At 72.3% G+C, this 57486-nt stretch carries 48 protein-coding genes (1 of these 48 only partly in view); 13 read left to right on the forward strand and 35 right to left on the reverse strand.

The window, feature by feature from the left end; all coding sequences use genetic code 11:
• Positions 1–90: 90 nt before the first annotated feature.
• Together ACFZDA_RS29250 and ACFZDA_RS29255 are read right to left on the reverse strand one after the other, a co-directional pair.
• Positions 91–1386 carry an MFS transporter gene (locus ACFZDA_RS29250; protein ID WP_391087281.1) on the reverse strand — a complete coding sequence of 432 codons (1296 nt, stop codon included), beginning with the start codon at positions 1384–1386 and terminating at the stop codon, positions 91–93.
• On the reverse strand, positions 1383–2033 hold the full coding sequence (locus tag ACFZDA_RS29255; protein ID WP_391087284.1) for an FCD domain-containing protein: 651 nt from the start codon (positions 2031–2033) through the stop codon (positions 1383–1385). Before ACFZDA_RS29255 ends, ACFZDA_RS29250 begins: the two co-directional genes overlap by 4 nt.
• A 206-nt stretch (positions 2034–2239) precedes the next feature.
• Here ACFZDA_RS29255 and ACFZDA_RS29260 point away from each other — a divergent pair, with 206 nt between their 5' ends.
• Positions 2240–3139, forward strand: coding sequence for a serine hydrolase (locus ACFZDA_RS29260; RefSeq protein ID WP_391087287.1), 900 nt, complete (start codon positions 2240–2242; stop codon positions 3137–3139).
• A 70-nt stretch (positions 3140–3209) separates the two neighbouring features.
• On the opposite strand, the gene ACFZDA_RS29265 is transcribed toward ACFZDA_RS29260, so the two are convergent.
• From ACFZDA_RS29265 to ACFZDA_RS29290, 6 genes are all read right to left on the reverse strand, one after another.
• Positions 3210–4034, reverse strand: a complete 825-nt coding sequence (locus tag ACFZDA_RS29265; protein WP_391087290.1) for a twin-arginine translocation signal domain-containing protein — start codon at positions 4032–4034, stop codon at positions 3210–3212.
• 41 nt (positions 4035–4075) lie between these two features.
• Positions 4076–6310 carry a glycoside hydrolase domain-containing protein gene (locus tag ACFZDA_RS29270; protein WP_391087293.1) on the reverse strand — a complete coding sequence of 745 codons (2235 nt, stop codon included), beginning with the start codon at positions 6308–6310 and terminating at the stop codon, positions 4076–4078.
• A 149-nt stretch (positions 6311–6459) separates the two neighbouring features.
• Positions 6460–7875: a 2-oxo acid dehydrogenase subunit E2 gene (locus ACFZDA_RS29275; protein WP_391087296.1), complete on the reverse strand. Its 1416-nt coding sequence runs from the start codon at positions 7873–7875 to the stop codon at positions 6460–6462.
• Positions 7876–7885: 10 nt separating this feature from the next.
• Positions 7886–8863 (reverse strand): transketolase C-terminal domain-containing protein, encoded by a 978-nt coding sequence (locus tag ACFZDA_RS29280; RefSeq protein ID WP_391087299.1) that lies wholly within the window; start codon positions 8861–8863, stop codon positions 7886–7888.
• A 1-nt stretch (position 8864) separates the two neighbouring features.
• On the reverse strand, positions 8865–10058 hold the full coding sequence (gene pdhA / locus ACFZDA_RS29285; protein ID WP_391087303.1) for a pyruvate dehydrogenase (acetyl-transferring) E1 component subunit alpha: 1194 nt from the start codon (positions 10056–10058) through the stop codon (positions 8865–8867).
• 417 nt (positions 10059–10475) lie between these two features.
• A complete protein-coding gene (locus tag ACFZDA_RS29290) occupies positions 10476–12065 on the reverse strand; it encodes a protein kinase (RefSeq protein WP_391087306.1) in 1590 nt (529 codons plus the stop codon).
• Between the two features lie 365 nt (positions 12066–12430).
• Between ACFZDA_RS29290 and ACFZDA_RS29295 the strand changes: the two genes are divergently transcribed.
• Positions 12431–14074 carry a protein kinase gene (locus ACFZDA_RS29295; RefSeq protein WP_391087308.1) on the forward strand — a complete coding sequence of 548 codons (1644 nt, stop codon included), beginning with the start codon at positions 12431–12433 and terminating at the stop codon, positions 14072–14074.
• A 66-nt stretch (positions 14075–14140) separates the two neighbouring features.
• On the opposite strand, the gene ACFZDA_RS29300 is transcribed toward ACFZDA_RS29295, so the two are convergent.
• Entirely contained in the window at positions 14141–14695 is a 555-nt protein-coding gene (locus ACFZDA_RS29300; protein WP_356927287.1) for a bacterial proteasome activator family protein, read from the reverse strand.
• Positions 14696–14966: 271 nt separating this feature from the next.
• Between ACFZDA_RS29300 and ACFZDA_RS29305 the strand changes: the two genes are divergently transcribed.
• On the forward strand, positions 14967–15446 hold the full coding sequence (locus tag ACFZDA_RS29305) for a hypothetical protein (RefSeq protein WP_391087313.1): 480 nt from the start codon (positions 14967–14969) through the stop codon (positions 15444–15446).
• 15 nt (positions 15447–15461) lie between these two features.
• Here the strand turns inward: ACFZDA_RS29305 and ACFZDA_RS29310 are convergent, their stop codons facing one another.
• On the reverse strand, positions 15462–16451 hold the full coding sequence (locus ACFZDA_RS29310) for a zinc-binding dehydrogenase (RefSeq protein WP_391087316.1): 990 nt from the start codon (positions 16449–16451) through the stop codon (positions 15462–15464).
• Between the two features lie 138 nt (positions 16452–16589).
• On the opposite strand from ACFZDA_RS29310, the gene ACFZDA_RS29315 reads away from it, so the two are divergent.
• A complete protein-coding gene (locus ACFZDA_RS29315; protein ID WP_391087318.1) occupies positions 16590–17615 on the forward strand; it encodes an ATP-binding cassette domain-containing protein in 1026 nt (341 codons plus the stop codon).
• On the forward strand, positions 17612–18460 hold the full coding sequence (locus tag ACFZDA_RS29320) for an ABC transporter permease (RefSeq protein WP_391087321.1): 849 nt from the start codon (positions 17612–17614) through the stop codon (positions 18458–18460). The genes ACFZDA_RS29315 and ACFZDA_RS29320 overlap by 4 nt, the downstream gene beginning before the upstream one ends.
• Positions 18461–18492: 32 nt before the next feature.
• On the opposite strand, the gene ACFZDA_RS29325 is transcribed toward ACFZDA_RS29320, so the two are convergent.
• The 6 genes from ACFZDA_RS29325 to pdhA (ACFZDA_RS29350) all read right to left on the reverse strand — a co-directional run bounded on the left by ACFZDA_RS29325 (position 18493) and on the right by pdhA (ACFZDA_RS29350) (position 25638).
• Entirely contained in the window at positions 18493–19599 is a 1107-nt protein-coding gene (locus tag ACFZDA_RS29325; protein WP_391087324.1) for an NAD-binding protein, read from the reverse strand.
• Positions 19596–20978: a molybdopterin-binding protein gene (locus ACFZDA_RS29330; RefSeq protein ID WP_391087327.1), complete on the reverse strand. Its 1383-nt coding sequence runs from the start codon at positions 20976–20978 to the stop codon at positions 19596–19598. Before ACFZDA_RS29330 ends, ACFZDA_RS29325 begins: the two co-directional genes overlap by 4 nt.
• Positions 20975–21964, reverse strand: a complete 990-nt coding sequence (locus ACFZDA_RS29335) for an NTP transferase domain-containing protein (RefSeq protein ID WP_391087330.1) — start codon at positions 21962–21964, stop codon at positions 20975–20977. Before ACFZDA_RS29335 ends, ACFZDA_RS29330 begins: the two co-directional genes overlap by 4 nt.
• Positions 21965–22061: 97 nt before the next feature.
• Complete coding sequence (locus tag ACFZDA_RS29340) at positions 22062–23495, reverse strand: 2-oxo acid dehydrogenase subunit E2 (RefSeq protein WP_391087333.1); 1434 nt, start codon at positions 23493–23495, stop codon at positions 22062–22064.
• Complete coding sequence (locus tag ACFZDA_RS29345) at positions 23495–24499, reverse strand: transketolase C-terminal domain-containing protein (RefSeq protein WP_391087336.1); 1005 nt, start codon at positions 24497–24499, stop codon at positions 23495–23497. The genes ACFZDA_RS29340 and ACFZDA_RS29345 overlap by 1 nt, the downstream gene beginning before the upstream one ends.
• A complete protein-coding gene (gene pdhA, locus ACFZDA_RS29350) occupies positions 24496–25638 on the reverse strand; it encodes a pyruvate dehydrogenase (acetyl-transferring) E1 component subunit alpha (protein WP_391087339.1) in 1143 nt (380 codons plus the stop codon). The genes ACFZDA_RS29345 and pdhA (ACFZDA_RS29350) overlap by 4 nt, the downstream gene beginning before the upstream one ends.
• Positions 25639–25829: 191 nt before the next feature.
• On the opposite strand from pdhA (ACFZDA_RS29350), the gene ACFZDA_RS29355 reads away from it, so the two are divergent.
• Positions 25830–26318 carry a winged helix-turn-helix transcriptional regulator gene (locus tag ACFZDA_RS29355; RefSeq protein WP_391088080.1) on the forward strand — a complete coding sequence of 163 codons (489 nt, stop codon included), beginning with the start codon at positions 25830–25832 and terminating at the stop codon, positions 26316–26318.
• A gap of 2 nt (positions 26319–26320) precedes the next feature.
• On the opposite strand, the gene ACFZDA_RS29360 is transcribed toward ACFZDA_RS29355, so the two are convergent.
• Positions 26321–26911, reverse strand: coding sequence for a TetR family transcriptional regulator (locus ACFZDA_RS29360; protein ID WP_391087341.1), 591 nt, complete (start codon positions 26909–26911; stop codon positions 26321–26323).
• The gene (locus ACFZDA_RS29365) at positions 26908–28425 is read right to left on the reverse strand and encodes a 3-hydroxyacyl-CoA dehydrogenase (protein WP_391087344.1); all 1518 of its coding nucleotides are present in this window, start codon (positions 28423–28425) and stop codon (positions 26908–26910) included. The genes ACFZDA_RS29360 and ACFZDA_RS29365 overlap by 4 nt, the downstream gene beginning before the upstream one ends.
• A 160-nt stretch (positions 28426–28585) precedes the next feature.
• Here ACFZDA_RS29365 and paaN point away from each other — a divergent pair, with 160 nt between their 5' ends.
• The gene (gene paaN, locus ACFZDA_RS29370; protein ID WP_391087347.1) at positions 28586–30277 is read left to right on the forward strand and encodes a phenylacetic acid degradation protein PaaN; all 1692 of its coding nucleotides are present in this window, start codon (positions 28586–28588) and stop codon (positions 30275–30277) included.
• Between the two features lie 68 nt (positions 30278–30345).
• Here paaN and ACFZDA_RS29375 read toward each other — a convergent pair whose 3' ends face one another.
• Genes ACFZDA_RS29375 through ACFZDA_RS29385 form a run of 3 tightly spaced genes read right to left on the reverse strand, consistent with a single transcriptional unit; the run spans position 30346 to position 33178 of the window.
• A complete protein-coding gene (locus ACFZDA_RS29375; RefSeq protein WP_391087350.1) occupies positions 30346–31086 on the reverse strand; it encodes a TrmH family RNA methyltransferase in 741 nt (246 codons plus the stop codon).
• Positions 31083–32294 (reverse strand): HTTM domain-containing protein, encoded by a 1212-nt coding sequence (locus tag ACFZDA_RS29380; protein WP_391087353.1) that lies wholly within the window; start codon positions 32292–32294, stop codon positions 31083–31085. Before ACFZDA_RS29380 ends, ACFZDA_RS29375 begins: the two co-directional genes overlap by 4 nt.
• Positions 32291–33178, reverse strand: coding sequence for a DUF5819 family protein (locus tag ACFZDA_RS29385; RefSeq protein WP_391087356.1), 888 nt, complete (start codon positions 33176–33178; stop codon positions 32291–32293). The genes ACFZDA_RS29380 and ACFZDA_RS29385 overlap by 4 nt, the downstream gene beginning before the upstream one ends.
• A 321-nt stretch (positions 33179–33499) precedes the next feature.
• Here ACFZDA_RS29385 and ACFZDA_RS29390 point away from each other — a divergent pair, with 321 nt between their 5' ends.
• Positions 33500–34633: an acyl-CoA dehydrogenase family protein gene (locus ACFZDA_RS29390; RefSeq protein WP_391087359.1), complete on the forward strand. Its 1134-nt coding sequence runs from the start codon at positions 33500–33502 to the stop codon at positions 34631–34633.
• Between the two features lie 52 nt (positions 34634–34685).
• Here ACFZDA_RS29390 and ACFZDA_RS29395 read toward each other — a convergent pair whose 3' ends face one another.
• The 4 genes from ACFZDA_RS29395 to ACFZDA_RS29410 all read right to left on the reverse strand — a co-directional run bounded on the left by ACFZDA_RS29395 (position 34686) and on the right by ACFZDA_RS29410 (position 38287).
• Complete coding sequence (locus ACFZDA_RS29395; protein ID WP_391088083.1) at positions 34686–35015, reverse strand: rhodanese-like domain-containing protein; 330 nt, start codon at positions 35013–35015, stop codon at positions 34686–34688.
• 65 nt (positions 35016–35080) lie between these two features.
• On the reverse strand, positions 35081–35929 hold the full coding sequence (locus tag ACFZDA_RS29400) for a hypothetical protein (protein ID WP_391087363.1): 849 nt from the start codon (positions 35927–35929) through the stop codon (positions 35081–35083).
• A gap of 70 nt (positions 35930–35999) precedes the next feature.
• Positions 36000–37436 (reverse strand): DUF2252 family protein, encoded by a 1437-nt coding sequence (locus ACFZDA_RS29405; protein ID WP_391087366.1) that lies wholly within the window; start codon positions 37434–37436, stop codon positions 36000–36002.
• 143 nt (positions 37437–37579) lie between these two features.
• On the reverse strand, positions 37580–38287 hold the full coding sequence (locus ACFZDA_RS29410; RefSeq protein WP_391087369.1) for a ScbR family autoregulator-binding transcription factor: 708 nt from the start codon (positions 38285–38287) through the stop codon (positions 37580–37582).
• 189 nt (positions 38288–38476) lie between these two features.
• Between ACFZDA_RS29410 and ACFZDA_RS29415 the strand changes: the two genes are divergently transcribed.
• Both ACFZDA_RS29415 and ACFZDA_RS29420 read left to right on the forward strand, forming a co-directional pair.
• The gene (locus ACFZDA_RS29415) at positions 38477–39517 is read left to right on the forward strand and encodes a ScbA/BarX family gamma-butyrolactone biosynthesis protein (RefSeq protein WP_391087371.1); all 1041 of its coding nucleotides are present in this window, start codon (positions 38477–38479) and stop codon (positions 39515–39517) included.
• Complete coding sequence (locus ACFZDA_RS29420) at positions 39514–40449, forward strand: NAD-dependent epimerase/dehydratase family protein (RefSeq protein ID WP_391087374.1); 936 nt, start codon at positions 39514–39516, stop codon at positions 40447–40449. The genes ACFZDA_RS29415 and ACFZDA_RS29420 overlap by 4 nt, the downstream gene beginning before the upstream one ends.
• Here ACFZDA_RS29420 and ACFZDA_RS29425 read toward each other — a convergent pair.
• The 4 genes from ACFZDA_RS29425 to ACFZDA_RS29440 all read right to left on the reverse strand — a co-directional run bounded on the left by ACFZDA_RS29425 (position 40394) and on the right by ACFZDA_RS29440 (position 44674).
• The gene (locus ACFZDA_RS29425; protein WP_391087376.1) at positions 40394–41734 is read right to left on the reverse strand and encodes a cytochrome P450; all 1341 of its coding nucleotides are present in this window, start codon (positions 41732–41734) and stop codon (positions 40394–40396) included. The two genes, ACFZDA_RS29420 and ACFZDA_RS29425, sit on opposite strands and share 56 nt — an antisense overlap.
• A gap of 157 nt (positions 41735–41891) precedes the next feature.
• Entirely contained in the window at positions 41892–42581 is a 690-nt protein-coding gene (locus ACFZDA_RS29430; RefSeq protein ID WP_391087379.1) for a ScbR family autoregulator-binding transcription factor, read from the reverse strand.
• A gap of 172 nt (positions 42582–42753) precedes the next feature.
• A complete protein-coding gene (locus ACFZDA_RS29435; RefSeq protein ID WP_391088086.1) occupies positions 42754–43413 on the reverse strand; it encodes a response regulator in 660 nt (219 codons plus the stop codon).
• Positions 43403–44674, reverse strand: a complete 1272-nt coding sequence (locus ACFZDA_RS29440; protein WP_391087382.1) for a sensor domain-containing protein — start codon at positions 44672–44674, stop codon at positions 43403–43405. The genes ACFZDA_RS29435 and ACFZDA_RS29440 overlap by 11 nt, the downstream gene beginning before the upstream one ends.
• A 178-nt stretch (positions 44675–44852) precedes the next feature.
• Between ACFZDA_RS29440 and ACFZDA_RS29445 the strand changes: the two genes are divergently transcribed.
• From ACFZDA_RS29445 to ACFZDA_RS29455, 3 genes are all read left to right on the forward strand, one after another.
• A complete protein-coding gene (locus tag ACFZDA_RS29445) occupies positions 44853–45578 on the forward strand; it encodes an ATP-binding cassette domain-containing protein (protein WP_391087384.1) in 726 nt (241 codons plus the stop codon).
• Positions 45572–48010, forward strand: a complete 2439-nt coding sequence (locus ACFZDA_RS29450) for an FtsX-like permease family protein (RefSeq protein ID WP_391087387.1) — start codon at positions 45572–45574, stop codon at positions 48008–48010. The genes ACFZDA_RS29445 and ACFZDA_RS29450 overlap by 7 nt, the downstream gene beginning before the upstream one ends.
• Positions 48011–48077: 67 nt before the next feature.
• Positions 48078–48611: a winged helix-turn-helix transcriptional regulator gene (locus tag ACFZDA_RS29455; protein ID WP_391087389.1), complete on the forward strand. Its 534-nt coding sequence runs from the start codon at positions 48078–48080 to the stop codon at positions 48609–48611.
• Positions 48612–48669: 58 nt separating this feature from the next.
• Here ACFZDA_RS29455 and ACFZDA_RS29460 read toward each other — a convergent pair whose 3' ends face one another.
• From ACFZDA_RS29460 to ACFZDA_RS29485, 6 genes are all read right to left on the reverse strand, one after another.
• Entirely contained in the window at positions 48670–49665 is a 996-nt protein-coding gene (locus ACFZDA_RS29460; RefSeq protein ID WP_391087392.1) for an oxidoreductase, read from the reverse strand.
• Positions 49666–49922: 257 nt separating this feature from the next.
• Complete coding sequence (locus ACFZDA_RS29465; protein WP_391087395.1) at positions 49923–50642, reverse strand: NAD-binding protein; 720 nt, start codon at positions 50640–50642, stop codon at positions 49923–49925.
• Entirely contained in the window at positions 50635–52014 is a 1380-nt protein-coding gene (locus ACFZDA_RS29470; RefSeq protein WP_391087398.1) for a potassium transporter TrkG, read from the reverse strand. Before ACFZDA_RS29470 ends, ACFZDA_RS29465 begins: the two co-directional genes overlap by 8 nt.
• Before the next feature lie 460 nt (positions 52015–52474).
• On the reverse strand, positions 52475–53770 hold the full coding sequence (gene nhaA / locus ACFZDA_RS29475; RefSeq protein WP_391087400.1) for a Na+/H+ antiporter NhaA: 1296 nt from the start codon (positions 53768–53770) through the stop codon (positions 52475–52477).
• 333 nt (positions 53771–54103) lie between these two features.
• Positions 54104–55639: an amino acid carrier protein gene (locus ACFZDA_RS29480; RefSeq protein WP_391087403.1), complete on the reverse strand. Its 1536-nt coding sequence runs from the start codon at positions 55637–55639 to the stop codon at positions 54104–54106.
• Positions 55640–56002: 363 nt separating this feature from the next.
• Positions 56003–57486: the 3' portion of an NAD-binding protein gene (locus ACFZDA_RS29485; RefSeq protein WP_391087406.1), read on the reverse strand. Its footprint extends 469 nt past the window's final position; 1484 of the gene's 1953 nt are visible here — the last part of the coding sequence; the start codon falls outside the window, past its right edge; it ends in the stop codon at positions 56003–56005.

The following is a 57486-nucleotide window of genomic DNA, read 5'->3' on the forward strand; positions in this document are numbered from 1 at the left end:
TGTCGCAATCCACACCGAACCCGGAAGGCCCTCACTCGTTCAAGATCACTCTCCAGTGATCGCTGTCACCAACCTCCGTGGACAGAACACCTAGGCCGGCACGTGCACCGTCTCCACCCGGCTCGCCACCAGCCGCTCCCGCTCGCGCCGGGCCGCCTGCCTGCGCAGCCGCAGGATCTGCGTGACCCCGAGCGCCTGGAGGACGAACACGGCCGAGAAGGCGACGGTGTAGTCGTCGCCGGTGGCGTCCAGCAGCACCCCGACCGCGAAGAGCATGGTCATGGAGGCCACGAAGCCGCCCATGTTGGTGATGCCGGAGGCCGTGCCCTGCCGCTCGGGCGGGTTCGCCGGGCGGGCGAAGTCGAAGCCGAGCATCGACGCGGGCCCGCAGGCCCCGAGCACCGTGCACAGCACGATCAGCAGCCACATCGGGGCGTGCGGGCCGGGGTAGGCCAGCGTCGCCGCCCACAGGGCCGCCGTCGTCCCGACCGTGCCGAGCGCGAGCGGCAGCCGCGCCCCGTGGTGCCGGGCGACGATCTGCCCGTAGACCAGGCCGACGAGCATGTTCGACAGCACCACCAGGGTGAGGAGTTCGCCGGCCGTGGCCCGGGACAGGCCCTGTGCCTCGACGAGGAACGGCAGGCCCCACAGCAGCAGGAACACCATCGCCGGGAACTGGGTCGTGAAGTGCACCCACAGTCCGAGCCGCGTCCCCGGCTCCCGCCAGGCGGCGGCGATCTGCCGCCGTACGTAGGCCGCGCCCTGGTGCGGGAGCGGTTCCGGCTCGTGGCCCTCCGGGTGGTCCTTGAGGAACAGCAGCACCAGCACGAACACCACGGCCCCGGCCACCGCGCTGCCCGCGAAGGCCGGCGTCCAGCCGACGCCGTGCAGCAGCCGGGCCAGGACGAGCGTGGAGACGAGGTTGCCCGCCATGCCCACGAGCCCCGCGAACTGGGCGACGAGCGGCCCGCGCCGGGCCGGGAACCACCGGGTGCCCAGCCGCAGCACGCTGATGAACGTCAGCGCGTCACCGCAGCCGAGCAGCGCCCGGGAGGCGAGCGCCATGCCGTACGACGGGGAGAACGCGAAGCCGAGCTGCCCGGCCGTGAACAGCACCGCTCCGAGGCCCAGCACCTTCTTGGTGCCGAGCCGGTCGACGAGCAGGCCGACGGGTATCTGCATGCCCGCGTAGACCAGCAGCTGGAGGATGGAGAAGGTGGACAGGGCGGAGGCGTTGACGTGGAAGCGGTCGGCGGCGTCGAGGCCGGCGACGCCCAGGGACGTGCGGAAGATGACCGCGACGAAGTAGACCGAGACGCCGATGCCCCAGACGACCAGGGCCCGCCGGCCGCCCGGAGGATCGCCCGGCATCGCGGTGGCGCTCATCGGACCTCCCCCCGGGCCAGGTGCGAGAACCAGCCGATGTGCCGGTGGACCAGCCCGACGGCAGCCTCGGCGTCCCCGGCGCGCAGCGCGTCGAGGATCTCCTCGTGCTCGGCGAGGGTCTTGGCGATCCGGTCGGGGTGGGAGTGCATGACGGCGACGCCCATCCGCAGCTGGCGGTCGCGCAGCTGGTCGTAGAGCCGGGAGAGGATCTCGTTGCCGCCGCTGCGGACGATCTCGGCGTGGAAGCAGCGGTCGGTGACGGCGGCACCGGCGAGGTCTCCTTCGGCGGCCTGCTTCTTCTGCCGGGCCAGCAGCTCCTCCAGGCGCTCGATGAGCCCGGCGGGCGCGGGCACGGCCTTGCGCGCCGCGTGTTCCTCGACGAGCAGCCGCGTCTCGACGACGTCGGCGATCTCCTGGGCGGAGACAGGCAGGACGAGGGCGCCCTTCTTCGGGTAGAGCCGGATCAGCCCCTCGGCCTCCAGCCGGAGCAGCGCCTCGCGCACCGGCGTGCGCGAGACCCCGACGGCCTCGGCGAGCTCGCCTTCGGTGAGCAGGGTCCCGCCCTCGTAACGGCGCTCCAGGACGCCCTGCTTGACGTGGGTGTAGACGCGGTCGGCGGCGGGAGGTTGCTTCACGGCCAGGGTCATGCCGACAGCATAGATACAACAGGGACGCATCAAGGAATTCGTCCAGTATGCGGACCTGAATGTCACACATCCGTGGCAAAGGGGGGCCCGCCCGGCAACGGCACAGCCACGTGTGCTAGTTACGAGTCAGACACGTGCGGCCCCTTTCCCCTCGTCCTCAACTCGGCCGCACCGCTGGGGCATTCGACGCAATCGGGGTACTTCACTTGATAACCGGCATTCAGGGCACCCGTCTCCGCAGAGCTGCGGCCGTCGCCGTCACCACCGGCGCCATGCTCGCGACCGGAGCCCTCACCGTCGCGCCGGCGCAGGCCGCCACGGCGCCCTCCATCGCCGCCAAGGGCGGCTACGTGATGAACAACGCGACCGGCAAGTCGCTCTACACCAAGGCGGCCGACACCCGCCGCTCCACCGGCTCGACCACCAAGATCATGACGGCCCTGGTGGTGCTGAAGCAGCCGAAGCTCAACCTGGACAGCAAGGTCACGATCCAGAAGGCGTACAGCGACTACATCGTCGACAACAACTGGGCGTCGAACGCCAAGCTGATCGTCGGCGACAAGGTCACCGTCCGCCAGCTGCTGTACGGGCTGATGCTGCCGTCCGGCTGCGACGCGGCGTACGCGCTCGCCGACAAGTTCGGTTCGGGCTCGACGCGGGCGGCGCGCGTGAAGTCGTTCATCGGCAAGATGAACACCACCGCCAAGGGCCTGGGTCTGAAGAACACCCACTTCGACTCGTTCGACGGCATCGGCAAGGGCAGCAACTACTCCACGCCGCGCGACCTGACGAAGATCGCCAGCACCGCCATGAAGAACTCCACGTTCCGCACGGTCGTCAAGACGAAGAAGTACACGGCGAAGACGACCACCAAGTCCGGCGGCACACGGACGATGGCGCCGTGGGAGAACACCAACCCGCTGCTGTCGAGCTACTCCGGCGCGATCGGCGTGAAGACCGGTTCCGGCCCGGAGGCCAAGTACTGCCTGGTCTTCGCCGCCACCCGGAACGGCAAGACGGTCATCGGCACGGTCCTCGCCTCGACCAACGCGACCACGCGGAAGTCGGACGCGACGAAGCTGCTGAACTACGGCTTCGCGAAGTAGGGAAGCAACACGGGCACCACGAAAGGGGGGGCTCACCGCCGTCGGCGGTGAGCCCCCCCTTTCGTGTTCGTCAGGCGGCGGTGCGCTGACGGCGCTCCAGTGCCCGGGCCGCCTTGCGCCGGCCGCCGGCCAGCACGTTCACCGGGGCGCCCGCGCCGGCTCCCGGCTCCAGCTGCCAGCCCCGGATCCGCGCCGCGACCTCGGCCAGCCGCTTGTCGCCGGGGCGTACGTCGATGGAGAACAGGGACTCGTCGGGCGTGGCGTCGTCGCCGCCCCAGCGGACGACGCCGCCGAGCTCGGCGAGGATGTCGCGGATCACGACCTCCTGCTGCGGGAAGAAGCCGCCCCGGGCGCCGCGCGGGTAGGAGCCCGGCCGGATCCGCACGGCCGTGCCGGACGCCAGGTTGGACTCCGGCCTGCCCTTGCCGACGCCGGACGGGTCGTGCCAGCCGACGACGTCGCCCCGGCGCAGGGTGTCGACCTCGTAGTGGAACCGGCGCACCAGATGGACCAGGACGGTCTCCACGTCGCCCATGCGCACGGCGATGCCCTTGAGCGGGGTGCCGGGCACGGGACGGGTGTAGACGGTGCCGCCGTCGTCCGCGATGTTCTCCATTTCCCAGCCGTTGTGGGAGCGCGAACCGGCCAGCACGCGCCGGGTCCGGTCCTGCGCGCTGCGCAGGGCGTCCCGCACGCGGCCCGGGATGGGGTTGTGCGCGTCGGCGTACGCCTGGGACAGGAAGTGCGAGACGGGCAGGGCGGCGACGCCCACGGCACCGCCGACGGCGGCGATACGGCCGAGCAGGGCGCGGCGGGACAGACCGCGGCGGTGCGCGGCGGCCGGTCCGGACCGTCTGCGGGTGAGACGGGGTACGTGGGGGAGGTTGAGGTTCAACGGGCTCTCGATTCAGCGATTCACGCGGTGCGGGCGTTGCTTCACGCGTTGCGGGCGATGTTGTTGTACTTCTCGAAGATCTGGTAGACGGCCAGGCTCTGGTGGGTCTGCGCCTCCACGTCGGGGTCCCAGGCCCGGTAGCGGCGCAGCAGCTCGGTGATCTCGAACTCGGCGAGGTCCAGGCGCATGGACCGCGGGGTGGTGACGCGGTCGCCGGGGGGCAGCCGGCCACCGGGCCTGCCCCGGGTGCCCCACAGGTGGAGCAGGGCCGCGGTGCGCACGCTGAAGGCGTTGTCCTTGCTCAGCTGCTGCCACACCGACCACAGGTCGGCGTCCTTGCCCGGGTCGCGGCGGTCGCCGGTGGTGAAGCCCCAGCCGATGCAGTGGTTCCAGGCCTGGATGGCGTCGAAGCCGCTGATCTGACCGATGCCGGTGTGCGAGTCCCTGACCTGGCCGGAGCCGGCCTGGTGGTGGTCGGCGACCTCCTGGTCGGTGGCCTGGTCGGCCAGGCTGTAGTCGCGCATGGCCCAGTAGACGGCCGTCTGGATCAGCGCCTTGCGCATCGTGTACGTGTGCGACAGCTCGGTGATCAGACCGTCCTGGTCCTGGATGGCCTCGACCGCCTGGGCGTTGGTGTAGAGCCTCGCCTCGCTGCCGACGCCGCCCAGGTCCGGGCGTCCGATCGACCGCATGTAGCGCGCGAGGTCGGCCCGCAGCGCCGGCACCTGGCTCTCGTCGAGGGCGACGTCGCGGGCTGCCGGCCGCGGCCGGTCGAAGGAGCCCTGCCCGGTGTCGCGGCCCGAGGCGATGTCGACGTCGACCTCCAGCTGCCCGTCGCCCGAGCCGAGGGTGCGGATGACGAACTGGTCGTAGGCCCAGTCCTCCGGCAGCGGGCGCCCGGCGTTGCCGTCGAAGCCCGGGGACATGTCGGCCACGAAGCTCGCCGTCGAGTAGCCGGCCGCGCCGACCTGGGCGCAGACGTTGCGGGAGCCGTAGACGCCGATCTCGTACGGGTGGCCGGAGTCCGCCATCGCCTCCTTGATGCCCTTGAAGTGGGGCAGGACGTTCGCGGTGATCTCGGCGTCGATCGCGTCGAAGTCGACGGCGAAGAAGATCCGGGTCCCCCGCTTGAAGCCGTGGTCGAGGGCGGCGTTGACCGCCGCGTACCCGGCCGTCCGCCCGGCGACGTAGTCGAAGTCCGAGGCGTCGTTGTTGACGGTCTGGTAGATCGGGAAGCAGCGCAGGCCCTGCTGGGCGAAGACCTGCAACTCGCCCGGCTGGATGGCCTTCTCCGGCAGGGAGGTGGCGCTCGGGTTGGTGAGGTAGCGGCCGACGTGGGTGATCCCGGCGGCCTTGAGGGCCGCTGCCCGGGCCGGGGTGACCATGGCGATGGTGTCGCAGGCCTTGCCCTGGCGCGACTGGTCGCCGTAGGACGCCAGGAGCGAGGCGAAGGTGGCGAAGTCGCCCTCTCCCGTGGCCGGGAGGGCGACGAAGGTCTGGAAGGACCGGACGGCCGCGGCGAGGTAGGAGTCGAAGGTGTCGGTGAGGGCGACGGGCCGCCGGTTCACGACCATCCCGGCGGAGAACAACTGCACGTAGACGCCCTGGTCGCCCCTGCGCACCGGGTGCGCCTTGAGGGCCGACTGGGTGCCGGGCCCGAAGGTGCCGTTGGCGGTGCCGTCGGCCATGCCGAGTTCGTACTGCGTGCCGAAGACCAGCGCCCGGGCCAGGTCGCGGGAGACGCGCCCGTCGCAGGCGACGGCGAAGAAGTCCTGCCGGTTCAGGTAGCGCCCGTTGAGCCACTGCTGCACCTCGCGGACCTGCCGGGTGCCGGAGGGGCCGAGGACGTACGCGTCCATCGTCAGCAGCGCCTTGAACACCTTGGGCGTCAGATCGACGCCGGGGAAGGCCTGTTCGACGCCCATGTCGGTCTTGAGCTTCGCGACGGCGGCCTGGACCCGTTCGCCGTACGTGCCGTCCAGGCCGCCGCCGTCGTAGCCCTTGCAGTACAGGCCGGACTGGATGATGCGGCAGAAGTCGGGGGAGGGGACGGTGTCCGCGTTCAGCTTGGGGAACTTGGCGGTCAGCGTCGAGAGCGTGGTGGGGCCGAAGTTGTCGGACAGGGCCGTGATGCCCAGCTCGTACTGGAGGGCACGGGTCAGGGCGTGGAGGGTCGCCCAGTCGGTCTCGCCGGTTTCCTCCACGGTCGTACCGATACGGCTGCCGTAGACGGAGTTCACGAATCTCTGGGCTCTGAGCACCATGGGGTCGCGCATGAAGAGTGATCGTATGTCCGGCTAAACCGCTTACTGTGCGGTACTCGGGCGGATCTGCGGAGCTTCTTGTGCGCCTCGGCGTACCGCTGGTTCACCCACATGCCGGCCGCCGGCGGCCCCCGCCCGGGCAGGGAGCCGCCGCGACCGGTTCACGCCCAGGTGATCAGGCGCTTCGGCTGCTCCAGGATCGCCGCCACGTCCGCCAGGACCTTCGAGCCCAGCTCCCCGTCGACCAGGCGGTGGTCGAACGACAGGGCCAGGGTGGTGACCTGACGGGGCTTCACCTTGCCCTTGTGGACCCACGGCTGGAGCTTGATCGCACCGACCGCGAGGATCGCGGACTCGCCGGAGTTGAGGAGCGGCGTGCCCGTGTCGACGCCGAAGACGCCGACGTTGGTGATCGTCACCGTGCCGCCCTGCATGGCTGCCGGGGACGTCTTGCCCTCCCTGGCCGTCGACACCAGCTCGCCCAGCGACTCGGCCAGCTGCGGCAGCGTCTTGGCGTGGGCGTCCTTGATGTTCGGCACGATCAGGCCGCGCGGGGTCGCGGCCGCGATGCCCAGGTTCACGTAGTGCTTGACCACGATCTCCTGCGCGGCCTCGTCCCACGAGGCGTTGATGTCCGGGTTCCGCTTGATCGCGACGAGCAGGGCCTTGGCGATCAGCAGGAGGGGGTTCACGCGCAGGCCCGCGAACTCCTTGTCCTCCTTCAGCTCCTCGACCAGCTTCATCGTGCGCGTCACGTCGACGGTCACGAACTCCGTGACATGCGGCGCGGTGAACGCCGAGCCGACCATCGCCGCCGCCGTCGCCTTGCGGACGCCCTTGATCGGGACACGGGTCTCGCGGGCGCTGTCGTACGACACCACGGCCGGCGCGGGGGCCGGGGCGGCGGCCTCGGGGGCCTCCTGCCGCGGAGCCTGCGACTCGGCCACCGCCGCGTGCACGTCCTCACGAGTGATGATGCCGTCCGGGCCGGTCGGCACGACCGTCGTCAGATCGACGCCCAGGTCCTTGGCCAGCTTGCGGACGGGGGGCTTGGCCAGAGGGCGCTCCCGGCCGGCCGGGGCTGCCGGGGGCGCCGTCCCATGGCCGTTCAGCTCCGTCTGGATCGCTGTCGAGGCCTGCTGGACGGGGACCTCGGGGCCCTTGCGCGGGCGGCGACGGGTAGAGGACGTCGCCACCCCGTAGCCGACGAGAACCGGCTGGCGGCCGGAGCCCTCAGCCTTCGGCTCCTCGGCGGGCCGGGGCGCCGCGGGCCGCTCGGCGGCAGGGGCGGGCTGCTCGGCCGCGGGGGCGGCGCCGCCGCTCACGTCCACCGCGATGATCGCCGTGCCCACGTCGACCGTGGTGCCCTCCGGGAAGTGCAGCTCCCGGACCACGCCGTCGTAGGGGATGGGCAGTTCGACGGCCGCCTTCGCCGTCTCGACCTCGCACACCACCTGGCCGTCCGTGACCGTGTCGCCGGGCTGGACGAACCACTTGAGGATCTCCGCCTCGGTGAGTCCCTCGCCCACGTCGGGCATCTTGAACTCGCGTACGGACGCATCCGTCATCGTCGTCACGACCCTCTCCTCAGTACGCCAGCGAGCGGTCGACGGCATCCAGCACCCGGTCCAGGTTCGGCAGGTACTCCTCCTCCAGGCGGGCCGGCGGGTACGGCGCGTGGTAGCCGCCGACCCGGAGCACCGGGGCCTCCAGGTGGTAGAAGCAGCGCTCCGTGATCCGCGCGGCGATCTCCGCGCCCGAGCCGAAGAACACCGGCGCCTCGTGGACGACGACCAGGCGGCGCGTCTTCTCCACCGACGCCTGGATCGAGTCGAAGTCGATCGGGGAGACCGAGCGCAGGTCGAGGACCTCCAGGTTTCTGCCCTCCTCGGCGGCCGCGGCGGCGGCCTCCTGGCAGAGCTTCACCATCGGGCCGTAGGCGGCGAGGGTGAGGTCGGTGCCCTCGCGGACCACCTGGGCCTTGTGCAGCGGGCCCGGGATCGCCTCCGGGTTGACCTCGCCCTTGTCCCAGTAGCGGCGCTTGGGCTCGAAGAAGATCACCGGGTCGTCGCTCTGGATGGCCTGCTGCATCATCCAGTACGCGTCCGACGCGTTCGAGGGGCTGACCACCTTCAGGCCCGCCACATGGGCGAACAGCGACTCGGGGGACTCCGAGTGGTGCTCCACCGCGCCGATGCCGCCGCCGTAGGGGATGCGCACGACGACCGGGAGCTTGACCTTGCCCAGCGAGCGGGCGTGCATCTTGGCGAGCTGCGTGACGATCTGGTCGTAGGCCGGGAAGACGAAGCCGTCGAACTGGATCTCCACGACCGGGCGGTAGCCGCGCAGGGCCAGGCCGATCGCCGTGCCGACGATGCCCGACTCGGCCAGCGGGGTGTCGATGACGCGGCTGTCGCCGAAGTCCTTCTGGAGGCCGTCCGTCACACGGAAGACACCGCCGAGCTTGCCGACGTCCTCGCCCATGATCAGGACCTTGGGGTCGGAGTCCAGGGCGCGGCGCAGCGACTCGTTGATCGCCTTGGCCAGGGCCATCTTGTCTGCCATCTCAGTTACCCCCCTCGTCGGCGAACGACGCCTGGTACGCGGCGAACTGGGCGCGCTCCTCGTCGACGAGCGCGTGCCCGTCCGCGTAGACGTTCTCGAAGATGGCGAAGTGGTCCGGGTCCGGCATGGCGCGGACCGCCTCGCGCACTCGTTTGCCCAACGCCTCGGACTCGGTCTCCAGTTCCGCGAAGAATCCCTCGTCCGCGTGGTTCGATGCCTCCAGATAGCGGCGCAGGCGCAGGATCGGGTCCTTGGCCTCCCAGGCCTGGCGCTCCTCGTCGCCCCGGTAGCGGGTCGGGTCGTCGGAGGTGGTGTGGGCGCCCATGCGGTAGGTGAACGCCTCGACGAGGGTCGGGCCCTCGCCGGCGCGGGCCCGCTCCAAAGCCCACCGGGTGACCGCGAGGCAGCCGAGCACGTCGTTGCCGTCCACGCGGACGCCCGGGAAGCCGAAGCCCTGCGCGCGCTGGTAGATCGGCACGCGGGACTGCTTCTCGGTCGGCTCGGAGATGGCCCACTGGTTGTTCTGGCAGAAGAACACGACGGGGGCGTTGTAGACCGCGGAGAAGGTGAACGATTCGGCCACGTCGCCCTGGCTGGAGGCGCCGTCGCCGAAGTAGGCGATCACCGCGCTGTCCGCGCCGTCCTTGGCGATGCCCATGGCGTAGCCGGTGGCGTGCAGCGTCTGGGAGCCGATGACGATCGTGTAGAGCTGGAAGTTGTTGCCGTTCGGGTCCCAGCCGCCGTTGTTCACGCCGCGGAACATGCCGAGGAGGTTCGTCGGGTCCACGCCGCGGCACCAGGCGACGCCGTGCTCGCGGTAGGTGGGGAAGACGTAGTCGTCGTCGCGCAGGGCCCGGCCGGAGCCGATCTGGGCGGCCTCCTGGCCGAGCAGCGAGGCCCACAGGCCCAGCTCGCCCTGGCGCTGCAGGGAGGTCGCCTCGGCGTCGAAGCGGCGGGTGAGCACCATGTCGCGGTACAGGCCGCGGAGCTCTTCCGGGGTGACACCGGCGACGTACTTGTCGTACTCGGCGTTCTTGACCCGCTTGCCCTCGGGCGTCAGCAGCTGCACGAGCTGGGGCTCGGCGCCGGCGTCCTTCTTGGCGGTCGTGCGGGTGGTGCGCTTGGTGCCGGTGGTGCCGGCCTTGCTTCCGGCGCTGCGTCGCGGTGTGCGCGCGGCAGTGCTCTCCACGGTCACGTGTGCTCCTCCGTCGGTCCGGCCCCCGGGGTTGCCGGTAGGCCAGTGCGGCTCACCTGTTCTCGACCACCGGGCACGGGGTGGGTGCCACTCGGCCGGGAACAGGCGTGACAGGTGCCCCGGCGAGCGCCCTGCAAGAGGCACGTTACCCAGTGCATCACATTTCTGTGAAACCCCCTCTGACCTGCGATTTTGCTTGGATATCCAAGTAAATCGGGAAGGTCGTGAAGGGGCCCTGGTCACAGCCTTGCAGGAGGCCGGAGCAACCGCACGTTAACCCGGTGACCCACGTCACGGGAAGAGTCCACTTTCCGGCGCGCCGAAACGGCACGCGCGCGTGGAGCCCGTTTCCGGGCCCCACGCGCGCGTGGATCATCCGTTTCGTCCTGGGCGCCTCTCAGGGGAGCCGGCCTCGGGTCAGCCGCTGTCGCCGCCCGGGCCTCCGACGACTCCGGTCGCGCCGCCCGCGTCGGTGCCGCCCGTGTCGTCCGGCGGCGTCGCCGGGTCCGAGGGCTCGGCGTCCGTCGGATCGTCGGTCGGCTCCTCGGTGGTCGGCTGACCCGTCGGCTGGCCGGTGGGCGTCTCGGGAGCGCTCTGCGACGGCGTGTACGACGGGGCGTACGACGGCGTCCACTCGCCGCCGCCGGAGCTCGTGCCGGTGCCGTCGTCCGTGGACGTGTCGGTCGGCTCGTCGCTCGGCTCGTCGCTCGGCGTCTCGCTGGGCGTCTTCTTGTCGGTCGTCTGCGACGTGGTCGGCGACTGCTTGGTGCCGGGCTCCTTCGTGTCGCCGCCGGTGTTCTGCAGCGCCAGGGCGACACCCGCCGCGACGGCGATCACCGCGAGCACGGCGAGGACCCACAGCTTGCCGCGGCCGCCGCCCTTGTTGCCGTGGCCCTCGAAGCCGCCGTCGTCCCCGCCGCCGTAGCCGGCGGGCAGGATGGGCGAGGGGATCTGCGCCGTGCCGGAGGCGTCCCCGGGGTGGCCCATCACGGCCGTACTGGCGAAGCCGCCCGACGGGGTGTTGCGGCCCTCGTGCACGTCGACCGGGCCGGTGTTCCAGGTGCCGGTGTGGCCGCCCTGGTCGTACAGCATCTGGAGGGCGTACTGGACCAGCCCGCGCATCTCCTCGGCCGTCTGGAAACGGTCGTCCGGCTCCTTGGCGAGGGAGCGCATGACCAGGCCGTCGAGCTCGGGCGGGCAGGCGTCGGAGGCCTCGGAGGGAGGCGTCGGGATGTCCTGGACGTGCTGGTAGACCACCGACAGCGGGGTCTCGCCGGTGAACGGCGGGCGCAGCGAGAGCAGTTCGTAGAGCAGACAGCCCGTCGCGTACAGGTCGGAGCGGTGGTCGACGGCCTTGCCGAGCGCCTGCTCGGGCGACAGGTACTGCGGGGTGCCCATGACCATGCCGGTCTGCGTCATCGTGGACTGCGCGCCGTGCAGGGCGCGGGCGATGCCGAAGTCCATCACCTTCACGGCGCCGTTGTGCGTGATGATGACGTTGGCCGGCTTGATGTCGCGGTGCACGATGCCGTGCTGGTGCGAATAGGCGAGCGCCTCCAGGACGCCCGAGACGATGATCAGGGCCTGCTCGGGGCCCGGCGCCTCGGCGTTCAGCAGCAGGTCGCGGATCGTGCGGCCCTCGACCAGTTCCATGACGATGTAGGGCACGGACTGGCCGCCGACGACGTCCTCGCCGGAGTCGTACACGGCGACGATCGCGTGGTGGTTGAGACCGGCGACCGACTGGGCCTCGCGCGTGAAGCGCGCCTTGGACACCGGGTCCTCGGCGAGGTCGGAACGGAGCAGCTTGACAGCGACGGTGCGCCCGAGGCGGACGTCCTCGGCTGCGAACACCTCGGCCATGCCGCCCCGGCCGAGTCTGTGGGTCAGCCGGTACCGGCCGTCCCCGACCAGCCCGCCGTTCCCCCAGGACTCCGGCGCGTCCGACATGCCGCCGCCAGTCGCCTCGGGTTCGGACGGGCCCTGAGCGCGCTGCTGCTGTGCCATCAGTCCTCGCCGTCGTTTCTGCCCGCGGTGCGCGCGGTGTTGTTACGGTCTCCGTCGGCCACGCTACAGCCTCCGCGCAAGCCGCCGGTCCGAGAAGGGGTGCCAGGACCGGCACGGGACGGACGCGTCATGAAACCTTCACTCCGTACTGTCGTGCAAATTCCGTGGACCGGCGGTACGTCCCCTGTAACGCTTCCGCGACGCTTCTTTCGCGTACGGTCACGGAACGGGCACCGAGCTTGACGTGTCAGTGCCCTGGGGCAGACTTGGCCGGGAATGGCGGTTTGGATCAACGCGGATCAAGGCGATCAGCGTCGGATCAGCGACAGTCGGCGGCGCCTCAAGGGCTACGGGGGAAACGGAACATGAGCCAGGACGGCGCACAGGGCCAGTACACGGGGCGGGCACTCGCCCAGGGCCGCTATCAGCTGCGTGATCTCCTCGGCCAGGGCGGCATGGCCTCGGTGCACCTCGCGTACGACAGCGTGCTCGACCGGCAGGTCGCGATCAAGACACTTCACACCGATCTCGGCCGGGAACAGGCCTTCCGCGAGCGGTTCCGCCGCGAGGCCCAGTCCGTGGCCAAGCTCACGCACACCAACATCGTCTCCGTCTTCGACACCGGCGAGGACACCCTCGACGGCATGACGACGCCGTACATCGTCATGGAGTACGTCGAGGGCCGCCCGCTCGGCTCGGTGCTCGACGAGGACGTACGGCAGCAGGGCGCGATGCCCGCTGACAAGGCGCTGAAGATCACCGCGGACGTGCTCGCCGCGCTGGAGATCAGCCACGAGATGGGGCTGGTCCACCGGGACATCAAGCCGGGCAACGTGATGATGACCAAGCGCGGCGTGGTCAAGGTCATGGACTTCGGCATCGCGCGCGCCATGCAGTCCGGTGTGACGTCGATGACGCAGACCGGCATGGTCGTCGGCACCCCGCAGTACCTCTCGCCGGAACAGGCCCTCGGCCGCGGTGTGGACGCCCGCTCCGACCTGTACTCGGTCGGCATCATGCTGTTCCAACTGGTCACCGGGCGGCTGCCGTTCGACGCGGACTCACCGCTGGCCATCGCGTACGCGCATGTGCAGGAGGAGCCGCCGGTTCCGTCCTCGGTCAACCGCGCGCTGCCCCCGGCCATGGACGCGCTGATCGCCCGCGCCCTGAAGAAGAACCCGAACGAGCGCTTCCCCAGCGCCGAGGCCATGCGCGACGAGTGCCTGCGCGTGGCGTCGTCCTTCCAGGCCGCCCCGCCGAGCATCGTCCCGGGTACGCAGGCCCCGAGCGGCGCGGGCGTCGGCTCGGCCGTGTTCCCCCCGGTCGACCAGGCGACCCCGGCGCCGTCGGGCCAGGTGCAGACGCCGTACCAGCCGGCCCCGCCCCCGAACCCGTACGGCACGCCGGCCCCGGCCGCGCCGACCCCGGGCTACGGCTACCCGCAGCAGGGCGGCTACCAGACGCCGTCGCCCGCCGCGTACTCCCCGCAGCCGGGGCCGTCGACCCCGCCGCCGTACAACCTCTCGCCGCAGACCCCGCAGGCCTCCACGGGCGGCGGCAGGAACAACAAGCCGGTGATCATCGGCGCGATCGTGGTCTCCATCGTCGCGGTCGGCGGTCTGATCGCGGCCCTGATGATGAACGGCGGCGAGGACGACCAGGGCGGCGGGGGCGGCGGCGCGAGTGCGTCGGCCTCGGCGTCCAAGAAGCCGGGCTACCGCGGGCCGGACACCTCGAAGACGATCGACACCGAGGAGTGCACGGAGCCGCAGGAGTCGTACAACGACCCCGACAAGATCCGGATGCCCGACTTCAAGTTCAAGGACATCACCTCGGTCAAGGCCTGCCTCCAGGCGGCCGGCTGGGAGAAGAAGATCAACGATCTGGACGAGAACACCTACGGCGACGGCACGGTCATGAACCAGTTCCCGTCCGCCGGCACCGACGTGGACCCGAAGGACATGCCCCAGATCGAGCTCGGCGTCTCCACGGGCAACCCGCCGGCCTGACCCGCCATGCGAAGGGCCCGGCAGCTTCGGCTGCCGGGCCCTTCGCATGGCGGGTGCGCGGACGCGTTACAGGTACGGCCCGCCCGTCCGGCCGGCCGAGCGGCCGCCCGGGGGCTGCTCGTCGAGGCCGTCATGGCCGACGCCCGGCGGGAGGGCCCGGCGCATCTGCTCCAGCTGGGCGCGGGCCGCCATCTGCTGGGCGAACAGCGTGGTCTGGATCCCGTGGAAGAGCCCCTCCAGCCAGCCCACCAGCTGGGCCTGCGCGATGCGCAGCTCCGCGTCGCTCGGGGTCGTCTCGTCCGTGAAGGGCAGGGAGAGCCGCTCCAGCTCCTCGACCAGCTCGGGGGCCAGACCGTCCTCCAGCTCCTTCACCGAGCTGGCGTGGATCTCCTTGAGCCGGACCCGGCTGGCCTCGTCCAGGGGAGCCGCGCGCACTTCTTCCAGAAGCTGCTTGATCATGCTGCCGATGCGCATGACCTTCGCGGGCTGCTCCACCTGTTCCGTGACCGGAGTCTCGCGGGAGTCCTCGTCTCCACCGCCGCCGCTGAGCGCCATGCCGTCCTGGCCCACGACCAGGATCTGCGGGTTCTCCGGCGACCTTTCGTTCCTCGGCATCTCCATGCCGCCATTCTCTCGCACGCCCGCACCTCACCTCCGTGGAGCCCCCGCCGCAGGCTGCTCCGCCTGTGGGAGGAGACGTGTGGGTCAGGCCCGGGGTTGCTCACCCACGGGTGAATCCGGCTCCCGGGGCAGCTGCGGCGGCCGGGCGCGATTCCGCCTGTCGGCCGAACCCGGTGTGCCGGACGAGCGGGGCGGTGTGAGGCTGATTGCCTCGATCTGACCGAACGTGCCGATCTTGCCCTACCGGGCACGGCGGGAGGGGGTCACCCACGTGACTCCATGGCAACACGCGCTGCGGGCGACGGGACTGGTGGTCGCCCTGGGGGCGGGTGCGGTCGTCTCACCGTACGGGGCCGGCGCCTCCTACGGAGCTGTCCAGTCCGTCCAGTCGTACGACGACCCCGGTGGAGGTGCCCTCGCCGCTCCCTCCGCCCCCTCCGAGCCTTCCGGCCCGGGCGAGCCCTCGCGGGCCGGGAGCCGGGCCGGGGAGGGACGGGAGCGGCCGGGAAGACCGGAGGACGCCGAGGAGGAGCGGGACGCCGATGAGGCCACCGCCGTGCCCGAGGAGCCCCGGGAGGCCGTCCCCGAGCCCTCCGCCCCGGCGGAGCAGCCCGTACGGGAGGCCGCCGCCGCACGCGCCGAACGCCCCGTCGGGCCGGTCCTGCGCATCCTGCCGCTGGGCAGCGGCCTGGTGCTGATCGGCCTCGGCCTCGGACTCGCCTTCGTGGCCCTGCGGCTGCGGCGGGCCTAGGTCAGGTCCAGGGCCTCAGGCGCCCTGCGGGGTGATCAGCAGCACCTTGCCGATGTGGCCGCTCTCCTCCACGACCCGGTGGGCGGCGGCCGCCTCCCGCATCGGGAACTCGCGGTCGACGACCGGGCGCAGGTGGCCGCCGGCGAACAGGGGCCAGACGTGTTCCCGCACGGCGGCGACGATGGCCGCCTTCTCCTCCAGCGGCCGGGCACGCAGGGACGTCGCGCTGATGGCGGCGCGCTTGGCGAGCAGGGCGCCGATGTTCAGCTCGCCCTTGATGCCGCCCTGCATGCCGATGATCGCGAGCCGGCCGTTGACGGCGAGGGTCTTGACGTTGCGCTCCAGGTACTTGGCGCCCATGTTGTCGAGGATGACGTCGGCACCGGCACCGTCCGTGGCCTTCCTGACCTCCTCGACGAAGTCCTGCTCGCGATAGTTGACCAGGATGTCGGCGCCCAGTTCGGCGCACCGGTCCAGCTTCTCCCGCGTGCCGGCCGTCACCGCCACCCGCGCGCCGACGGCCTTCGCCAGCTGGATCGCCATCGTGCCGATGCCGCTGGAGCCGCCGTGCACGAGCAGCGTCTCGCCCGGGCGCAGGTGGGCGATCATGAAGACGTTCGACCAGACGGTGCAGGTCACCTCGGGCAGGGCCGCGGCCCGCGTCAGGCCGACGCCCTCCGGCACGGGCAGCAGCTGTCCGGCCGGGACGACCACCTTCTCGGCGTAGCCGCCGCCGGAGAGCAGGGCGCACACCTCGTCGCCGGTGTTCCAGCCGGAGACACCGAGGCCGATCTCGGCGATCCGCCCGGAGCACTCCAGGCCGGGGTAGGGGGACGCGCCGGGCGGCGGGTCGTAGAAGCCCTGCCGTTGCAGGATGTCGGCCCGGTTGACGGCACCGGCCGCCACCTCGACCAGGACCTCGCCCTCGCCGGGCACGGGATCCGGGACCTCGTCCCAGACCAGCGCCTCGGGCCCACCAGGTTCGGGAATCGTGATCGCATGCATGAAGGGGACGGTACTCCTCGGTCCCCGCGCCGACTTCCCTCAGGCCTCGGGGCCGGCATCCGTGTGCGGGACCGATGAGTTTGCGCGACGGTGAGGGTCTCCCCATGCGTGTCCCACGTACTCGGAAGGACCCGGCACATGAGCACGCAGACATCCGGCCTGGCGATCGAGACCGCGGCCCTGGTGAAGACGTTCGGTGAGACGAGGGCGGTCGACGGAGTGGACCTGTCCGTGCCCGCGGGCACGGTCTACGGCGTCCTCGGCCCGAACGGCGCCGGCAAGACCACCACCGTGAAGATGCTCGCCACACTGCTCCGGCCCGACGGCGGCGAGGCCCATGTCTTCGGCCACGACATCGTCCGCGAGGCCGACGAGGTGCGCGGCCGGGTGAGCCTCACCGGCCAGTACGCGTCGGTGGACGAGGACCTCACCGGCACCGAGAACCTGGTCCTGCTGGGCCGGCTGCTCGGCCACCACAAGAAGGCCGCCCGGGACCGCGCCGCCCAGCTCCTGGAGGCCTTCGGGCTGACCGAGGCGGCCGGGAAGCAGGTCAAGCAGTACTCGGGCGGCATGCGGCGCCGTATCGACATCGCCGCGTCCATCCTGAACACCCCCGACCTGCTGTTCCTCGACGAGCCGACGACCGGCCTCGACCCGCGCAGCCGCAACCAGGTCTGGGACATCGTGCGGGCCGTCGTCGCCCAGGGCACCACCGTGCTGCTGACCACGCAGTATCTGGACGAGGCCGATCAGCTGGCGTCCCGGATCGCCGTCATCGACCGCGGCCGGGTGATCGCCGAGGGCACCAAGGGCGAGCTGAAGGCGTCCGTCGGCGCCGGATCCGTCCATCTGCGGCTGCGGGATCCGGACCACCGGGACCTGGCGGCGGACCTGCTGCGCCGGGCCCTCGACGCGCAGGTGCAGCCGGACCACGACCCGGTGGCCCTGACCGCCCGCCTCGGTGCGGCGGCGAGCGACGACAACGCCGCCGAGCAGGCGTCCCGCGCGCTGGGCGAGCTGGCCCGCGCCGGGATCACCGTCGACAACTTCTCGCTGGGCCAGCCCAGCCTGGACGAGGTGTTCCTCGCCCTCACCGGACACGACACGCACGACTCCGACCACTCCGACCACTCCGACGACCCGAAGGACGAGGTGGCGGCATGAGCACCGCGACGACCACCGAGAGCAAGGAACTCGCCCCGGTCAGCGCCGAATCCCTCGCCGCGCTGCTCGTCGCCAAGGAGCGTCCGCCCCGGCCCGGCGCCTGGTCGACCTCGATGACCTTCGGCTGGCGGGCGATCCTCAAGATCAAGCACGTGCCGGAGCAGCTCTTCGACGTCACGGCGTTCCCGATCATGATGGTGCTGATGTACACGTACCTGTTCGGCGGGGCGCTGGCCGGCTCGCCGGAGGAGTACATCCAGTTCCTGCTGCCGGGCATCCTCGTGATGTCGGTCGTGATGATCACGATGTACACGGGTGTCTCGGTCAACACGGACATCGAGAAGGGCGTCTTCGACCGGTTCCGCAGCCTGCCGATCTGGCGGCCCTCGACGATGGTCGGCTATCTGCTCGGCGACGCCCTGCGCTACACGATCGCGTCCGCCGTGATGCTCACCGTCGGCATGGTCCTCGGCTACCGGCCGGACGGCGGAGTCGGCGGTGTGCTCGCCGGGATCGCCCTGCTGGTGCTCTTCTCGTTCGCCTTCTCGTGGATCTGGACCATGTTCGGGCTGATGCTGCGCACCGAGAAGTCGGTGATGGGCGTCAGCATGATGGTGATCTTCCCGCTCACCTTCCTGTCCAACGTCTTCGTCGACCCGAAGACCATGCCGGGCTGGCTCCAGGCCTTCGTCAACAACAGCCCCATCACCCATCTGGCGTCGGCGGTGCGCGGACTGATGGGCGGCCACTGGCCGGCCGCCGAGGTCGCCTGGGCGCTGGGCTGGGCCGGCCTGTTCGTGCTGGTCTTCGGGCCGATCACGATGCGGCTGTACAACCGGAAGTAGGTCTGGGGCGTGTCCGTCTCCGGCCGGGCCGGTCAGCTGCGCGGCATGGGCGGCATCGGCCGGAAGTCGGGCGCGATCTGTGAGCCGGGCGTCGCCCGCACGATGGTGATGAGCCGGTCGGTCAGCTCCAGTGTCCCGACGGCCGGATCGTCGTAGCCGAGCACGCGGTGACCGCGTATGACGCTCACCACCAGGTCGGTGATCTCCCGCGGGGTCTTGCCCACCTCGGCCTTGACCACCGGCCGTTCGATGATGTCGAGCCCGCTGCCCTGCTGGATGAGGTCCTCCATCACCATGCCCGCGGAGGGGCTGAGCACCGAGAGGCCGAGCAGACGGCCGGCGGCGCTGGCGCTGGTGATGACCGCGTCGGCGCCGGACTGCTTCAGCAGTGGTGCGTTCTCCTCCTCCCGCACGGCGGCCACGATCTTCGCCCCGCGATTGAGCTGCCGGGCCGTCAGCGCCACCAGGACGGCCGTGTCGTCGCGCTGCGTCGCGATGATGATCTGGCGGGCCTTGTGCACCTCGGCCCGCTTGAGCACCTCACTGCGCGTCGCGTCGCCGATGATGCCGGCGTACCCCTCGGCGTTCGCGGCGTCGATCACCTTGGAACTGGGGTCGACCACGACGACCTGCTCCTTCTTCAGGCCCGTCGCGCAGACGGTCCGGATCGCCGACCTGCCTTTCGTGCCGAATCCGATGACGACGGTGTGATCGCGCAAGGTGGACCTCCAGCGGGTCAGTCGCCACTCCTCCCGGGTGCGTTCGGTGAGGGCTTCGAGGGTGGTGCCGACCAGGATGATCAGGAACAGCACGCGCAGCGGCGTGATGACGAGGATGTTGGTGAGCCTGGCGGTGTCGCTGGCGGGGGTGATGTCGCCGTAGCCGGTGGTGGAGAGGGTGACGGTCGCGTAGTAGAACGCGTCGAGGAGCGTGACGCCGCCGCCCGCGTTGTCGTTGTAGCCGTCGTGGTCGGCGTAGACGATCAACGCGGTCACGACGAGGACCACCAGTGCAATGGAGAGCCGCTTGGCGACCTGGCCGATCGGGTGCTCCACCACTTTCCTCGGGAGTTTCACCCGATGGGTCACCAGGTGCTCGTCCGCCTGGCGGGCGATCGCGTCCTGGCCGGGAAGTTTCACGTGAAACACACCCCGATTCCCCCGGACGCCCAGGGCAGGTCGAGCAGTTCCGCCTCCTGCCCCGCACGGGCACCGCCCGGAGTGACCACGGCCAGAGCGTCCGCCGCCGCGACGCCCCGCAGCATGGCCGGTCCGTTGTAGTGCAGCGGCACGGCCTGGTCGCCCCGCAGGACGACGGGTACGAGCCGGGTGTCGTACGGGTGCCCGTGCACGGCGTCCCTGAGCGGCAGCGTGTACGGCTCCGGGGCCGGGCGGGCCGCGAGGGTCCGCAGCAACGGCTCGGCGAGCGTCAGCAGTCCGGAGACGGCGGCGAGCGGGTTGCCCGGCAGGCCGACGAGGTGCTGATCCTCGGTGAGGCGCGCCAGCAGCATGGGATGGCCGGGGCGCACCTTGACGCCGTCCACGAGGAGTTCGGCTCCGACGCGGCGCAGCGTGGGGTGGACGTGGTCGACGGGGCCCGCGGCGGTGCCGCCGGTGGTGACGACGACATCGGCGTCGGACGCGGTGATCGCCCGGTGCAGGGCGTCGGCGTCGTCGCGGATCCGTCGTACGGCGGTGACCTCGGCGCCGAGCGCGCGCAGCCAGGGCGGCAGCATCGGGCCGAGGGCGTCCCGGATGAGACCGTCGTGCGGCCGTCCCCCGGTGAGCAACTCGTCACCGAGGACGAGGACTTCGGCACGAGGGCGGGGGACGGCGGTGACGGTGTCGTACCCGGCCGCCGCGGCGAGCCCGAGGACGGCCGGGGTGACGAGGGTGCCGACGGGGAGCAGCTGGTCGCCGCTGCGGCACTCCTGGCCGCGCGGCCGGATGTCCTGGCCGGTGACGACGTCCCTGGTCGCGTACAGGCGGCCCTTGTCGTCGGTGCGGCCGTGCTCGCTGCGCAGCACGGCGGTGGTGTCCGGGGGGATGCGGGCGCCGGTGGCGATGCGGACGGCCTCGCCGTCGGTCAGGGGCTCGGGCGCGGCGTGCCCGGCCAGGACGCCGTCGTCCCGGACGTGCCAGGGGGCGGGTCCGGCGACCGCCCAGCCGTCCATCGCGGAGGTGTCGAAGGAGGGGAGGTCGGTGAGGGCGTCGAGGGGGGCGGCCAGAGTGAGGCCGAGGGCGGCTTCGAGGGGCACGGAGACGGGCCGGCGGCGGGCGGGCCGGGCGATGCTCCGGGCGGCGCGTTCGGCGATGGCCCGGGCGTCGGGCCAGGGGGTGGCGTGGTGGCGGCTCTCCGGCCGGGGCGAGGGGTCCGGCCGGCCGGAGGCGCGGCGGCTGTCCGTCTCACCTCGTTCGGCGGGGCCGGGCGAGCCGTTGCTGTTGTTCACGAGGGCGAGCACCTCCTCGACGTCGAGGTCCTCGGCGTCCTCACCGGCGCGTGTGCCGTGCGGGGTCATCCGGCGTCCGGGCGGGTGTCGGGCGTCGCGTCGGGGGCGACGTCACCGTTGCGGGGAGGGGACCCGGGCTGGGTGCCGGAGGGCTGGGCCTCCGTAGCGCTCTCCTCCTTCCAGCGCACGGCGAGGGCCGCGGCCTTGCGGGCGGCCTCGGCGACCGCCTCGGGGCCTCCGCCCGCCCGTGCGGCCGCGTAGCCGACGAGGAAGGTGGTCAGCGGCGCCGCCGGCCGGTCCACCCCGTGGGCGGCGTCGCGGGCGAGGTCGAGCAGGCCGCGGGTGTCGACGTCGAGGTCGATCCCGAGTTCGTCCTTGACTGCGGAAATCCATTCATCCAACACGTGCCCATGCTCCCTGATACGTGCCCTGGCGGTGGCGATGTCGTCCCAGGTGTCGCAGTCGAAGGACGCGACGGGGTCCGAGATACGGGTGAGGTCCAGCTCGGCGATCAGGCGCCGCAGCGGGAGACCGGCGAGACCGTCGTGCCGGTCGGTGAGGAGCGCGAGCCGCTCGCGCAGCCGGGACGCGTCGTAGGCGGCCACGAGGGGCTGGTCACGGCCGTCGGGGTCGGTCAGCAGCACACCGTCGGCGGCGCTCGTCCGCAGCGCGCCCAGCAGCCGGCCGACCGTGTTCTCCCGCAGGAACGGCAGATCGGCGGAGAGCACCACGACGTGCTCCGCCGTGGTGTGCCGGAGCCCGGCGTCGAGCGCGGCGAGGGGGCCGCCGCCGGGCGGGTCCTCCTGGGCCCAGGTCACGGGCCGGGCCGTCGGCCGGGGCGCGGCGACGACGACGGTGCCGCGGGCTCCCGCGCACGCGGCGAGCACCCGGTCGAGCAGGGCCCGGCCGCCCACGCGCACACCGGGTTTGTCCGCGCCGCCGAGGCGCCGGGCGGCACCGCCGGCGAGCACGACGGCGTCGTACGCGGCGGGGTCCGGTCCGCGCGCGGGGCCGGTGCCGGCGCCGGATTCACCGGGGGGCTGAGAGGCGGTCACACCCCGAGTATGCGTGCCCCCGCGATCACAAGGAACGCGGGGGAACCGACACGATCAGGGGCACCGGCTCGCGGACGGAACAGCGATCATCCAGGAATCACAGCGTCCGCAGCAGCACCGCCGGCTGTTCCACGCAGTCCGCCACGTAGCGCAGGAAGCCGCCCGCCGTGCCGCCGTCGCACACCCGGTGGTCGAAGGTCAGCGAGAGCTGGACGACCTGCCGCACCGCCAGCTCGCCCTCGTGCACCCACGGCTTGGGGACGATGCGGCCGACGCCGAGCATGGCCGCCTCGGGGTGGTTGATGATCGGTGTGGAGCCGTCGACGCCGAAGACGCCGTAGTTGTTCAACGTGAAGGTCCCGCCGGTCAGTTCCGCGGGCGTCAGCGTCCCGGTCCGGCCCGCCTCCGTCAGCCGGGCGAACTCCGCGGTCAGCGACTCGGCGTCGCGCGCGTGCGCGTCCCGGACGACCGGGACGACGAGGCCCCGGTCGGTCTGCGCGGCGAAGCCCAGATGCACGTGCTCGAACCGGACGACCTCCCTGGCCTCCGCGTCCACCGTGGAGTTGAGCTCGGGGAAGCGGGCGAGGGCCGCCGTGCAGATCCGGGCCAGCAGCGCCAGCAGGGAGATCTTGGGACCGCCGGCCGCGTTCATGGCCGTGCGCGCCCGCATGAGCTCCGTGGCGTCGGCGTCCACCCAGCAGGTGGCGTCCGGGATCTCGCGGCGGCTGCGCGCCAGCTTGTCGGCGACGGCGCCTCGGATGCCCTTGAGAGGGGTGCGGATCTCGCCGTGGGCCGCTGCCGCGGTGGGCTGCGGTGCGGGGGTCGTGCCCGGTGCCTGCGGCACGCTCGGGTGCGGTGGTGCCGGCGGTGCGGCCGCGGCGCCCCGGCCGGCGGCACGCAGCGCGTACTCCACGTCCGCCCGCAGGATCAGCCCGTCGGGGCCGGACCCGGTCAGCTCCCGCAGGTCGATGCCGTTCTGCCTGGCCAGCCGGCGGACCAGGGGCGAGATCACGGGAACGGGGCCGTCACCGTCACCGGTCTCGGGAACGGGTCCGTCCCCGCTCTCGGGAACGGGTCCGTCACCGGTCTCGGGGGCAGCCGCCCGCCCGTTCACCGCCGGGGAGCCCGGCGCGGACGCGGACGCACCCGGCACCGGCCTCTGCTGCCGCACCCTGCGTCGCCGCGCGGGCGCCTCGGACGTGCCGTATCCGACCAGCACGTTCCCGGAGCCCTCGGCCGTGGCGGTCCCGGACTCCTCGACGGCCCCGGCACCGGACTCCGGCCGCTCCCCCACCGCCACCGTGATCAGCGGCGCCCCGACGGGCAGTTCCGTGCCCTCCTCGCCGAAGCGGGCCGTGACCACACCGCCGTAGGGGCAGGGCACCTCGACCATCGCCTTGGCCGTCTCGACCTCGACGACCGGCTGGTCGATCGCGACCACGTCGCCGACCTCGACCAGCCAGCGCACGATCTCCGCCTCGGTGAGCCCCTCACCCAGGTCGGGCAGCTTGAACTCCAGCACCTGTGCCATCAGCTCTCGGCCTCCCATTGCAGACGCCCCACGGCGTCCAGGATCCGGTCCACACCGGGCAGGTGGTGACGCTCCAGCATCGGCGGCGGATACGGGACGTCGAACCCGGCCACGCGCAGCACCGGCGCCTCCAGGTGGTGGAAGCAGCGCTCCGTGACCCGGGCCGCGATCTCGCCGCCCGGGCCTCCGAAGGAGCCCGACTCGTGGACGACGACCGCGCGTCCCGTGCGGCGCACCGAGGCACACACCGTCTCGTCGTCGAACGGCACCAGGGAGCGCAGATCGACGACTTCGAGATCCCAGCCCTCGTCCCGGGCCGCCTCGGCCGCCTCCATGCAGACGGGCAGGGACGGCCCGTACGTGATGAGCGTGGCGCTCCGGCCCGAGCGCCGCACCACCGCGCGGCCGATCGGTTCGACGGGCGCCGGTTCCTCGGGGTTCCAGGAGTCCTTCGACCAGTACAGCCGCTTGGGTTCCAGGAAGACGACCGGGTCGTCGGAGGCGATGGCGGCGCGCAGCAGCCCGTAGGCGTCGGCGACGGTGGCCGGCGTGACGACATGGAGCCCCGGAGTCGCCATGTAGTACGCCTCGGAGGAGTCGCTGTGGTGCTCGACACCGCCGATGCCGCCGCCGTAGGGGACGCGGATGGTGATCGGGAGCGGCATCGTGCCCCGGGTGCGGTTGCGCATGCGGCACACGTGCGAGACGAGCTGTTCGAAGGCCGGGTAGGCGAACGCGTCGAACTGCATCTCCACGACCGGGCGCAGGCCGTACATCGCCATGCCGACGGCCGTGCCGAGGATGCCCGCCTCCGCGAGCGGGGTGTCCGTGCAGCGGTCCTCGCCGAACTCCTTGGCGAGTCCGTCGGTGACGCGGAAGACGCCGCCGAGGGTGCCGACGTCCTCGCCCATGATGTGCACGGCGGGGTCGGCGGCCATGGCGTCGCGCAGGGCGCGCGTGAGGGCCTGCGCCATGGTGGCCGGCCTGACGGCGACGGTGGTCATCGGTGCGTCCCCTCCGACTCGCTCCCGGCCTCCAGCTCGGCCCTCAACTGGTCCCGCTGTTCGCGCAGTTGGGGGGTGGGTTCGGCGTAGACGTGGGCGAACAGGTCCATGGGGTCGAGCGCCGGGTCCTGATTCATGTGGGCGCGCAGGTCGGCGGCCATCGCCTCGGCGGCGTCCCGCGCGGCCTGCTTTCCGGCCTCGTCGAGCAGGCCGCGCGCGGTCAGCTCCCGCTCCAGCAGCTCGACCGGGTCGTGTTCGCGCCAGGTCTCGACCTCGGCGTCGCCGCGGTAGCGGGTCGCGTCGTCGGCGTTGGTGTGGGCGTCGACGCGGTATGTGATCGCCTCGACGAGAGTGGGTCCGCCGCCGGCGCGCGCGTGCCGTACGGCGTCGCTCAGCACCTCGTGCACGGCGGCGGCGTCGTTGCCGTCGACCAGGCGGCCGGGCATGCCGTAGCCGACGGCCTTGTGGGCGAGCGACGGGGCCGCGGTCTGCTTGGCGAGCGGGACGGAGATCGCGAAGCCGTTGTTCTGGACGAGGAAGACCACGGGGGCCTGCCAGACGGCGGCGAAGTTCAGCGCCTCGTGGAAGTCGCCCTCGCTGGTGCCGCCGTCGCCGACCATGGCCAGCGCGACCACGTCGTCGCCCTTGAGGCGGGCGGCGTGGGCGAGGCCCACGGCGTGCGGCAGCTGGGTGGCGAGCGGGGTGCACAGGGGGGCGACCCGGTGCTCGTAGGGGTCGTAGCCGGTGTGCCAGTCGCCGCGCAGCAGCGTGAGCGCCTCGACGGGGTCCACGCCGCGGGCCACCACGGCGAGCGTGTCGCGGTAGCTGGGGAAGAGCCAGTCCTGCTCCTTCAGCACGAGCGCGGCGGCGATCTCGCAGGCCTCCTGGCCGGTGGTGGAGGGGTAGACGGCGAGGCGGCCCTGCTTGGTGAGCGCGGTGGCCTGCGCGTTGTAGCGACGCCCCCGCACGAGCTGCGCGTACAGCGTCCTCAGCAGCTCCGGGTCGGCCTTCGCGGCCGCCTCGGTGCCGAGGACGCGGTACGGCTCGGCGTCGGGCAGCAGCGGCGCGGGGTCCGTGCGGGGCTGCCAGGCGGGCGGCGGGGTCGGCCGGTACGCGCCCCGCTGCTCCATGACCGTCATGACGGCACCTCCTCGTGGGAGCGGCTTCGTGCAGGCGCGTCGGCTGTGATGCGCCTCACCTACCGATTGTTCGGTCGTCGGCACATTTTGGCTACGGGTGGCCTCAGGCTGTGGACAAACGGTTCTCCACACCCTCTGATGGACGCAGTACGTCCATGGTAGGGAGGCGGGCGCAGGTGGCATCTGAACAAATGGCCGAGAGCCAGGACGACAGCGGCCTGTTGCCGCCGCCCCCGCGTCCGCTGGACGCCATCGACCAGGACATCCTGCGCATGCTCCAGGCGGACGGCCGCGCCTCGATACGGTCGGTGGCCGAGCGGGTCCACGTCTCACGCGCCAACGCCTACGCCCGCATCAACCGGCTCGTCGAGGACGGTGTCATCCGCGGCTTCGGCGCCCGCGTCAACCACGAACGGGCAGGTCATGGGACGTCCGCCTACATCACCCTGAAGATCGTGCAGAACTCCTGGCGCACGGTGCGCGAGGAGCTCAGACAGCTGCCCGGCGCCTCGCACATCGCCCTGGTGGGCGGGGATTTCGACGTGCTGCTGCTGGTGCACGTGTCCGACAACCGGGCGCTGCGCGAGCTGGTGCTGACCCGGCTCCAGGCGATCCCGCAGGTGCTCAGCACGCGCACGCTGCTGGTGTTCGAGGAGGAGGACCTGGAGCCGCAGGGCTGAGCTCAGGCGCTCTTGCGCAGTCCCCCGAACGCCAGCTGCACCACCGCGTCGGCCACCTCGCGCTCGTTCATGCCCCGCCCGCCCGGCCGGTACCACTCGACGAGCGAGTTGATCATGCCGAAGACCAGCCGGGTCACCAGGCGGACCTCTATGTCGCCGCGCACGTCCCCGTCCGCGGCGGCGGCCTTGAGCAGGTCGGCGACCCGGTGGTCGAAGTCGCGGCGGCGCTCCAGGGCCCACCGCTCGGTGTCCGTGTTGCCACGCACGCGCAGCAGGAGGGTCACATAGGGCAGCTCGGCTATCAGCACCTCGACCATGCGCCGGACGACGTACTCCAGTCGCTCGGCGGCGCGCCCCACGCGCGCGTGCTCCTCGTCGAGGATCCCGAAGAGGCCGTCCAGGGCCCGGCTCACGGCGCGGCGCAGCAGCTCCTCCTTGCCGGCGACGTGGTGGTAGATCGACGACTTGGAGATGCCGGCCGCTTTGGAGAGGTGCTCCATGGACGTGCCGTCGTAGCCGCGCTCGTTGAACACCCGGACGGCGACGGACAGCAGCGTGTCCGGGGTGTAGGTGTCCCGCCTGGGGGTGGTCATGAGGCGGTGCCCTCCCGCTTGTCGGAGGCGTGGGCGTGGCGGTACAGCGCGAGGGACGGCGCGTAACGCCCCGAGGGATCGCGCAGGTGCAGGTCGTCCAGGAGGGCGTACGCCCAGGAGCGGCCGAGCCGGCGGCTCCACTCGAAGGGACCCAGGGGGTAGTTGACGCCGAGGCGCATCGCGGTGTCGATGTCCTCCTCGGTGGCCACGCCCTTGGCGACGGCGTCGTGCGCCAGGTCGATGATCCGCGCGACCGTCCGGGCGACGATCATGCCGGGGACGTCGCCGATGACGCTGACCTGCTTGCCGAGCGCCTGGAACAGGCCGACGGCCTCGGCGAGGGTCTGCGGGGAGGTGTCCTGGGAGGCGGACAGGGCGATCCGGGTGGCCTTGCGGTAGTCCAGGGCGAGGTCGAAGTAGACGACGTCCCGGAACTCCACGGAGGTCTGCCCGTCGGCGAGGGCGAGCTGACCACCGCTCGGCAGCACCAGGCGGGTGCCGTCGTCCTCGTCCTCGTCCCGGACCGGGATGCCCGCCTCGCGGATCAGCGCGAGCAGCTCACCGGCCGGGCCCAGGTCGCCCTCGGCGATGACGTAGGCGGGCGGCTGCCGCTTCTCGGCGGTGTCCGGCTCGGGACGCTCGGCGCCGTCCCGGTGGTCGTACCAGCCCTGCCCGGTCTTGCGGCCCAGCCGGCTGGACTCGACCAGGCGGCGCTGGGCCAGGGACGGCGTGAAGCGCACGTCCTGGAAGAAGGACTCCCAGACCGACCGCGTCACGGACTCGTTGACGTCCTGGCCGATCAGGTCGGTCAGCTCGAACGCGCCCATCCTGAAGCCGCCCGACTCGCGCAGCACGGCGTCGATGGTGGCCGGGTCGGCGCCCTGCGCCTCGTGGACCGCGAAGGCCTCGGCGTAGAAGGGCCGGGCGATGCGGTTGACGATGAAGCCGGGGGTGTCCGCGCAGGCGACCGGCGTCTTGCCCCAGGCGCGGGCGGTCTCGTACGCGCGCGTGGCGTACGAGACGTCGGTGGCGAACCCGGAGACGACCTCGACCAGCGGCAGCAGCGGCGCCGGGTTGAAGAAGTGCAGGCCGACGAAGCGGCCGGGGGCGCGCAGGGCGCCGGCGATGGCGGTGACCGACAGGGACGAGGTGTTGGTGGCGAGCAGGCAGTCGTCGCCGACGAGGTCCTCCAGCTCGCGGAACAGGTCCTGTTTGACGTCGAGGCGCTCCAGGACCGCCTCGACGACCAGGGCGCAGTCCGCCAGCTCGGAGAGCGCCCCGGCGGGCAGCAGGCGGGCGCGGGCGGCGTCCCGGTCGGCGGCGGTGAGCCGGTCCTTCTCGACGAGCCGGTCCAGGCGGGCCCCGATCGCGTCGGCCGCCTCCCCGGCCCGACCGGGAAGGGCGTCGTACAGCCGTACGGGATGGCCCGCGACCAGCGCGACCTGGGCGATTCCCTGACCCATCGTGCCGGTGCCGACGACGGCCACGGGGCTGCTGAGGTCGAGTGCTGTCATGTGCGCGATCCTCCCGCACGGGGTTTTCCACAGATGCGGCGGACCCCCTTGAACCGACCGATCGTTCGGTTACTCTAGCTCTGTCCGAGTGTTCCTGCCCAGGTTTCTGCCCAGGTCATGAACTCGACGAGGAGTTCTTGAGACGAGGAGTTGGTCACCCATGACCGCCGCACTCTCGGCGCACGAGCTGATCGCCCGGCACCGGTCCACCCTCGACCAGGCGCTGGAAGCGATCCGCACGCGCGCGTACTGGTCCCCGCACCCCGAGCACCCCAAGGCCTACGGGGAGAACGGCAGCCTGGACGCGGCCGCGGGCAAGGCCGCCTTCGACGCCCTGCTCGGCACCCGCCTCGACCTGGGCCAGCCGGGCACGGACGACTGGGTGGGCGGCGAGACGTCCCCGTACGGCATCGACCTGGGCGTGACGTACCCGCACGCGGACCTCGACGTGCTGCTGCCCGCCATGCAGGCCGGCCAGCGGGCCTGGCGGGACGCGGGCGCGGAGCAGCGCGCGGTGGTCTGCCTGGAGATCCTCAAGCGCATCAGCGACCGGACGCACGAATTGGCGCACGCGGTCATGCACACCTCCGGCCAGGCGTTCATGATGGCGTTCCAGGCGGGCGGGCCGCACGCGCAGGACCGCGGCCTGGAGGCGGTGGCGTACGCCTACGTGGAGCAGGTGCGCACGCCCGACACGGCGGAGTGGACCAAGCCCCAGGGCAAGCGCGAGCCGCTGGCCATGACCAAGCAGTTCACGCCCGTCCCGCGCGGCATCGGCCTGGTCATCGGCTGCAACACCTTCCCGACGTGGAACGGCTACCCGGGCCTGTTCGCCTCCCTCGCCACCGGCAACGCGGTCCTGGTCAAGCCCCACCCGCGCGCGGTGCTGCCCCTCGCGCTCACGGTGCGGGTCGCGCGCGAGGTGCTCGCGGAGACCGGCTTCGACCCGAACCTGGTCGCGCTGGCCGCCGAGCGCCCCGGCGAGGGCATCGCCAAGACCCTCGCGCTGCGCCCCGAGATCCGGATCATCGACTACACGGGCTCGACCGCGTTCGGCGACTGGCTGGAGGCCAACGCCCGCCAGGCCCAGGTCTACACGGAGAAGGCCGGCGTCAACACGGTCGTCGTCCACTCCACGTCCGACTACAAGGGCATGCTCTCCAACCTGGCGTTCTCGCTGTCCCTCTACAGCGGCCAGATGTGCACGACCCCGCAGAACCTGCTCGTCCCGCGCGAGGGCATCGCCACGGACCAGGGCCCCAAGTCGTACGACGAGGTGGTCGCCGACCTCGCCCGGGCGGTCGACGGACTGCTGGGCGACGACGCCCGGGCGAACGCGCTGCTGGGCGCGATCGTCAACCCGGACGTGAAGGCCCGGCTGGAGGCCGCGGCAGGGCTGGGCGAAGTCGCCCTCGCCTCCCGGGAGATCACCAACCCGGACTTCCCCGGGGCGGTCGTCCGGACGCCGGTGATCGTGAAGCTGGACGGGGCCAAGCCGGACGCGGAGGCCGCGTACATGAGCGAGTGCTTCGGGCCGGTCTCCTTCGCCGTGGCGGTCGACTCGGCGGCGGACGCGGCGGAGCTCCTGCGGCGGACCGTCCGGGAGAAGGGCGCGATGACCGTCGGGGCGTACACGACGGACCCGGAGGTCGAGCAGGCCGTGCGGGAGGTGTGCCTGGAGGAGGCGGCACAGCTGTCGCTGAATCTCACGGGCGGGGTGTATGTGAACCAGACGGCCGCGTTCTCCGACTTCCACGGGTCGGGGGGCAATCCGGCGGCGAGTGCGGCGCTGTGCGACGGGGCGTTCGTCGCCAACCGGTTCCGGGTGATCGAGGTGCGGCGGGAGGCCTAGGAGCCCGGGGGTGCGCTGATTGCGCGGGCGCGGGCCGTTCGTGGTTGCTCGCGCAGCTCCCCGCGCCCCTAAGGCACGTTGCAGCTCCAGTGGTACAAGGTCATCGCCACGCTCGTCGCCAGGTTGTAGCTGCTGACCTGGGGGCGCATCGGCAGGGACAGGAAGTGGTCCGCACGCGCGCGTAGGTCCGGTGACAGGCCCGTGCGTTCGGAGCCGAAGGCGAGGACGGCGTCGTCCGGGAGCTTCACGGCCCGGATGTCGTCGCCCTCCGGGTCCAGCGCGAACAGCGGGCCCGGCGGCAGTCCGGACACCTCCAGCCGTTCCACCGCCGTCGCGAAGTGCAGCCCGGCCCCGCCGCGCACGACCGTGGGGTGCCAGGGGTCGACCGTCCCCGTCGTCACCACGCCCGTCGCCCCGAAGCCGGCGGCCAGACGGATCACCGCGCCCGCGTTGCCCAGGTTGCGCGGGTTGTCGAGGACGACGACGGGCGCCGTGCGGGGCGTGTACGCCAGCTTCCGGAGGTTGGACTCGCGCGAGGGCCGTACGGCCAGGGCGGCCACGGCGGTGGGGTGCGGGCGCGGGACGAACGACGCGTACGTCTCGTGCGGCACCTCCGTCAGCAGCCCGGCCAGCGCGTCCCGCACGTCCGGGGCCAGCTCGTCCGCGAGGGCGAGCGTGGCCGCCCGGTCCGCGGTGACGGCGACCGGCACCTCGGCGCCGAACCGCACGGCGTGCTTGAGGGCGTGGAAGCCGTCGAGCAGGACGGTGCCGTCGGCGAGCCGGCGCCAGACGGTGACGGGGTCGGTCATGTCCCGAAGCCTACGTGCGTGGCCTCGGGGCGCTCGTGGGTGTGCTGGTCAGGGGCTTGCGCGGGCCCGCCGCGCCGCAGCAGCCACTCACGCGCGCGTGCCGCCCGGCCGCCCAGCCGGCGCAGGAAGGACGTCGGCAGGAACACCACGTCCGCCGCGATCATCGCCAGCGAGAAGAACGGCAGTCCGAGCACGACGGCGATCGCGGCATGCTCGGTGATCATGACCGCCAGCAGGACGTTCTTCACCCGCCGGTTGAACAGCGTGAACGGGAAGGCGACCTGCACGAGGACCGTCCCGTAGGTCACGAGCATCACCATCGTGCCGCTGGCGGTCAGCAGGTCGGCGAGCCCGGGCCAGGGCGAGAAGTACTCCAGGTGGAGCGGGTAGTAGACGGCGGTGCCGTCCTGCCAGCGCGAGCCCTGGATCTTGTACCAGCCGGCCGTCGCGTAGATCAGACACGCTTCGGCCATGATCACGAACAGGGCGGCGTTGTGCACGATGTTCGCGACGACGTCGAGCATGATCCGCGGCTCACCGGTCTTCGCACGGCGCCCCGTCAGCCACCACAGGGCCTGCGCAGCCCACACCGTCCACAGCAGCGCCGGTATCAGCCGTTCGCTCTCCATCCGGCCGGCCAGGGTCGCCCCGATCAGCACGACCCCGAGCACACCCCACAGGGCCGGGCCGGTCCGGTCCGTGACCCGCTCGCCCCGCGCGTGTGCCGCCCGGGCGCGCGCGGCCCGCCTGGCGTCCAGCGACCACACCTGGGCGCAGCGTGTGAACACCAGATAGACCGACATCAGGTGCAGCACGTTGTCGCCGCCGTCGCCCATGAAGACGCTGCGGTTCTGCAGCGACAGCACCCCGACCATGAACAGCACCGACATCGTGCGGGTGCGCCAGCCCAGCATCAGCAGGGCACTGGCGAGGACCGCGAGCAGGTAGACGCTCTCGAACCAGATCCCGCCGTCCGACCACAGGAGAGCGGTGAAGGCCTTGTTGGTCCCGATCAGCTGCTCGGCGAGACCCCAGCTCCAGGGCCCGTCGGGGCCGTAGAGCTCGTGGCGGTGGGGGAACTCGCGCAGCAGGAAGAGCAGCCAGGTCGCGCTGAAGCCGATGCGGATCACGGCGGTCTGGTACGGGCCGAGGGCCGCCTCGGTGACCCGGGCGATACCGTGCGAGACAGCCAGGGAGAAGCGGTTCACCGCACACCACCCCCGGCCTCGTCCGACGGCACCGGCCACCACGGCAGCTCGCGGTAGGCCGGCGTCGTGGACACCTTCTCCCGGCTCCACTTGGGCGGGGGCACGTTGCTGGTGCGGGAGCGGACCTGGACCCGCTCGATGGCCCCGCCGCCCCCGGTCGCGGCCCGCACGGCGTCGTCGCGTCCGAGGCGCAGCACCACGATCCGGCGCAGATACGACTCGGAGAGCGAGCCGCGCAGGCCCACCGGGCGGTTCTCACCGTCGTGCGTCGCGAGGAAGAAGTCCCAGGCCCGGCGCAGCTCGTTCTGCTGTGTGTGGCTGGGCAGCAGGTTGCCGTCGATGGCCCGGCCGTCCTCGGCGGACAGGTCGTACCAGCCGGTGGTCAGCGTCCCGCCCTCCCCGTCCCGGACCTCGGCCCGGACCTGGATCGAGATGTTCTGCTGGAGCGGGTTCGGCGCGAAGAGCTTCCAGTTCTGCTCGAACTCCGGGTAGATCCAGTCGTCCACGGCCTTGCCGTGCTCCCGGGTGACGGTGTTCGGCGGCGCGACGTGCAGAAACGTCATCCCGAGGTGCGCACAGGCCACGACCGCGACGACCGCGAGCGCCAGGGCGACACCGATCTGGTAGCGGAGGGAGAGCGCGCCGATACCGGCGCGGTGCCCGGCGGGCGGGTTCAGCTCGGCGGGCGGGTTCGGCCCGGCGGGCGGGTTCGGCCCGGCGGGCGGGGACGGCTCGGCAAGCCCGACGGACGGGGTGGGCACGCCCGGCTCGGCAGGCCCGCCCGGCGCTGTCGGCCCATTCGGCGCCGGTCCCGGCCCGTTCGGCGCCGGCCCAGGCCCGTCCGGCCCGTGCCGGGCGTTCGAGCCTCCGTCGTACGCGTCCATCCAGCCCCGTTCCACGATCCCGGTCCGTCGTTGTCGTCCGCCCGGTCGCGAGGGCGTCGCACCGCCCGCGCACCGCTGCGCGACATCGGCACGGGCACGGTACTCAGGCCGCCCACCCGGGCACAGCCTCTTGCGCCGGTTCCGGCCGTGGCCGTCACCACACGGCGATCCCCCCGCTCCACAGGGGACCCCGCAGGAGGGACACCCTATGACGCCCGCCCGCACAGCCATTCCCCTGTTCCGGAACCCATTCCCTTCTTCTAGAACCTGTTCTATCTTGCGCCCGTCAGCTCAACGGGACCGGCCGGAAGGACAGGCACCGTGGACTTCAGCTTCACCGAGGAGCAGCAGGCGGCGGCCGAGGCGGCGAAGGGCGTGTTCGCCGCGGTGGCGCCGGACACCGTGCCCAGCCCGGCCCTCACCCCGGGCGCCGTCGCCGACACCTTCGATCGCGCCCTGTGGGCCAGGCTCGCCGACGCCGATCTGCTGAGCCTGCTGCTGGACGCGCGCCACGGCGGGGCCGGCCTGGACGCGATCGCGCTGTGCCTGGTGCTGCGGGAGTCGGCGCGGGTGCTGGCCAGGGTGCCGCTGCTGGAGCACAGCGCGGCAGCCGCCGCCGTCCAGACCTACGGCAGCGCGGAGGCGAAGGCCGCCCTGCCGGCCCGGGCGGGCCGGGGCGAGCTCGTGCTGACCGTCGCCGCGCACGGCCGCACCGGCCACGACCCGGCCGAGCTCGCCGTCACCGCACGGCGGGACGGCGAGGCGTGGGTGCTGGACGGCGTGCAGACGGCGGTGCCGTGGGCCTACGACGCGGACGTCACGGTCGTCCCCGCGCACACGGAAACCGGCCGGACCGTGCTCGCCCTGGTGCCCCGAGGCCAGGACGGGGCCGTCCTCGCCGAGCAGTTCTCCACGAGCGGTGAGCGGCTAGGGGAGCTGCGGCTGGAGTCGGCGCGGCTCCCCGGCCGGGACGTGATCGACGCCGACGGGGCATGGGAGTGGCTGCGGGACCTGCTGGCCACCGGGACGTGTGCGCTGGCGCTCGGGCTCGGGGAGCGGGTGCTGCGGATGACCGGGCAGTACACGAGCGAGCGGGAGCAGTTCGGCTTCCCGATCGCGACCTTCCAGGCCGTCGCCGTGCAGGCCGCCGACCGCTACATCGACCTGCGCGCGATGGAGGCCACGCTGTGGCAGGCCGCGTGGCGGATCTCCTCGGGAGCACCGGGCGCGCTGCCCGCCGCCGGTGACGTCGCCGTCGCCAAGATCTGGGCGGCGGAGGGCGTACGCCGGGTCGTGCAGACCGCGCAGCATCTGCACGGCGGGGTCGGCGCCGACGTCGACTACCCCCTGCACCGGTACCACGCCTGGGCCAAGCACCTGGAGCTGTCGCTCGGCCCGGCCGCGGCGCACGAGGAGGCCCTGGGCGACCTGCTGGCGGCCCACCCCCTGGCCTGAACCCACCGGCGGCCGACCGCGACCGACCGAAGCCCGAAGGGCGCTACAGGCGCTACAGGACGAACCCGGGCTGCCCGTCGTCCGTCACGACGGGACGGCCCGCCGCCTCCCACACCTGCATGCCGCCGTCGACGTTCACGGCGTCGATGCCCTGCTGGGCCAGGTACATCGTGACCTGTGCGGAACGCCCGCCGGAGCGGCAGATCACATGGACCCGGCCGTCCTGCGGGGCGGCCTCGGTCAGCTCGCCGTACCGGGCGACGAAGTCGCTGAGGGGGATGTGCAGCGCCCCTTCGGCATGACCGGCCTTCCACTCGTCGTCCTCCCGGACGTCCAGCAGGAAGTCGCCGTCCTTGAGGTCCGCGACCTCGACCGTGGGCACACCAGCTCCGAAACTCATGCGTCCGACGCTACCCGAAGCGCCGCCCGGCCCGACCGGAACGCCGCTCAGCCCTCGGCGAGCAGCCCGGCCAGCTCCCGCTCCCGCTCGGTGACCTGGGTGCGCAGCTGCTGTCCGATCTCGTCCAGGAGGCCGTCCGGGTCGTCCGGGGCCAGCTGGAGCATGTGGCCTATGGCGCTCTCCTCCAGCTCCTTGGCGAGCAGGGCGAGCAGTTCCTTGCGCTGGGCGAGCCATTCGAGGCGGGCGTAGAGCTCCTCGGCGCGGCTCGGGACCCGCTTCAGCTCGGGCCCCTTGGCCCACTCCTCGGCGAGCTCGCGCAGCTCCGCCTCGTCGCCCCGGGCGTAGGCGGCGTTCACCCGGGTGATGAACTCCTCGCGCCGCTCGCGTTCCTTCTCCTCCTGCGCCAGGTCCGGGTGGGCCTTGCGGGCCAGCTCGCGGTAGAGCTTGCGGGCCTCCTCGCTGGGGCGGACCCGCTGCGGCGGCCGGACGGCCTGGTCCGTGAGCATCGCCACGGCCTCCGGGAACAGGCCGCTGTCGTCCATCCAGCCGTGCAGCAGTTCCTCGACGCCGGGGATCGGCGCGAGCCGGGCACGGGCCTCCTCCGCCCGGCGCCGGTCCTCCGCGTCGCCGCTGCGGGCGGCTCTGGCCTCCAGGATCCGGGCGTCCAGCTCCTCCAGCCGGGCGTACAGCGGACCGAGCTTCTGTTCGTGCAGCCGGGAGAAGTTCTCGATCTCGACGCGGAAGGTCTCCACCGCGATCTCGTACTCGATCAGCGCCTGCTCGGCGGCCCGCACGGCCCGCTCCAGCCGCGCTTCGGGCCGCGCCGCATCACCTTCGGGCGTCACCCGTTCCTCACCGGCGCCGCCACCACCCTGCTCAGCTTCCGGGGTCGTCACCCGACCAGCGTAGGCCACGGCCCGACCGCTTCCGCGCTCCGGACCGTCACACCCCGGAGGTCCTCAGGGGTCACACCCCCATCTCCGCCGCGACCTTCCCCGCCCGTACCGCCGCCACCAGGTCCGCGTGGTCCGCCTCCGTACGGTCCGCGTAGGCGACGGCGAACTCGGCCATCGCCTCGTCCAGCTCCTCGCTCTTGCCGCAGTAGCCGGCGATGAGGCGGGGGTCGGCGCTGTGGGCGTGGGCACGGGCCAGGAGGGCGCCGGTCATCCGGCCGTAGTCGTCTATCTGGTCGGCGGCCAGGGCGGCCGGATCGACGCTGCCCTTGCGGTTGCGGAACTGGCGGACCTGGAAAGGGCGCCCGTCGACCGTCGTCCAGCCCAGCAGGATGTCGCTGACGACCTGCATCCGCTTCTGCCCCAGCACGACCCGGCGGCCCTCGTGGCCGGCCGCCGGCGCGTCGAAACCGGCCGTCAGCAGATGCGGCACCAGCGCCGACGCCCGCGCCTCCTTCACCTGGAGCACCAGCGGCTCGCCCCGGTGGTCCAGGAGCAGCACCACATAGGACCGGGTGCCGACACTGCCGGTACCCACGACGCGGAACGCCACGTCGTGCACCGCGTGCCGGGCGAGGAGCGGCAGGCGGTCCTCCGGCAGCGTGCCCACGTACTCCTCCAGGGACGCCGCCACCGCCGCGGCCTCCTCGTCCGGGACGCTCCGCAGCACCGGCGGGGCGTCCACGAAGCGGCGCCCGCCGTCCTGCGTGGCCTGCGTCGACTTGGCCGCGAAACGGCCGCTGGTGTTGTGGCGGGCCTTCTCGGAGACCCGCTCCAGCGTGCCGATCAGGTCGTGGGCGTCCGTGTGGGAGACGAGCTCCTCGTCCGCGATGGCGTTCCACGCGTCCAGCACCGGGAGCCTGGCCAGCAGGCGCATGGTGCGGCGATAGGCGCCCACCGCGTCACCGGCCGCCTTACGGCATCTGTCCTCGTCCGCCCCGGCCTCCCGGCCCGCGAGCACCAGGGACGCCGCGAGGCGCTTCACGTCCCACTCCCAGGGGCCGGGCACCGTCTCGTCGAAGTCGTTCAGATCGATGACCAGGCCGCCGCGGGCGTCGCCGTACAGGCCGAAGTTGGCCGCGTGGGCGTCGCCGCAGATCTGGGCCCGGATCCGGGTCATGGGGGTGCGCGCCAGGTCGTGGGCCATGAGGCCCGCGGCGCCGCGCAGGAACGCGAACGGAGTGGCGGCCATGCGGCCGACCCGGATCGGCGTCAGCTCGGGGAGCCGGCCGCGGCCCGACTCCTCGACCGCGCTCACCGCGTCGGGCCGGGAAGGGTCCGCGTCGAGCGTGGCGTGCGCGCCGCGCGGGACACGCTTGCGCAGGGCCTTGCCCTCGTCCTTCGGCGAGCCCTCGACGGGCCACGCGGCGAAACCGCGCACCCGCGGCAGCCGACGGGTCGCCGCCCGCGCCGCCGCCCCGTCCTCGGCTCCAGCACCGTCCCTGGTCACACCGACCGCCTCCCCCGCACGCGCACGAACATCAACTCGTGCGACCGTACAGCCGACGGCCGAAACGCGTCAGACCCTGTGGACAACTCCACAGCTGTGGACAACCCGTGCGGAGCAGACACCTCCAGCGGGTGTCCGCCCAGCTAGGCCCCCGTCGAGACCTGCGTCGGCACGGCCCCCTCCTGCACCCGCACCTGAACCCGGCCCTGCACAGGCGTCTCCACCTGCCCCTGCGCCAGCACCCGCTCGGCCCGCTCCGCCGAGATGTCGAGCCGGGCCAGCACCGCGGGGACGGCGATACTCGGCAGGAAGTGTTCGAACATCACGACGATGCGGCGCTCCAGATCCTGCCGCTGGCAGCGCAGTTGCGACAGCAGCTGCACCCCCGAGAAGCTGCCGACCAGCAGTTCCGCCGTCTCCGCCACGTCGACGTGCGGCAGCAGTTCGCCCTGGGCCTTCGCCTCGGCCAGCATCTGCACGTTCTGGTCGATCCACATCCGGAAGGCCGGAGTGCGGTCGAGGTCCATCGCCCCCTGGTCGAGGGCGAGCCCCACACTGGCGCGAACCAGCGGTTCGGACCGCAGCCGGCGGGCCAGCACCAGCCCGGAGTCGACGAGTTCCTGGAGCTTGCTGGACTGCGGCGGCAGCGTGATCGCGAGCTGCTCCTCGAACACCCCCACCGCCAGCTCCTCCTTGGAACTGAAGTGGAAGTACAGCGCGCCCTTGGTGACGCCCGCCCGGTCCAGGATCTCCCCGATGGTGGCCGAGGTGTAGCCGCGTTCGTCGAAGACGGCCGCGGCCGCTTCGAGGATGGTCCGCCGGGTGCGGATCGCGCGCTCCTGTCGCGCCATCGCGTGCCTCCTGATCTCCGTCGATCCCAGTGAAATCGCTGTGCGGCGGGGGCGCGAGAGCCTGTCCCAGCGGTTTGTCTCACCCTTTGAAAAAAACCGGCTCGTCCGTATCTTAGTCAAACGCCGACCTCAGCCAGGCAGCTGATCCTGGGGGTTCTCATGCCGCAGTCAGAACCTTTAAGCGCACCCATGGACGATCAGACCGGACAGGAGGGCCGTCCGGCAAACAGAACCACCGCGGCCGTCGAGAACGCGCCACACGCCGCAGCCAGCGACCCCACGGAACCTCCCGAAGCCCCCGGAGACCCCGGAGCCCCCGAGACCGTCCCGGTCACCAAGGAACTCGCCCACCGCACCACCGAAGCAGACGTCTTCCCCGCCCGGTGGCGCCGAATCTCCGAAACCCGCTTCCGTTTCACCGCTCACTGGCCGGCCGCACACGCCTTCTTCGGCCCGGTGGACGACCTTCACCAGGACCCGATGATCGTCGGCGAAACGTTGCGGCAGGCCTCGATGGTGCTCGCGCACGCCGAGTTCGGCGCCCCCGCCGACACCCACTTCGTCATGTGGGACCTGACGGTCCACACCGACCCGTCCGCGCTCCTGCTGGCCGACGCGGCCGAACCGGTCGAGGTCGACGTCGTGTGCTCCGAGATACGCCGTCGCGGTCGCGGCCTGAGCAGCATGCGCACCACGATGGAGTTCCGCCGCGCGGGACGCTTCGTCGCCCGCGGCACCGGCAGCACCGGCTGCACCTCGCCGCCCGCCTACCGCCGCCTGCGCGCCAAGCAGTTGGCCGAACTGGGTACCCCGGTGCCGCTGCTGCCGGGCATCGCACCGGAACTCGCCGGCCGCGCCCGCGCCGAGGACGTCGTCCTCGCCCCCGCCGACCGCCCCGGCGTCTGGCGGCTGCGCGTGGACACCGGCCACCCGGTGCTCTTCCCGCGGCCCAACGACCACGTGCCCGGCATGGTCCTGTTCGAGGCGGCCCGCCAGGCGGCGACCGCGGCGACCGGCCGGCACCCCTTCCTGCCCCGCTCGATGACGGCGGCCTTCTCCCGGTACGCCGAACTGCACAGCCCCTGCTGGATCGAGACGGAGGTGCTCGACGAAGCGTCGGCGGATCCGGGGGAGACGACCGTACGGGTCTCGGGTCGGCAGGACGGCGAGCCGGTCTTCAGCGCCACGCTGACCTGCGCGCAGCCGGCCCGGGTACGGTCCCTGTCGTGACGGTCGACCTTCTGATCACGGGCGCGAGCGGCTTCGTCGGCAGCCGGGTCGCCGCCGCCGCGCACCGGCAACCCGGCGTCCGCGTACGGCACCTGTCACGCCGTACGCCACCGGAAGCCGGCCCCGGCGCGTTCGTCCACGGCGACCTGGGCGACCCGCCCTCCCTGCGCGGCGTCTGCGCGGGCGCCGACGTCCTGGTGCACTGCGCCACGCGGATCGACGGCGACGCCGCGGCCGTCGAGGCCGTCAACGACCTGGGCACACGGGCCCTGGTCGAGGAGGCCGTGCGCGCCGGGGTGCGCCGGATCGTGTACGTGAGCACGGCCGCCGTGTACGGCCGGGGCCCCTTCCGCGGTGTCCGGCCCGGGGAGGTGCCGATCGCGCCCGCGTCGGCCACCAGCCGCACCCGGGCCGCCGCCGAACGGCACGTCCTCGACGCGGGCGGCCTGGTGCTGCGCCCGCACCTCGTGTACGGCGAGGGCGACCGGTGGGTCGTCCCCGGACTGGTCTGGCTGCTGGGCGAGTTGTCGGCGACGGCCCTCACCGGCTGCGAGGCGCTCCAGTCGATGATCGACGTCGGCACCCTGGGCCGTGCGGTGGTGGCCGCGACCCTGTCCCCGGCGCACGACGGCGGTGTGCACCACGTCAACCACCCCGAGCCGGTGGCGGTCCCGGACCTGCTCGGGGCCGTGCGCACACTGTCGGCGGAGCCCGGCGGCGGTGCGGCGGTGGACGTCGCCACCGCCCTGGAGCGGGCCGCCGGGAAACCGCTCGCCCTGCACCACCTCGGCATGGTCACGGTCGACCACTGGTTCGCGGACGACACCTTCTGGAAGGACCTCGACTGCTCGCCCGGCGAGGGGTTCGCGGCCGGATTCAGGCGCTCGGCACCCTGGTACCGCTCGTTCCTCCAAGGCCGGAAAGCTTCCTGATCGCCTCGGCCTCTTGCGGACGCGGACCCGTCTGCGGACCGGGATCGCGGCCGTGCAGCAGCACGGGCAGCTCCTGGTGGCCCGTGGAGATGATGGACCGCAGCCGCCGCGGAGGCCGGGACGGATCGGCCAGGGCCAGCCGCGGGAACCGGTCGAACAGCGACGTCAGGGCCACCGTCGCCTCGGCCATGGCCAGGGGCCGGCCCAGGCAGTGGTGCACGCCGTGGCCGAAGGAGACATGGTCGCGGCTGGTGGACCGGGTGACGTCGAACCGCTCGGCGTCCGGGCCGTGCCGCTCGGGGTCGCGCCCCGCGCCGGCGAACGAGACCACGACCGGATCACCCTTCGGAATCGTCAGACCTGGCTCGATCTCGATGTCCTCGACGGCGTAGCGCAGCCCCGACATGGCTCCGGGTGCCTCGAAGCGCAGCGACTCCTCGATGGCGTCCTCCCAGGTCACCTGCCCGGAGCGGACGAGTGCGAGCTGGTCGGGGTGGGCGAGCAGGCTGTGCACGGTGTTGTCGATGAGGTTGACGGTCGTCTCGAAGCCCGCGGTGAGCAGCAGGATCAGGTTGTCCATCAACTCCTGTTCGCTGAGGCTGCCTTCGTCGTGCGCCGCCATGAGGGCCGTCGTCAGGTCGTCGGCCGGGTGCTCGCGCTTGTACTGGAGGAACGCGGTCAGCGTGCCGTACAGCTCGACTCCGTTCGCCTGGGCGTCCTCCAGGGTGATCGCCGTGTCGAAGAAGCGGTTGATGATGCGGTAGAGGGCAGCCCGCGGACCGTCCTCACCCGGCGGTACGCCGAAGAGTTCGCACACCACCTCGTGCGGTACCGGCGCCGCGAACGCCGCCCGCAGGTCGACGACTTCGCCCTCGGGGATCCGCTCCAGGCCGTCCAGCGCCCGGTCGACGATCTCCTGGACGCGCGGCAGCAGCGCGTCGACGCGGCGCTTGGTGAAGGCGGCGGCCATCGGCCTGCGCAACCGGCTGTGGTCGGCGCCGTAGGCCGTGACCATGTTGCGCACCGACACCCAGATCGCGAGCGGCCAGGTGCGGGAGATGTCCCCGTTGATCCAGGCCGGCCAGTGCTGGAAGGCGTCCTTGCTCGTCTCGGGGCCGGCCAGGAGCCGCTTGTTCAGCTCCAGGCCGTTGATCCACCACGCCCGTACGCCGCCCGGGAGTTCCACCTCCACGGCCGGTCCCTGGGCGCGGATCCGGGATATCTCGCCGTACAGGTCCTGGCCGGACGGGTCGATCGCCAGGAAGGGGCAGGCCTGCTGTGCCATGACTCATCGCTCCTTGGTCCAGAGGCTGGGGATCCATCGTGCGGTCCGTGTGACGGGAAAACTTGGCATCCGGTTTGTTTTGACCACCAGTTCACTCGCTGTCGGACAGGGGGAGCCCGGGCGGCGCGTACCTCCGGGCGCCGTCCCGGGACGCCCTCTACCGCAGCGCGAGCCCCGCCCGGCCCGACTCCTCCAACGCCCCGTCCCCCTCATCCGGTTCCCTGCCGGAGTCCGGCTCGGTCCCGGCCGGGTCCAGCGCACCGGCCAGGTGCGGTGCGGCCACGCACGGCAGGAGCAGGTGCCACAGGTCGGTCAGCGAGGGGCGCGCGAGCCAGCAGGGGTCCTCCCGGGCCAGCACCTCGATGCCGGTCGTGGCGGCGAGGACGACCGCGCTGGAGCGGTGCGGTGGCATCCCGGCGGCGAGTTCGCCCCTGCTCTCGGCTTCGGCCAGCAGCTCCTGCACGCACTCCCGCCACTCCCCGCGCAGGTCACGCGCCCGCCCGGTGACCGCCTCGGCGTTGAGCCGCAGCCCCGCGCGCACCACGGTGTCGGCGCACAGCAGCCGGGCGACGTGGTGCGAGACGTCCACGAGGCGCTGGAGGGCGCACCCGTCGCCGCCACGGCCCCGGACCGCGATCTCGCGCAGGGCACGGGCGGCCGCGTGCTCGACGGCTTCGGCCACGGCGGCCTTGTTCGCGAAGTGGAAGTGCAGCGCCCCGGAGCTGACGCCGGCCCCCGCGCTGATCTCCGCGAGGCTGGCCCGGACGTATCCCCGTGCCTCGAACTGCTCGGCCGCCGACCGGATCAGCGCGAGACGGGTCCGGACGGCCCGGTCCTGTTTGGTCACCCCTGGCTCCCGTGGAGGGCTCTGATGGCGACGCAATGAAACCAACTCGCTGGTTTTTCCACAACGCGCCGATGAGCCAGGGGCCTTGGTCAGGGCGCGGCGGAACCTCCCTCCGCGGGGAACGCCGGGCACCTCGCGGCCAAGAGCCGTCGAGTGGCCGGCCGCCCACCCCCTACGACCGCAAATACGCCAGCACGGCCAGCACCCGGCGATGGGTCTCGTCCGCCGGTGGCAGGTCCAGCTTGGTGAGGATGCCGGAGATGTGCTTGCCGACGGCCGCCTCGGAGACGACCAGTTCGCGGGCGATCGCGCTGTTGGACCTGCCCTCCGCGATCAGCGCCAGCACCTCCCGCTCCCGCGGGGTGAGCCGCTCCAGCGGATCGCGGCGGCGGCGCAGCAACTGCCGTACGACCTCGGGGTCGACGACCGTGCCGCCGTCGGCCACCTCGCCGAGCGCCTCGACGAACTCCTCGACCTGGCCGACGCGGTCCTTGAGCAGATAGCCGACGCCCGTGCCGTCACCGGAGTCCAGCAGCTCGGCGGCGTAGCGGCGCTGCACGTACTGGCTGAGGACCAGGACGGGCAGCGTGGGCCGCTCCTGGCGCAGCCGTACGGCCGCGTGCAGGCCCTCGTCCTGGAAGCCGGGCGGCATCCGCACGTCCGTCACCACCACGTCGGGGGCGTGCTCCCCGACCGCGGCGATCAGTGCCCCCGCGTCCCCCACCGCCGCGACGACCTCGTGTCCGCAGCGGCCGAGCAGCCCGACGAGCCCGTCCCGCAGCAGCACGCTGTCCTCGGCCAGGACCACCCGCAGCGGTCGCTCAACTCGCAGGGCCACAAGGGATCTCCACACGCAGCAGGGTCGGTCCGCCGGGCGGACTGGACAGGGAGAGTCTGCCATCGAGCACCGACACCCGGTCGGCGAGTCCGGTCAGCCCGCTGCCCTCCCGGGCCCGCGCACCGCCACGCCCGTCGTCGCGGATCCGCAGGACCAGCCGGCCGTCACGGTGCCCGCCGCTCACCTCCGCCCGGCTCGCCCCGCTGTGCCGGCCCACGTTGGCGAGCGCCTCGCACACCACGAAGTACGCGGCGGCCTCGACGGCCTGGGAAAGCCGCCCGGGCAGCTCCAGGTCGACGTCCACGGGCACGGCCGAGCGGTCGGCGGCGTCGGCGACGGCGGCTTCGAGGCCGTAGTCGGCGAGGACTTTGGGATGGATGCCGTGGATGAGTTCGCGCAGTTCCGCGAGGGCCGTGCCCGCCTGCTCATGGGCCTTGGCGAGCTGGTCGGCCAGCGGTCCGGGCGGGGCGTCCAGCCGGGCCAGGCCGAGCGTCATCGTCAGGGCGACGAGCCGCTGCTGCGCCCCGTCGTGCAGATCGCGCTCGATCCGCCGCCGTTCCGCCTCGAAGGCGTCCACCAACCGCACCCGGGACCGGGCCAGTTCGACCACCCTGGCCCCCAGGTCGGCCTCGCCCGGGGCGATCAGCAGCCGGGCCAGCCCGGCCCGCGCACCGGCGGCGACACCCAGCAGGTAGGCGCCCGGGGCGAGCAGGAGCAGCCCCAGGACGGCGCACCCGGCGGCGGCCGGCCAGGTGGTGACCAGCCACACCTTGAGCACCTTCGCCTCTCCGAAGACGGCCATGAGCACCGGAGTCGCCAGCACGGAGAGCGGCCCCAGCAGGAAGGCGGTGAACGCGAGAGCGTCGACCGGCCACAACAGGCCCGCGAACAGCAGGGCATGGCCGAGCTCCCGCCAGGTGGCCCGCTCCCGCAGCCGGGTCGTCAGCCAGGCCCGCAGCCCCGGCTCCCCGGGCGCCTCGTGCGGGCCGGACGCCGGCTCCGCGTCGACCAGGCGCAGCCGGAACCGCTCCAGAGCCGCCACCGGAATGCCCGCCAGGGCCGTCCCCAGCAGCAGGGGCAGCCCCACCAGCGCGAGGGCGAGCACCCCGCCGGCCGCCACCGAGACCACGAGCCCCACGAGCACGACGGCACCGGTCACCGCGCCGGTGAGCAGGTATCCGGCCGACCGCCACGGCCACGCCCGCAGCAGATAACCGGGGCGGGACATGGCCTGCCACACGTTCCGAGGATGCATGGGGATCACCGTAGAAGCGGGCCGTGGCCCCGGCCATGGGTTCAGGCGGAGGCCGGAGGGTATGCCTGGCCCTACCCCAGGTCTAGGTCCCGCCGCACTGCGCCGGCCCGCCCCCGCCCGGTTTCGTGGAAGCGACACCGACACCAGGTGGAAGCGACACCGACACCAGGGGGAACCCATGACACCCGACGCCATCCGGCTGGACTCCGTCACCAGGGCATACGGCCCTTTGACCGCACTCGACGAGGTCTGTCTGGCGTTCCCCGCCGGGACCTTCACCGCCGTCATGGGCCCCTCCGGCTCCGGCAAGTCGACCCTGCTCCAGTGCGCCGCCGGCCTGGACCGGCCCACCTCCGGCTCGGTCACCCTCGCCGGCACCGGCCTGACCGGGCTGAGCGAGCGCCGGCTGACCCTGCTGCGCCGCGAGCGCGTCGGGTTCGTCTTCCAGGCGTTCAACCTGCTGCCCTCGCTGACCGCCGAGCAGAACGTCGCCCTGCCCCTGCGGCTGGCCGGCCGGCGCGTACCGAAGGCCCGGGTGCGCCAGGCGCTCCAGCAGGTCGGTCTCGCCGAACGGGCCCGGCACAGACCCTCCCGGCTCTCCGGCGGCCAGCAGCAACGCGTCGCCCTGGCCCGGGCGTTGATCACCCGCCCCGACGTGCTGTTCGCCGACGAACCGACGGGCGCCCTGGACACGCGGACCGGCCGCGAGGTGCTCGGGCTGCTGCGCGGCATGGTCGACCGCGAGGGCCAGACGGTCGTCATGGTCACGCACGACCCGGTGGCCGCCGCCCACGCCGACCGCGTGGTCTTCCTCGTCGACGGGCGCGTCCACGGCGAGTTGACCGCTCCGAGCGCCGACACCGTCGCCGCGCGCATGACCCGTCTGGAGGCCGTGCCGTGCTGAGCGTCGCCCTGCGCACCCTGCGCACCCGCTGGGCCACCTTCACCGGCAGCTTCGTCGCGCTGTCGCTGGGCGTGGCACTGCTGACCGTGACGGGCCTGGCCCTCGCCTCGTCGGCCGACGCCCCGCAGCGCGCCCCAGAACGCTTCGCGGCGGCGCCGGTGGTCGTCAAGAGCCAGGACACGCTGCGCGTACCGACCCCGGCCGGCGACCGCGTCTCCTGGCTCGCCCACCCGCGCCCGGTCCCGGCCGCGACCGTCGCGGCGTTGCGGAGACTGGGCCGGGTCGTGGCGGACAGGTCCTTCGCCGTCCGCATACCAACCGCGCCCTCGGACCTGGTGGGCCACCCCTGGTCCACCGCCGCCTTCGCCCCCTACGGCCTCACCGCCGGCCGGGCCCCCCGCACCGCCGGCGAGGTCGCCGTCACCGGCGACTGGGCACGCCCCGGCCAACGCCTCCCCACCGACCGGGGCCCGGTACGCGTCGTCGGCACACTCACCTCGCGCGGCTTCGAGAACGCCGTGTTCTTCACCGACGCCCGCGCGGCCCGACTGTCCCCTTCGGTCGGACAGTTGGCCGTCGAGGCCGACCCGGCAGCCGTGCGGGAGGCGGTGGGCGGCAGCGCCCAGGTCCTCACCGGGACCGCGCGCCGCCTCGCCGACGCCGACCCCGGCCGGGACGGCGAGGCGCTCACCGCGATGAACTCCCTGTTCGGCACCGCCGGCGGCGTCACCGCCTTCGTGTCGGTCTTCGTCGTGGCGTCGACCTTCGCCTTCGCGGTCGCCCAGCGGCGCCGGGAGTTCGCCCTGCTGCGCACCGCCGGGGCCACCCCGGGCCAGATCCGCCGGACCGTCCTCGTGGAAGCCCTCGCCGTCGGCACCCTCGCCTCGGCCGCCGGCTGCGCCCTCGGCTCCCACGGAGCACCACGCCTCGCGGCCTGGGTCGTAGCCAACGATCTCGCCCCGGCCTGGTTCACCATCGGCGACCACACCTGGCCGTACCACGCGGCCTTCTGGACCGGCCTGCTCGTCGCGCTGTGCGGAGCGACCGCGGCGTCCTGGCGGGCCGGCCGCACCGGCCCCACCGAGGCGCTGCGCGAGGCCGCCGCGCAGAGCGGCATCATCACCCGGGGCCGCCTGCTGTGCGGCACGGCCCTGCTGCTGACGGCCGCGGTGACCTTGGGCCTGTCCCTGACCGGCGACCCGGCCGGCCTCCTCCACCGCAAGACCTACATCGGCCGCCCGATGCTGCTGATCACCGCGGCCGCCCTGCTCTCCCCGCTCGTGCTGCGCCCCCTGACCCGGCTGCTGACCTGGCTGCCGGGCCCCTGCGCCCTGCTGGTCCGCGAGAACACCGCCACCGGGACGCGCCGCACCGCCGCGCTCGCGGCGCCCGTCCTGGTCACCGTCGCCCTCGCGGGTTCCCTCCTCGGCGCCACCGCGACCCTGGACCGGGCACGGACCGCCGAGACGAGTGAGCGCACCACCGCCGCCTTCGTCGTGACCCCGCCGGCCGGCACCGGCTTCGACGCCGCCGCCCTGCGCCGACTGCGCGCCGTCCCGGGCACCGAGCTGTCACCGACGTCCTCGACGGCCGTCCACGTCCTGGAGGACGGCGTGGCCCTCATCCGCTCCGAGGCCCGCGCCGCCGCGCCCGGCCCCCTCGCGGCCACCACCCGCCTGCCCCTGGCCGCCGGCGCGGTGGGCGACCTCGACGACGACTCGATCATCGTCAACGAGGAGTGGCAGCGGCACCGGGTGGGCGACCGCGTCCGGGTCTGGCTCGGCGACGGAACGCCGCGCACCCTGCGCATCGCCGCGGTGATGCCCACCGGCACCGGCGACAACGGCGTCTACGTCACCCCGCGCAACGCCCCGGGCGCCACGGTCGACCGGATCGAGGTGGCCCTGGCCTCCGGCGCGGACCCGGAGACCGTCGCCACCGCCCTCCACCGGGCACTCGGCACCGGGAACGGCCAGGTCCTCACCCGGGCGGAATGGATCCGGGCCACCCACCCCGAGACCGCCCGCACCACCCGCCTCGGACTCCTGCTGGTCCTCGGCATCGCCCTCCTCTACACGGGCATCTCCGTCGCCAACACCATGGTCATGGCGACGTCGGACCGGACCCGCGACCTGGCCGTACTGCGGCTGGCCGGCGCCACCCGGTGGCAGGTCCTGCGGCTGACCGGCGCCGAGGCCCTGACCGTCGTGACGGCCGGCGCCCTCCTCGGCCTCCTGGTCGCCGCCGTCAACCTGGCCGGCATGGCGGGCGCCCTCGCCCTGCTGTCCGCCCCGGTCACGATCGGGCTCCCCTGGCAGGCCCTCGGCACGACGACGGCCCTCTGCGCCCTGCTCGCCGTGACCTTCGCGCTCATCCCGGCCGCCCTCGCCCTGCGCCGCCGCCCCGCGGAACCGGCGGGCATGCGGGAGTGACGCCCCGAGGGCCGGGGACGCCACGCGGCCGGGTCCATCTCATGACGCAACCGATAACCTGGCAGCCGTGAAACGGACCTCGTTCGACACCTGGCCGTGCTCCATCGCCCGCACCGCCGACATCCTCGGCGACGCCTGGAGCCTGCTGGTGCTGCGCGAGGTCTTCTACGGTGAATCCCGCTTCGACGGCTTCATCGGCTCGCTCGGCATCGCCCGCAACACCCTCACCGACCGGCTGCGGCGCCTGGAGTCCGAGGGCCTGCTGCGACGCCAGGCCTACCAGAGCGACCCGGTCCGCCACGCGTACCTGCTGACGGACAAGGGCCGCGACTTCTTCGGCGTCCTCGCCGCGATCAACGCCTGGGGCGACCGCTGGCTGGCCGGCGACGAAGGCGCCCCGGTCGTCCTGCACCACACGCCCTGCGACCACGACACCGAGGCCCGCGTCGTCTGCTCCTCCTGCGGCGAGCCGCTGCGCCACCAGGACATCACCGCCCGCACCGGCCCCGGCTACCCGCCCCGCCTCCTCGACGACCCCGCCGTACGCGAACGCTTCGCCCCCGGCCGGACGCTGGGGGACGCCCGGACCGACCAGGCCTGAGAGCGCCGGGGGCGGACGGCGGCGGACCTGACCCGTGGCGAAGACCGTGAGGGCCGGTCTACCGGTGGCCGGCCGCCCGGGCCAGGCTCTCGCCGAGGCCTTCGCGGCGGATGCGCTGGTCGATGTAGAGCAGAGTGCTGACCAGCTGTATGAAGGCGGTGGCGAGCAGCTGTATCACCAGCGTGACGACGACGGTGAGGACCAGATAGGTCCACAGGCCGGGCAGCGCGTCGCCGTACACATGGGTGAAGAACTCGCCGAAGTCGGCGGGCGGTTCGTCGTAGGGGCCGTAGGCGTCGTACGAGGGCTGCGGACCGGCGAACAGCAGCGGAATCTGCACGATCCACCCTCCGACGGCCACCATGCCCCAGGTGAGCAGCAGGATGCCGAACGTGCGCCACCAGGCACCGCGGACCAGCCGGAAAGAGCGCTTCAGCGCGGTGATCGGGCCGGCCGACTCAAGGACCGCGGCGGCCGGCGCGAACGAGAAGGACACCACCAGCCAGGTCACCAAGGGCAGGACCAGCAGCCCGAGCAGGAACACGAGCCCCGGCGCCATCAGGGGGCTCTCGGCCGCCACCAGCAGGGCGATCAGGCTGATCCAGACCAGCAAGAAGAGGACGACCGGGATCGCGATCAGCAGATACATGAGGAGTGTGACGCCGAGCACCGACGGTGTACGGGCCCAGGCCCGGCGCCATACCGCACCGAAGGTGGTGCGCCGGCCCAGCACGGCGTGTTCCAGGACCGCCGGGCTGACAGCGGAGAGGAACGAGTTCACCAGCAGCGTGAGCAGCATCAGCACCACGTACACCACCACGACGGAGATCACGATGGGTCTGGCCATGGCCCAGGTCGGTTCGTCGGCGCGGATCAGCACCTGCCAGTCGTCCTCGACGCTGAGGTAGGCCAGCGCGAACGCGCCGGCCGCCGCGGCGAAGAGCAGGGCGAGGCCCGCACCCATCGCGCCGAACAACTGCCGCGCGTACCGCCCCATCGCGGAGAACGCACCGCTGTAGACGGCCCCGAGCCCGAGCGGTGCCAGCGGTATCACGCCCGGTCTGGGCGGTGGCGGCTGCCAGCCGCCCCAGCCGTAGGGACCGTGTGGCCCCTGCGGACCGTGCGGTCCTTGCGGCCCATTCGACCCCTGTCGTCCCCACCCATGGTGCGCCATGCCGAATTCCGTTCTTTTGTTCGGGACGGCATACGTTAGCCCGGCGGGGGTCAGCCGGGGGGGTAGGCGGCTTCGGCCAGGGCGGCCGCGAGACCTTCGCGGCACGACAGGCAATCAGCACGATCCCCAACGGGGCTTCAGCTGAGCTCGGCGAACGACTCCACCGCGCGGGTCTTGCCGGTGACGACGATGACGTCGCCCTGCTGGACGACCGTCTCGGCGGTGGCGTAGGTGAAGCCCTCTCCCGGCCGCTTGATGCCGACCACGGTGACGCCGTACCGGCTGCGGACCTGGCTCTGGCCGAGCGGCACCCCGGTGGCGATGTCCGGGGCGACGGTTTTCACCAGCGCGTAGTCGTCGTCGAACTCGATGAAGTCCAGCATCCGGCCGGTGACCAGGTGGGCGACGCGTTCGCCCATCTCGTGCTCGGGCAGGACGACATGGTGCACACCGAGGCGCTCGAGGATCTGGCCGTGCTGACGGCTGATGGCCTTGGCCCAGATGTTGGGCACCTCTGCCTCCAGCAGGTTGGAACTGACCAGGATGGACGCCTCGATGTCGGTGCCGATGGCGACGACAGCGCTGGTGAACTCGTGCACGCCGAGCTGGCGCAGCACCTCCGGGTCAGTGCAGTCGGCGACGGCGGCGTGGGTGAGCCCGTCGCTGTACTTCTGGACGAGTCGGGCGTCGGTGTCGATGCCGAGGACGTCCCAGCCGCGCCGCATCAGCTCGCTGGCCAGCGAGGAGCCGAAGCGGCCGAGTCCGATGACGGCGACGCGCTGGTCACCACCACGGGCGTCGGCCTCCGTCGGACGCTTGCGGTGGCGACGGCGCAGGGCATGCAGCTTGTTAACCAATGACGGGTCGCTCCTCTGGCAGGTCATAACGGCGGGTGCGCTCGCGCAGGGCGAGGGCCGAGACGAGCGTGATGGGGCCGAGGCGGCCGACGAACATCAGGACGACCAGCAGCAGTTGCCCGGCCATGGGCAGGTCGGCGGTGATTCCGGTGGACAAACCGACGGTGGCGAAGGCGGACACGGTCTCGAACAGCACGGCGTCCATGGGCTTGTCGGTAAGCGTGAGCAGGACGAGCGTCGAGCCCATCACGAGGCCCACCCCGAGCAGCGCCACCGTCAGGGCCTGGCGCAGCGCGTGCGGTGCCAGACGGCGGCCCAGCACCGTGGAGTTGGGCTCGCCGCGCACTTCGGCAAGGATCGCGGCGAGCAGCACCGCGAAGGTGGTGACCTTGATGCCGCCCGCGGTACCGGCGCTCCCTCCGCCGATGAACATCAGCACACACGTCATCAGCAGCGTCGAGGAGTGCAGCGCGCCGACGTCGATCGCGTTGAAGCCGGCCGTGCGGCTCATGGCGGAGTGGAAGAAGCCGTCGAGTATCTTGCCCGCCGTGGTGTGCGGTCCGAGCGTGCCGGGGTTGGTCCATTCCAGCAGGCAGGTCAGCAGCGTTCCGGCGACGAGCAGGACGGCGGTGGTGCTCAGGGTGAGTTTGGCGTGCAGGCTCCAGGTGCGATGCCCCGTCGTACGGCGCCGGCGGCGGTGGCGCATCAGTTCCAGCAACACCGGGAAACCGAGGCCTCCCAGGATCACCGCGGCGGCGATGGGCAGGGTCACCCAGGGGTCCTGGGCCCAGCGGGTGAGGCTGTCGGCGTGCAGCCCGAAACCGGCGTTGTTGAACGCTGACACGGCGTGGAAGTAGCCGAGGTACACGGCGCTGCCGATGTCTTCGCCGTAGCCGTACCGGAAGCGCAGCGACAGCATGGCGCCCACCGCGAGTTCGACGATCAGCGTCGTGCCGGCGACGCCGAGAAGGACGCGCCGAACGTCACCGATGCCCAGGCTCTTGGTCTCCGCCTGTGCAGTCAGCTGCATGCGCAGCCGAAGCCGGCCCGAGATCAGCACCGCCAGCAGTGAAGCCAGGGTCATGATGCCGAAGCCGCCGACCTGGATCAGGGTGAGAATCACTCCCTCACCGAAGCCGCTCCAGTACGTTCCGGTGTCCACCACGGCCAGACCCGTCACGCACACTGCCGAGGTGGCCGTGAACAGCGCGGTCACGAAACCGGGCGAGGAACCCCGCTCCGCGGCGAAGGGCAGGGACAGCAGCGCAGCGCCAAGCAGGACCACCATCGCGAACGCCAGGACAACCGAGCGGGCGGGGTGGGCGGTGAGCAGCGACGACCAGGACCGCAACCGCGTCGCCAGGCCCGCCATGGCTCCCCTCCCCCTTCTGCCCGACGGTCGCTGCCTTTGTCCACCGGCGTCAAGTGCTCATCAAGATCCCGGCCGCACACCCTACCCGTGGGTCGCGCCCGGTGAGCATGCCCTGCTCAGCGACTTCCGTGATCGTGCGCGTAGGCGGCCAGGACCTGCTGCGCGGTGCCCTGCGTGTGCAGGAAGCGGCCGCGGCATCAGACCGGCCCGGCGCAGGTGGCAGATCCGCAGTGCCAGCGTCCGGCGCCGCGCCAGCGCGTGGCTGTACGCCCCGGCTTGCGGCCGGTTCCTGCGTCTGCGGCGCCCCGGTCAACGCCGAGGACTGGGGTCACCGACCGACCGCGGACACAACTGAGGCACCTCACCCTCCGGCGGCCCTACACGGCGGCCATGGTTGCCGGAATGCGGAACAGCAGTTCCGCCGCTGCGGTGAGCAGGCGACGGCGCGGTGGTGGCCAGGTCATGCGCCACCCGCTTCGGTGCGCTGGTAGATGTCCGGGATGCCGTCGGCGTCCTCGTCGAGGTTTTCCTCCTCGTACAGGCGCCGGTAGACAGTGTTCCTGCGGCGCAGGAGCAGGGCGGCCAGCAGGGCAGCTGTGAGCGAGGCGATCAGGACGGCGGCTTTGACGTGCTCGCCGACGGCCGTGCCGGGGAAGGCCAGCTCGCCGATGAGTAGGGCGACCGTGAAGCCGATTCCGGCCAGGGTCGCCAGGGCGAGGACATCCGCCCAGGCCAGGTCCGGATTGAGCCGCGCGCGGGTGAAGCGGGCGGCGAGGTATGTTCCGGCGAAGACGCCGAGAATCTTGCCCGCGACCAGCCCGGCGATCACGCCGAGAGGCTCCGGGGTGGTGAACACCTCGCCCAGCGCGTCGCCGGAGACGCTCACCCCGGCGGCGAACAGTGCGAACAGCGGCACGCACAGACCGGCGGAGAGGGGGTGCAGCAGATGTCCGGTGTATTCCGCGGGTGATTCCTTCTCGTCCTGGTCGCGGACCGTGCGCAGGATCAGGCCCATGGCGACTCCCGCGACCGTGGCGTGGATGCCGCCGTTGTACAGCAGCGCCCAGATCGCCACCCCGAGCGGCACGTACCACCACCAGCCCCGCACCCGCCGCCACTGCAGGACGTAGAAGACGATCAGCCCGGCAAGCGCCCCCGCCAGCGCCCAGTAGTTGAGGTCCGAGGTGAAGAAGACGGCGATGATCAAGATCGCGCCGAGGTCGTCGACCACCGCGAGGGTCAGCAGGAAGGCCCGCAGGGCGGTCGGCAGGTGGGTGGACATGACCGCCAGGACCGCCAGGGCGAAGGCGATGTCGGTGGCCATCGGCACCGCCCAGCCGTCCATGCTGCCGCCGCCGGCCGCGACCGTGACGGCGTAGAAGGCGGCGGGCACGGCCATGCCGCACACGGCGGCGATGACGGGCAGCGCCGCCGTCGCCGGGGTGCGCAGCGAGCCGACGACCAGTTCCCGCTTCAACTCGATCCCGGCGACCAGGAAGAAGACGGTCAACAGTCCGTCGGAGGTCCAGTGGCCGACCGAGAGGTCCAGTCCCAGTGCGGGTATGCCGAAGTGGAAGTCGCGGATGGTGGTGTACGCGCTGCTGAGCGGAGTGTTCGCCCACACCAGCGCGACCACGGCGGCGGCCAGCAGGACGAGGCCGCCCACCGTCTCGGTGCGCAGGGCCCGGGCCACGGCCTGCCGTTCGGGCCAGGAGGGACGACCGAGGAACGGGGTGCGGGGCGGGGTGGCGGCCAAGGCGGCGAACCTCCGGAGCGTCGGCGAAATGGGCGCACGGCCCCACGGACGCCGACCAGACTTCCCGGCACACCCCGCGAGCTTCTTGACGCGTTCTTTACACCCTAACCGCAGTGTCCGGTCTGGCCCACCCCCACCTCGTCCGCCGCAAACCGGCAGGCAGCGGACTCGGTCACGTACTCGGGCGAGGCGCCTGCCGGGCATCACGAAGGTGCTGCACGCGTTCACCGGGCAGATCGAGCGGCAGGCGTACGGGCCCGTACTCACCAAGGCGCGAGGTGAGCACGGGCCCGTACCGGAGCCGGGCCGCCGGGGGCGGTCAGACGGTGGTCTTCACCGGCTCCTGGTCTGCACCGGCTCCTGGTCTTCGCCGTCGCTGATCTCACCGGCCTTGCGGGCGCGGACGAACTCCAGGAAGGAGGCGAGTTCGCGCTTGACGACCGGGGCGAGCAGGTACAGGCCGATGATGTTGAAGACCGACAGCAGGAAGAGCGCGGAGTCGGCGAGGCTGATCAGCGAGTCGAGGGACATCAGGGCGCCCAGGACCACGAACAGGCTCCAGACGACCTTGAAGACGGTCTCGCTGGCCTTGCTCTTGCCGAACAGGTACGACCAGGCCTTGAGGCCGTAGTAGCCCCAGGTCAGGATCGTGGAGAAGGCGAACAGCAGCACCGCGACGGTGAGCACGGCCGGGAACCAGGGCAGTACGGTCTCGAAGGCGTCGGAGGTGATGGTGACGCCGCCGATGCTCTCGCCGGCGCGGGCCTCGCCCCAGCTGGCCGGGTTGGCGATGACGATGGTCAGCGCGGTCATGGTGCAGATGACGACCGTGTCGATGAACGGCTCCAGCAGGGCGACCAGACCCTCGCTCGCGGGGTGCTTGGTCTTGACCGCGGAGTGGGCGATCGGAGCGGAGCCGAGACCGGCCTCGTTGGAGAACGCGGCGCGCTGGAAACCGATGATCAGGGCACCGAGCACACCGCCGGCGACGCCGTCGGCCTCGAAGGCACCCCGCAGGATGGTCTGGAAGGCGTCCGGCACGTGGGCGACGTTGCCCAGGATGACGACCAGGCAGGCCACGATGTAGATGCCGGCCATCGCGGGCACCAGCCGACTGGTGACCGAGGCGATGGAGCGGATGCCGCCGAGCAGCACGAGACCGACCAGCGCGGCGACGACCAGGCCGAAGAGGACGGCACCGGCGGAGGAGGCCAGGAAGCCGTCCTCGCCGCCGAAGGTCGAGGCGACCTGCGCGTAGCTCTGGTTGGTCTGGAAGAGGTTGCCGCCGAACAGTCCGAAGAAGAGGACCATGATCGAGGCGAGGACGGCGAGCGCCTTGCCGAGCTTGGCGCCGCCGCTGCCGAAGCGCTCTGCGAGGCCCTTCGGGAGGTAGTGCATCGGGCCGCCGGAGACCGTGCCGTCGGCGTGCACCTCGCGGTACTTCACGCCGAGGGTGACCTCGACGAACTTGGTGGCCATGCCGAGCAGGCCGCACAGGATCATCCAGAACGTGGCGCCGGGACCGCCGATGGAGACGGCGACGGCCACACCCGCGATGTTTCCGAGGCCGACCGTGCCGGAGACGGCGGCGGTCAGGGCCTGGAAGTGGTTGACCTCGCCGGCCGACCCCTTCTCGTCGTACTTCCCGCGCACCACGTCGAGCGCGAGCCTGAACTTGCGGATCTGCACGAACCCGAACCAGCCGGTGAAGACGAGACCGGCGACCACGAGCCAGGCGACGATGAGGGGAAGATCCGTTCCGCCGACGGGAACCGCGTAGAAGACGATTTCTCCGAGCCACTTGGCTATCGGTTCGAAGAAATCGCTGACGGCTTCGTCGACGTTTTGGGTGACGGAGTCGATTGACACAGTTGCTACCTCAATGGTGCGAGCCCGGGACACGGGGACGTGCCGCCGGTCGATGTGCGGTCTCTGAACGAACGCCGTTGTCCGATCGGCGACGCTGGGTGGGCGTGTCCGCGGATGCGGATAGTGATCACCCGGGTCGTGCCGCAGGTGCATGCCGACCGCTCCGCCCTGTGGCGTCGAGCGGTGCCACCTGCGGAGTTGCGCAGTTCTACCACGACCTTTGCCATGTCTTTAGTGACTCAAGTCACATAACTCACAGTCGCGGGCGAAAATGCCAGCGAGCGATATCGGACCGTTATGCGGGGCCGGGCGTCTGGTGCGACCGCTTCGACGTGGTGGGCGCCGGTTCGGCGAAGACACGCCTCATGCGTCAGTGGTCCGCGCCCCCAGCCGTGACGGACGGCCGAGGAGTTCGGCCAGGCCCTGGCGCGTCGCGGCGAGTACCACGCGGTCTTCGGGACGAAGGACATAGCCGGGGTGCAGTTCCCATACGAGTCCGCCGGGACGGTCGGCGCCGTGGTGCGCCGGTGTGGCGGCGAGGTCCGGCAGTCGCTCGCCCGGTTCGGCCGTGTCCAGCGCCAGAACGCGCCACTTGCCCGGACGGAACGACTCGGCGATGGTGCGCCCGTCCAACTGCGGGTGCCCGGCGACACCGAGGGCAGCGAAGAGCAGGACGCGGCGCTCGACGGGTATGGCCCCGAGGACCTGGCGGCCCATCATGGCCCCGGCGAAGGCGGGGGCCGCGAGGGTGGAGACGCTGCGGCTGCGGGTGAGGGCGCGTGGGTGGGCGGTGCGCAGGGTGCGGTAGACAGCGGCGGCGAAGCCGTCGTCGTACAGGCGCAGGGCCACCCGCAGGTCCGGTTTGACGGAGCGTGCGTACAGGGCGGATTCGAGGTTGATGGTGTCGTGGCTGGTGAGGGCCAGCAGGGAGTGCGCCCGGTGGATCTTCGCGGCCTCGAGTACGCCCTCCTGGGTGGCGTCGCCGAGGACGGTGGGGACGCGCAACCGGCGGGCGAGCGGGATGCCGCGCGCTTCCGGGTCCTCCTCGACGCACACCACGGGGATGTCGAGCTCCCGCAGACGGGCCAGGACCCGGGTGCCGACCTTGCCGAGGCCGACCAGGACGACGTGGCCGGACAGGCCACGGGGTGGCCGGCGCAGCGCGGAGGCCGTGCGGAACGTGCCGAGCGCCTCCAGGGCGGCCGCGAGCAGGACGGGCATGAGCAGCAGGCCGGCCAGTCCGGCGAGGAGCTGGAGCACCTGACGTGCGGTGGGCTCGTCAAGGGCCGGATCGCCAATCGCGAAGAGGTCGAGAAGGGTGAGGTAGGCGGCGTGCAGCGGGTGGTCGCCGGTGGTCAGCCAGGTCGCGACGGCCACCCCCAGGACGCAGCCCAGGAGCCCGGCCAGTGACCAGCGCAGCCGGCGCGAGAACAGCGAGCCGAGCGGCAGTCCGCGCCCCGCCAGCCGTCGCTGTGCGGAACCGGAAGCCGTGTGCGTGACCGTTTCGAGGACCACCGTGCCGCGCCCGGTGGCGCCCGCGACCGTGTCGTCGTCCGGGAGCAGAATCGGCGCCTCCCGGCCGCTGGCGTCCGAACCTTCCGCTCCGGCCGGGTCGTTGGTGGTCGACGACAGCAGGGCCAGGGTGCACAGGCCTGGATCGGCGACCCGGCCGTGACCGGGTGGAGTGCGTTCCACGGCGCGCAGCAGCAGTCCGTCGGCCTGGACGACCTTGCTGGTGCCCGCGACGGCGGTGGCCGCGAGTGCGGGTGCCGCGGTGTCGGCGTCCGACAGGACGGTGGTGGAGGTGTCCAGGGCCTCGGGGTCCAGGCCGGGGACGGCGAGGGTGG

The organism is Streptomyces sp. NPDC007991 (assembly GCF_042958445.1).
In the GTDB taxonomy this organism is placed as follows: domain Bacteria; phylum Actinomycetota; class Actinomycetes; order Streptomycetales; family Streptomycetaceae; genus Streptomyces.

Coding starts and splice junctions, on each gene's coding strand:
- ACFZDA_RS29250 (WP_391087281.1), bottom strand. CDS start 1,386: ATGAGCGCCACCGCGATGCCGGGCGATCCTCCGGGCGGCCGGCGGGCC.
- ACFZDA_RS29255 (WP_391087284.1), bottom strand. CDS start 2,033: ATGACCCTGGCCGTGAAGCAACCTCCCGCCGCCGACCGCGTCTACACC.
- ACFZDA_RS29270 (WP_391087293.1), bottom strand. CDS start 6,310: ATGCGCGACCCCATGGTGCTCAGAGCCCAGAGATTCGTGAACTCCGTC.
- ACFZDA_RS29280 (WP_391087299.1), bottom strand. CDS start 8,863: ATGGCAGACAAGATGGCCCTGGCCAAGGCGATCAACGAGTCGCTGCGC.
- ACFZDA_RS29290 (WP_391087306.1), bottom strand. CDS start 12,065: ATGGCACAGCAGCAGCGCGCTCAGGGCCCGTCCGAACCCGAGGCGACT.
- ACFZDA_RS29295 (WP_391087308.1), top strand. CDS start 12,431: ATGAGCCAGGACGGCGCACAGGGCCAGTACACGGGGCGGGCACTCGCC.
- ACFZDA_RS29300 (WP_356927287.1), bottom strand. CDS start 14,695: ATGGAGATGCCGAGGAACGAAAGGTCGCCGGAGAACCCGCAGATCCTG.
- ACFZDA_RS29310 (WP_391087316.1), bottom strand. CDS start 16,451: ATGCATGCGATCACGATTCCCGAACCTGGTGGGCCCGAGGCGCTGGTC.
- ACFZDA_RS29315 (WP_391087318.1), top strand. CDS start 16,590: ATGAGCACGCAGACATCCGGCCTGGCGATCGAGACCGCGGCCCTGGTG.
- ACFZDA_RS29320 (WP_391087321.1), top strand. CDS start 17,612: ATGAGCACCGCGACGACCACCGAGAGCAAGGAACTCGCCCCGGTCAGC.
- ACFZDA_RS29330 (WP_391087327.1), bottom strand. CDS start 20,978: ATGACCCCGCACGGCACACGCGCCGGTGAGGACGCCGAGGACCTCGAC.
- ACFZDA_RS29340 (WP_391087333.1), bottom strand. CDS start 23,495: ATGGCACAGGTGCTGGAGTTCAAGCTGCCCGACCTGGGTGAGGGGCTC.
- ACFZDA_RS29345 (WP_391087336.1), bottom strand. CDS start 24,499: ATGACCACCGTCGCCGTCAGGCCGGCCACCATGGCGCAGGCCCTCACG.
- pdhA (WP_391087339.1), bottom strand. CDS start 25,638: ATGACGGTCATGGAGCAGCGGGGCGCGTACCGGCCGACCCCGCCGCCC.
- ACFZDA_RS29355 (WP_391088080.1), top strand. CDS start 25,830: ATGGCCGAGAGCCAGGACGACAGCGGCCTGTTGCCGCCGCCCCCGCGT.
- ACFZDA_RS29360 (WP_391087341.1), bottom strand. CDS start 26,911: ATGACCACCCCCAGGCGGGACACCTACACCCCGGACACGCTGCTGTCC.
- ACFZDA_RS29365 (WP_391087344.1), bottom strand. CDS start 28,425: ATGACAGCACTCGACCTCAGCAGCCCCGTGGCCGTCGTCGGCACCGGC.
- paaN (WP_391087347.1), top strand. CDS start 28,586: ATGACCGCCGCACTCTCGGCGCACGAGCTGATCGCCCGGCACCGGTCC.
- ACFZDA_RS29375 (WP_391087350.1), bottom strand. CDS start 31,086: ATGACCGACCCCGTCACCGTCTGGCGCCGGCTCGCCGACGGCACCGTC.
- ACFZDA_RS29385 (WP_391087356.1), bottom strand. CDS start 33,178: ATGGACGCGTACGACGGAGGCTCGAACGCCCGGCACGGGCCGGACGGG.
- ACFZDA_RS29410 (WP_391087369.1), bottom strand. CDS start 38,287: ATGGCGCGACAGGAGCGCGCGATCCGCACCCGGCGGACCATCCTCGAA.
- ACFZDA_RS29415 (WP_391087371.1), top strand. CDS start 38,477: ATGGACGATCAGACCGGACAGGAGGGCCGTCCGGCAAACAGAACCACC.
- ACFZDA_RS29425 (WP_391087376.1), bottom strand. CDS start 41,734: ATGGCACAGCAGGCCTGCCCCTTCCTGGCGATCGACCCGTCCGGCCAG.
- ACFZDA_RS29440 (WP_391087382.1), bottom strand. CDS start 44,674: ATGCATCCTCGGAACGTGTGGCAGGCCATGTCCCGCCCCGGTTATCTG.
- ACFZDA_RS29445 (WP_391087384.1), top strand. CDS start 44,853: ATGACACCCGACGCCATCCGGCTGGACTCCGTCACCAGGGCATACGGC.
- ACFZDA_RS29470 (WP_391087398.1), bottom strand. CDS start 52,014: ATGGCGGGCCTGGCGACGCGGTTGCGGTCCTGGTCGTCGCTGCTCACC.